Origin of the sequence: Mesorhizobium sp. M1348 (genome assembly GCF_040317925.1) — a bacterium.
Taxonomy (GTDB): Bacteria; Pseudomonadota; Alphaproteobacteria; order Rhizobiales; family Rhizobiaceae; genus Mesorhizobium.
This window is the reverse complement of record NZ_JAMYLH010000013.1, coordinates 56,894-113,092: the sequence shown is the minus strand read 5'-3', so window position 1 is coordinate 113,092 and position 56,199 is coordinate 56,894. Positions and strand designations below refer to the sequence as shown.

Annotated in this window: 54 protein-coding genes and 1 pseudogene (2 of these 55 only partly in view); 28 read left to right on the top strand and 27 right to left on the bottom strand. The window is 62.4% G+C overall.

The window, feature by feature from the left end:
- Positions 1-208: the 5' end (the start) of a pantetheine-phosphate adenylyltransferase gene (gene coaD, locus NKH13_RS21385; RefSeq protein WP_292653457.1), read on the bottom strand. Its footprint begins 293 nt before the window's first position; the window shows 208 of its 501 coding nt (coding positions 1-208); the start codon lies at positions 206-208; its stop codon lies off the left edge, out of view.
- A gap of 197 nt (positions 209-405) precedes the next feature.
- On the opposite strand from coaD, the gene NKH13_RS21380 reads away from it, so the two are divergent.
- On the top strand, positions 406-558 hold the full coding sequence (locus NKH13_RS21380; protein WP_254817366.1) for a hypothetical protein: 153 nt from the start codon (positions 406-408) through the stop codon (positions 556-558).
- A 55-nt stretch (positions 559-613) separates the two neighbouring features.
- On the opposite strand, the gene gyrA is transcribed toward NKH13_RS21380, so the two are convergent.
- The gene (gene gyrA / locus NKH13_RS21375; RefSeq protein WP_352914222.1) at positions 614-3,424 is read right to left on the bottom strand and encodes a DNA gyrase subunit A; all 2,811 of its coding nucleotides are present in this window, start codon (positions 3,422-3,424) and stop codon (positions 614-616) included.
- Positions 3,425-3,572: 148 nt separating this feature from the next.
- Positions 3,573-4,400, bottom strand: a complete 828-nt coding sequence (locus NKH13_RS21370) for a helix-turn-helix transcriptional regulator (RefSeq protein WP_352720150.1) — start codon at positions 4,398-4,400, stop codon at positions 3,573-3,575.
- An 86-nt stretch (positions 4,401-4,486) separates the two neighbouring features.
- Here NKH13_RS21370 and NKH13_RS21365 point away from each other — a divergent pair, with 86 nt between their 5' ends.
- Both NKH13_RS21365 and NKH13_RS21360 read left to right on the top strand, forming a co-directional pair.
- Positions 4,487-5,017 (top strand): hypothetical protein, encoded by a 531-nt coding sequence (locus NKH13_RS21365; RefSeq protein WP_352720148.1) that lies wholly within the window; start codon positions 4,487-4,489, stop codon positions 5,015-5,017.
- Between the two features lie 74 nt (positions 5,018-5,091).
- Entirely contained in the window at positions 5,092-5,721 is a 630-nt protein-coding gene (locus NKH13_RS21360) for a MarC family protein (RefSeq protein WP_352720147.1), read from the top strand.
- 8 nt (positions 5,722-5,729) lie between these two features.
- On the opposite strand, the gene NKH13_RS21355 is transcribed toward NKH13_RS21360, so the two are convergent.
- Positions 5,730-6,155, bottom strand: coding sequence for an OsmC family protein (locus NKH13_RS21355; RefSeq protein WP_352466427.1), 426 nt, complete (start codon positions 6,153-6,155; stop codon positions 5,730-5,732).
- Positions 6,156-6,278: 123 nt separating this feature from the next.
- On the bottom strand, positions 6,279-6,791 hold the full coding sequence (locus tag NKH13_RS21350) for a single-stranded DNA-binding protein (RefSeq protein WP_023674867.1): 513 nt from the start codon (positions 6,789-6,791) through the stop codon (positions 6,279-6,281).
- Between the two features lie 208 nt (positions 6,792-6,999).
- Here NKH13_RS21350 and NKH13_RS21345 point away from each other — a divergent pair, with 208 nt between their 5' ends.
- The 9 genes from NKH13_RS21345 to NKH13_RS21305 all read left to right on the top strand — a co-directional run bounded on the left by NKH13_RS21345 (position 7,000) and on the right by NKH13_RS21305 (position 14,659).
- Positions 7,000-7,389, top strand: coding sequence for a cupin domain-containing protein (locus NKH13_RS21345; protein WP_352720144.1), 390 nt, complete (start codon positions 7,000-7,002; stop codon positions 7,387-7,389).
- 83 nt (positions 7,390-7,472) lie between these two features.
- Positions 7,473-7,787, top strand: a complete 315-nt coding sequence (locus tag NKH13_RS21340; RefSeq protein ID WP_292653450.1) for an ArsR/SmtB family transcription factor — start codon at positions 7,473-7,475, stop codon at positions 7,785-7,787.
- Positions 7,784-8,308 (top strand): SRPBCC family protein, encoded by a 525-nt coding sequence (locus tag NKH13_RS21335; protein WP_352720143.1) that lies wholly within the window; start codon positions 7,784-7,786, stop codon positions 8,306-8,308. The genes NKH13_RS21340 and NKH13_RS21335 overlap by 4 nt, the downstream gene beginning before the upstream one ends.
- 26 nt (positions 8,309-8,334) lie before the next feature.
- Positions 8,335-8,940, top strand: a complete 606-nt coding sequence (locus NKH13_RS21330; protein ID WP_352720142.1) for an ATP-dependent Clp protease proteolytic subunit — start codon at positions 8,335-8,337, stop codon at positions 8,938-8,940.
- A gap of 93 nt (positions 8,941-9,033) precedes the next feature.
- A complete protein-coding gene (locus tag NKH13_RS21325) occupies positions 9,034-9,327 on the top strand; it encodes a hypothetical protein (protein WP_352466425.1) in 294 nt (97 codons plus the stop codon).
- Between the two features lie 698 nt (positions 9,328-10,025).
- Entirely contained in the window at positions 10,026-12,947 is a 2,922-nt protein-coding gene (gene uvrA, locus NKH13_RS21320; RefSeq protein ID WP_352720140.1) for an excinuclease ABC subunit UvrA, read from the top strand.
- Positions 12,947-13,357: a DUF302 domain-containing protein gene (locus NKH13_RS21315; RefSeq protein ID WP_352720139.1), complete on the top strand. Its 411-nt coding sequence runs from the start codon at positions 12,947-12,949 to the stop codon at positions 13,355-13,357. Before uvrA ends, NKH13_RS21315 begins: the two co-directional genes overlap by 1 nt.
- Positions 13,354-13,824, top strand: a complete 471-nt coding sequence (locus NKH13_RS21310) for a GNAT family N-acetyltransferase (RefSeq protein ID WP_352720137.1) — start codon at positions 13,354-13,356, stop codon at positions 13,822-13,824. Before NKH13_RS21315 ends, NKH13_RS21310 begins: the two co-directional genes overlap by 4 nt.
- A 28-nt stretch (positions 13,825-13,852) precedes the next feature.
- Entirely contained in the window at positions 13,853-14,659 is an 807-nt protein-coding gene (locus tag NKH13_RS21305) for a DUF72 domain-containing protein (protein WP_352720135.1), read from the top strand.
- Between the two features lie 46 nt (positions 14,660-14,705).
- On the opposite strand, the gene NKH13_RS21300 is transcribed toward NKH13_RS21305, so the two are convergent.
- The 6 genes from NKH13_RS21300 to urtA form a co-directional block, all read right to left on the bottom strand.
- Positions 14,706-14,906, bottom strand: coding sequence for a hypothetical protein (locus tag NKH13_RS21300; RefSeq protein WP_352466420.1), 201 nt, complete (start codon positions 14,904-14,906; stop codon positions 14,706-14,708).
- Between the two features lie 217 nt (positions 14,907-15,123).
- A complete protein-coding gene (urtE, locus tag NKH13_RS21295; RefSeq protein ID WP_352720133.1) occupies positions 15,124-15,819 on the bottom strand; it encodes an urea ABC transporter ATP-binding subunit UrtE in 696 nt (231 codons plus the stop codon).
- Between the two features lie 70 nt (positions 15,820-15,889).
- Positions 15,890-16,636, bottom strand: a complete 747-nt coding sequence (gene urtD / locus NKH13_RS21290; RefSeq protein WP_352466419.1) for an urea ABC transporter ATP-binding protein UrtD — start codon at positions 16,634-16,636, stop codon at positions 15,890-15,892.
- A gap of 7 nt (positions 16,637-16,643) precedes the next feature.
- Positions 16,644-17,876: an urea ABC transporter permease subunit UrtC gene (urtC, locus tag NKH13_RS21285; protein ID WP_352466418.1), complete on the bottom strand. Its 1,233-nt coding sequence runs from the start codon at positions 17,874-17,876 to the stop codon at positions 16,644-16,646.
- Positions 17,873-19,489 (bottom strand): urea ABC transporter permease subunit UrtB, encoded by a 1,617-nt coding sequence (gene urtB, locus NKH13_RS21280; protein WP_352720132.1) that lies wholly within the window; start codon positions 19,487-19,489, stop codon positions 17,873-17,875. The genes urtC and urtB overlap by 4 nt, the downstream gene beginning before the upstream one ends.
- 101 nt (positions 19,490-19,590) lie before the next feature.
- Complete coding sequence (gene urtA, locus NKH13_RS21275) at positions 19,591-20,901, bottom strand: urea ABC transporter substrate-binding protein (RefSeq protein WP_352720131.1); 1,311 nt, start codon at positions 20,899-20,901, stop codon at positions 19,591-19,593.
- A 300-nt stretch (positions 20,902-21,201) separates the two neighbouring features.
- Here urtA and NKH13_RS21270 point away from each other — a divergent pair, with 300 nt between their 5' ends.
- Positions 21,202-21,597 (top strand): hypothetical protein, encoded by a 396-nt coding sequence (locus tag NKH13_RS21270; protein WP_352466416.1) that lies wholly within the window; start codon positions 21,202-21,204, stop codon positions 21,595-21,597.
- 49 nt (positions 21,598-21,646) lie between these two features.
- On the opposite strand, the gene NKH13_RS21265 is transcribed toward NKH13_RS21270, so the two are convergent.
- Both NKH13_RS21265 and cckA read right to left on the bottom strand, forming a co-directional pair.
- On the bottom strand, positions 21,647-22,357 hold the full coding sequence (locus NKH13_RS21265) for a purine-nucleoside phosphorylase (protein WP_352720129.1): 711 nt from the start codon (positions 22,355-22,357) through the stop codon (positions 21,647-21,649).
- A gap of 83 nt (positions 22,358-22,440) precedes the next feature.
- Complete coding sequence (gene cckA / locus NKH13_RS21260) at positions 22,441-25,014, bottom strand: cell cycle histidine kinase CckA (protein WP_352720127.1); 2,574 nt, start codon at positions 25,012-25,014, stop codon at positions 22,441-22,443.
- A gap of 203 nt (positions 25,015-25,217) precedes the next feature.
- Between cckA and NKH13_RS21255 the strand changes: the two genes are divergently transcribed.
- Positions 25,218-25,970 carry a hypothetical protein gene (locus NKH13_RS21255; RefSeq protein ID WP_352914215.1) on the top strand — a complete coding sequence of 251 codons (753 nt, stop codon included), beginning with the start codon at positions 25,218-25,220 and terminating at the stop codon, positions 25,968-25,970.
- An 83-nt stretch (positions 25,971-26,053) separates the two neighbouring features.
- On the opposite strand, the gene dksA is transcribed toward NKH13_RS21255, so the two are convergent.
- Positions 26,054-26,470: an RNA polymerase-binding protein DksA gene (gene dksA / locus NKH13_RS21250; protein WP_023674847.1), complete on the bottom strand. Its 417-nt coding sequence runs from the start codon at positions 26,468-26,470 to the stop codon at positions 26,054-26,056.
- A 259-nt stretch (positions 26,471-26,729) separates the two neighbouring features.
- On the opposite strand from dksA, the gene NKH13_RS21245 reads away from it, so the two are divergent.
- The 4 genes from NKH13_RS21245 (at position 26,730) to NKH13_RS21230 (ending at position 30,400) form a co-directional block, all read left to right on the top strand.
- A complete protein-coding gene (locus tag NKH13_RS21245) occupies positions 26,730-27,233 on the top strand; it encodes a SixA phosphatase family protein (protein ID WP_352720124.1) in 504 nt (167 codons plus the stop codon).
- Between the two features lie 63 nt (positions 27,234-27,296).
- Positions 27,297-28,775: a YcjX family GTP-binding protein gene (locus NKH13_RS21240; protein WP_352720123.1), complete on the top strand. Its 1,479-nt coding sequence runs from the start codon at positions 27,297-27,299 to the stop codon at positions 28,773-28,775.
- Positions 28,772-29,758 (top strand): YcjF family protein, encoded by a 987-nt coding sequence (locus tag NKH13_RS21235; protein WP_352914211.1) that lies wholly within the window; start codon positions 28,772-28,774, stop codon positions 29,756-29,758. Before NKH13_RS21240 ends, NKH13_RS21235 begins: the two co-directional genes overlap by 4 nt.
- Positions 29,759-29,845: 87 nt before the next feature.
- Positions 29,846-30,400, top strand: coding sequence for a hypothetical protein (locus tag NKH13_RS21230; protein ID WP_352720119.1), 555 nt, complete (start codon positions 29,846-29,848; stop codon positions 30,398-30,400).
- 63 nt (positions 30,401-30,463) lie between these two features.
- Here NKH13_RS21230 and NKH13_RS21225 read toward each other — a convergent pair whose 3' ends face one another.
- Positions 30,464-30,730: a hypothetical protein gene (locus NKH13_RS21225; RefSeq protein ID WP_292660884.1), complete on the bottom strand. Its 267-nt coding sequence runs from the start codon at positions 30,728-30,730 to the stop codon at positions 30,464-30,466.
- A 230-nt stretch (positions 30,731-30,960) separates the two neighbouring features.
- Here NKH13_RS21225 and NKH13_RS21220 point away from each other — a divergent pair, with 230 nt between their 5' ends.
- Positions 30,961-32,796, top strand: a complete 1,836-nt coding sequence (locus NKH13_RS21220) for a monovalent cation:proton antiporter-2 (CPA2) family protein (RefSeq protein ID WP_352914209.1) — start codon at positions 30,961-30,963, stop codon at positions 32,794-32,796.
- 17 nt (positions 32,797-32,813) lie between these two features.
- Entirely contained in the window at positions 32,814-33,365 is a 552-nt protein-coding gene (locus NKH13_RS21215) for a DUF924 family protein (protein WP_502908354.1), read from the top strand.
- A gap of 23 nt (positions 33,366-33,388) precedes the next feature.
- Here NKH13_RS21215 and folK read toward each other — a convergent pair whose 3' ends face one another.
- From folK to folP, 3 genes are read right to left on the bottom strand one after another with little or no spacing between them, the layout of a single operon-like run.
- The gene (gene folK, locus NKH13_RS21210) at positions 33,389-33,901 is read right to left on the bottom strand and encodes a 2-amino-4-hydroxy-6-hydroxymethyldihydropteridine diphosphokinase (protein ID WP_352720115.1); all 513 of its coding nucleotides are present in this window, start codon (positions 33,899-33,901) and stop codon (positions 33,389-33,391) included.
- Positions 33,885-34,244, bottom strand: coding sequence for a dihydroneopterin aldolase (gene folB, locus NKH13_RS21205; RefSeq protein WP_023674838.1), 360 nt, complete (start codon positions 34,242-34,244; stop codon positions 33,885-33,887). The genes folK and folB overlap by 17 nt, the downstream gene beginning before the upstream one ends.
- A gap of 3 nt (positions 34,245-34,247) precedes the next feature.
- Positions 34,248-35,093: a dihydropteroate synthase gene (gene folP, locus NKH13_RS21200; RefSeq protein ID WP_352914205.1), complete on the bottom strand. Its 846-nt coding sequence runs from the start codon at positions 35,091-35,093 to the stop codon at positions 34,248-34,250.
- A 96-nt stretch (positions 35,094-35,189) separates the two neighbouring features.
- Between folP and NKH13_RS21195 the strand changes: the two genes are divergently transcribed.
- Together NKH13_RS21195 and NKH13_RS21190 are read left to right on the top strand one after the other, a co-directional pair.
- On the top strand, positions 35,190-35,807 hold the full coding sequence (locus NKH13_RS21195; RefSeq protein WP_352720111.1) for a DUF922 domain-containing Zn-dependent protease: 618 nt from the start codon (positions 35,190-35,192) through the stop codon (positions 35,805-35,807).
- 226 nt (positions 35,808-36,033) lie between these two features.
- Positions 36,034-37,515, top strand: a complete 1,482-nt coding sequence (locus NKH13_RS21190) for an MDR family MFS transporter (RefSeq protein ID WP_352914202.1) — start codon at positions 36,034-36,036, stop codon at positions 37,513-37,515.
- Between the two features lie 27 nt (positions 37,516-37,542).
- On the opposite strand, the gene NKH13_RS21185 is transcribed toward NKH13_RS21190, so the two are convergent.
- The 3 genes from NKH13_RS21185 to NKH13_RS21175 form a co-directional block, all read right to left on the bottom strand.
- A complete protein-coding gene (locus NKH13_RS21185) occupies positions 37,543-38,571 on the bottom strand; it encodes an NAD(P)/FAD-dependent oxidoreductase (RefSeq protein ID WP_352720107.1) in 1,029 nt (342 codons plus the stop codon).
- 82 nt (positions 38,572-38,653) lie between these two features.
- Positions 38,654-38,974: a 2Fe-2S iron-sulfur cluster-binding protein gene (locus NKH13_RS21180; protein WP_023674833.1), complete on the bottom strand. Its 321-nt coding sequence runs from the start codon at positions 38,972-38,974 to the stop codon at positions 38,654-38,656.
- A 97-nt stretch (positions 38,975-39,071) separates the two neighbouring features.
- Positions 39,072-39,440, bottom strand: coding sequence for an Hpt domain-containing protein (locus NKH13_RS21175; protein WP_292660938.1), 369 nt, complete (start codon positions 39,438-39,440; stop codon positions 39,072-39,074).
- 285 nt (positions 39,441-39,725) lie between these two features.
- On the opposite strand from NKH13_RS21175, the gene NKH13_RS21170 reads away from it, so the two are divergent.
- A complete protein-coding gene (locus NKH13_RS21170) occupies positions 39,726-46,307 on the top strand; it encodes an apolipoprotein A-IV repeat region-like domain-containing protein (RefSeq protein ID WP_352914199.1) in 6,582 nt (2,193 codons plus the stop codon).
- 136 nt (positions 46,308-46,443) lie between these two features.
- Positions 46,444-46,899, top strand: a complete 456-nt coding sequence (locus NKH13_RS21165) for a macro domain-containing protein (protein ID WP_352720995.1) — start codon at positions 46,444-46,446, stop codon at positions 46,897-46,899.
- 41 nt (positions 46,900-46,940) lie between these two features.
- Here the strand turns inward: NKH13_RS21165 and NKH13_RS21160 are convergent, their stop codons facing one another.
- The 4 genes from NKH13_RS21160 to NKH13_RS21145 are packed head-to-tail and all read right to left on the bottom strand — an operon-like array spanning position 46,941 to position 51,026.
- Entirely contained in the window at positions 46,941-47,597 is a 657-nt protein-coding gene (locus NKH13_RS21160) for an ABC-type transport auxiliary lipoprotein family protein (RefSeq protein ID WP_352720994.1), read from the bottom strand.
- A 37-nt stretch (positions 47,598-47,634) separates the two neighbouring features.
- The gene (locus NKH13_RS21155) at positions 47,635-49,008 is read right to left on the bottom strand and encodes an MlaD family protein (protein WP_352720992.1); all 1,374 of its coding nucleotides are present in this window, start codon (positions 49,006-49,008) and stop codon (positions 47,635-47,637) included.
- 13 nt (positions 49,009-49,021) lie between these two features.
- The gene (locus NKH13_RS21150; protein WP_352720990.1) at positions 49,022-49,840 is read right to left on the bottom strand and encodes an ABC transporter ATP-binding protein; all 819 of its coding nucleotides are present in this window, start codon (positions 49,838-49,840) and stop codon (positions 49,022-49,024) included.
- Position 49,841: 1 nt separating this feature from the next.
- Entirely contained in the window at positions 49,842-51,026 is a 1,185-nt protein-coding gene (locus NKH13_RS21145) for an ABC transporter permease (RefSeq protein ID WP_352720988.1), read from the bottom strand.
- A 78-nt stretch (positions 51,027-51,104) separates the two neighbouring features.
- Here NKH13_RS21145 and dgcA point away from each other — a divergent pair, with 78 nt between their 5' ends.
- Positions 51,105-52,088 carry an N-acetyl-D-Glu racemase DgcA gene (gene dgcA, locus NKH13_RS21140; protein ID WP_352720986.1) on the top strand — a complete coding sequence of 328 codons (984 nt, stop codon included), beginning with the start codon at positions 51,105-51,107 and terminating at the stop codon, positions 52,086-52,088.
- Here dgcA and NKH13_RS21135 read toward each other — a convergent pair.
- Together NKH13_RS21135 and NKH13_RS21130 are read right to left on the bottom strand one after the other, a co-directional pair.
- A pseudogene (locus NKH13_RS21135) lies at positions 52,059-53,277 on the bottom strand (MFS transporter). The gene dgcA and the pseudogene NKH13_RS21135 overlap by 30 nt on opposite strands.
- A 127-nt stretch (positions 53,278-53,404) precedes the next feature.
- Positions 53,405-54,226, bottom strand: a complete 822-nt coding sequence (locus NKH13_RS21130) for a UDP-2,3-diacylglucosamine diphosphatase (protein WP_352720983.1) — start codon at positions 54,224-54,226, stop codon at positions 53,405-53,407.
- A gap of 120 nt (positions 54,227-54,346) precedes the next feature.
- Here NKH13_RS21130 and NKH13_RS21125 point away from each other — a divergent pair, with 120 nt between their 5' ends.
- From NKH13_RS21125 to NKH13_RS21115, 3 genes are all read left to right on the top strand, one after another.
- Positions 54,347-55,126 (top strand): SDR family oxidoreductase, encoded by a 780-nt coding sequence (locus tag NKH13_RS21125; protein WP_352720981.1) that lies wholly within the window; start codon positions 54,347-54,349, stop codon positions 55,124-55,126.
- 160 nt (positions 55,127-55,286) lie between these two features.
- Positions 55,287-55,739, top strand: coding sequence for a hypothetical protein (locus NKH13_RS21120; RefSeq protein WP_352914193.1), 453 nt, complete (start codon positions 55,287-55,289; stop codon positions 55,737-55,739).
- A 210-nt stretch (positions 55,740-55,949) separates the two neighbouring features.
- Positions 55,950-56,199, top strand: partial view of an NADP-dependent malic enzyme gene (locus NKH13_RS21115; RefSeq protein ID WP_352720978.1) — the 5' portion only. The gene runs 2,075 nt beyond the window's last position; the window shows 250 of its 2,325 coding nt (coding positions 1-250); its start codon is at positions 55,950-55,952; its stop codon lies off the right edge, out of view.

Here is a 56,199-nt window from a genome sequence, read left to right as displayed (position 1 = left end):
GCGCACCGTCGCTGCCGAATTCCGCCTTCGCGGCCGTTTCGATAAGATCGACCCGTTCCTCGAAGGAAAACAGCGGCTTCTTGCCGGGATGGATGCCGATCGCCGCATAGATGGTATCCGCCACGGCCAGCGACGCCTTCAGCACGTCGAGATGGCCGTTGGTCAGCGGGTCGAAAGAGCCGGCATAAAGGGCGATGCGTTCGGTCATGGCAGGTGCTTCTAGCGAGCCTCTCCCCTAAAGGCAAATCCGATCGGCAGGCCCGCCCCATGAACCTTTTGGCCTACGTGAACGACAGATGAATGTGCCGCTCACAACGGCTTCACGCAGTGTTCACTAAGTTTGCAGCTGCAGAAGATGAAACCAAACACCCATCTAATCGTTGTTAGGCGCAGGAGAACACGCACATGCTGATCTACATGCTCGCCACCGCAATGACCGTCGCCATGCTGATCGCTACCGTATTCGGGTTGCATCAGGAAGCACAGCGCGTCCGCGCCAAGGCCAATACCAAGCGGTTCGAAGGCTTCGGCAACCGCAAGCCTTATCGCCACTTCTAGATTGCCGGGGTTTCTTCACAACGCCGGCCCATAGGGCTGCGCCGCCGTGGCAAACTCACTCGACGGTAGTGTCAGGCTCCCCACCTTCGGCATCGGTAACAGCGCCACCTTCAACCTCGACACTCTCTTCGATCTCCTCGTCCGCTTGCGGCTCTGAAATCCGCTCCACCGAAACGACCTTCTCGTCCTCTGCGGTATTGAAGATGGTAACGCCCTTGGTGGCGCGGCTGGCGAAACGAATACCGTTGACCGGGACGCGGATAACGGTGCCGCCATCCGAAACCAGCATGATCTGATCGTCATTGCCGACCGGGAAGGTCGCCACCAGGCGGCCGATTTCGGCCGTTTTCGACACGTCGGTGGCACGAATACCCTTGCCGCCACGGCCGGTCAGACGGAAATCGTAGGACGACGAACGCTTGCCGTAGCCATATTCCGTCACCGTCAGCACGAACTGCTCATGTGCCTTGAGGAATTCGTAGCGCTCGTCGGAAAGCTCCGCCTCTTCGCCGACCTCCTCATTGGTGAGCTGGATTTCCTCCTCCTCGCCGGCCGCGATGTCGGCGGCAAGCCGGCGTTCGGCCACCACCCGCTTGAGGTAGGCGGCACGCTCCGCCGGCGGTGCATCGACATGCTCGATCACCGCCATCGAGATCACCCTGTCGCCATCGGCCATTGCAATGCCACGCACGCCGACCGAATTGCGGCTCTGGAAGACGCGTACGTCGCTGACCGGAAAGCGGATGCACTGGCCGGAACTTGCCGTCAAAAGCACGTCCTCATTGTCGGTGCAGGTCTCGACGCCGAGGATCTCGTCGCCTTCCTCGTCCAGCTTCATGGCAATCTTGCCGTTGCGGTTGACCTGGACGAAGTCCGAAAGCTTGTTGCGGCGCACGGTGCCGCGCGTGGTGGCAAACATCACGTCGAGCTCGCCCCAGCTGGTCTCATCCTCCGGCAGCGGCATGATGGTGGTGATGCGCTCGCCCTGTTCGAGCGGCAGCATATTGATCAGCGCCTTGCCGCGCGATTGCGGGTTGCCGATCGGCAGGCGCCAGACCTTTTCCTTGTAGACGATGCCGCGCGAGGAGAAGAACAGCACCGGCGTGTGCGTGTTCGCGACGAACAGCCGGGTGACGAAATCCTCTTCCTTGGTCGACATGCCGGAGCGGCCCTTGCCGCCGCGGCGCTGCGCCCGGTAGAGTGACAGCGGCACGCGCTTGATATAGCCGGAATGGCTCACCGTGACGACCATGTCCTCGCGCTGGATCAGATCCTCGTCTTCCATGTCCGCCCCGCCCTCGGCGAGCTCGGTGCGGCGCGGCGTGCCGAATTCGTCACGCACGGCGATGAGCTCGTCCTTGACGATCTGCTGGATGCGGGCGCGGGACGACAGGATATCGAGATAATCCTTGATCTCGTCGCCGATCGTGTTCAGTTCGTCGGCGATCTCGTCGCGGCCGAGCGCGGTCAGGCGCTGCAGGCGCAGTTCGAGGATGGCGCGCGCCTGTTCCTCGGAGAGATTGTAGGTGCCGTCCTCGTTGATGCGATGGCGCGGGTCGTCGATCAAAAGAATCAGCGATTCCACGTCGCCCGAAGGCCAGCGCCGCTCCATCAACTGCTCGCGTGCCGTCTGCGGGTCCGGAGCGCTGCGGATCAGCTTGATGACTTCATCGATGTTGGCAACGGCGATGGCAAGGCCGACCAGCACATGGGCGCGGTCGCGCGCCTTCCGCAGCAGGAATTTCGTGCGCCGGCTGATCACCTCTTCACGGAAGGCGACGAACGCCTTCAGCATGTCGGTCAGCGTCAGCAATTCCGGCTTGCCGCCGTTCAGCGCCACCATGTTGGCGCCGAAGGACGTCTGCAGCGGGGTGAAGCGGTAGAGCTGGTTGAGGATGACATCGGCGACCGCGTCGCGCTTCAGTTCGATGACGACGCGGTAGCCCTGGCGGTCGCTCTCGTCGCGAATGTCGGAAATGCCTTCGATGCGCTTGTCGCGCACCAGCTCGGCCATCTTCTCGATCATAGACGCCTTGTTCACCTGATAGGGAACTTCGGTGATGACGATCGATTCACGGTCGTTGCCGCGCGCCTCGACGTTGACGCGGCCGCGCATGACGATGGAGCCGCGGCCGGTCGAATAGGCGCTGTAGATGCCGGAGCGGCCGAGCACGATGCCGCCGGTCGGGAAATCCGGCCCCGGAATAATCTCCATCAGTGCCGGCAGATCGATCGCCGGATTGTCGATGAGGGCAATGGCGCCGTTGCAAACCTCGCCCAGATTGTGCGGCGGGATGTTGGTGGCCATGCCGACGGCGATACCGCCGGAGCCGTTGACCAACAGGTTCGGAAAGCGCGCCGGCAGGACTTTCGGTTCGCTGCCCGACGCATCGTAAGTGTCCTGGAAATCGACGGTGTCCTTGTCGATGTCTTCCAGCAACTCATGCGCGACCTTGGTCAGCCGCGATTCCGTGTAGCGCATCGCCGCCGGCGGATCGCCGTCGATCGAGCCGAAATTGCCCTGCCCGTCGATCAGCGGCACGCGCAGCGACCAGTCCTGCGCCATGCGCACCAAAGCGTCGTAGATCGAGGCGTCGCCATGCGGATGGTATTTACCCATCACGTCGGCGACCGGGCGTGCCGATTTCACATATTTGCGGTTCCAGTGATAGCCGCTCTCATAGGCGGCGTAGAGGATGCGGCGATGCACCGGCTTGAGGCCATCGCGCACGTCCGGCAGCGCGCGGCTGACGATCACGCTCATGGCGTAATCGAGATAGGAGCGCTGCATCTCCTCGATGATGGATATCGGCTCGATGCCGGTGGGGCCGCCGTCGGCGCCGCGCGGTGTCTTTTGGTCGGTCAAATCGGATCACAATCTAATCAGGAATCACTTGGTGCTTATATAGGAAGCCGGCCCGAAACTCCAACAATCGCGGCAGTTTTCCAGTGTGGTTTTTAGCGGCAAATTCAAAAGGATACACCAATTGCGACGATATGGCAGTGGCTCGCTTTCACGAGCGTCGCCGGCGGGCGCGATAAGTACCCGGTGCCTCGCCCATCAGCCGCCGGAAACGGCGATTGAAGGTCGACAGATCGTTGAATCCTGCTGCAAAGGCGATCGCCGAAATCGTCTGATCCGACGTCCGCAGCCGCACGGAAGCCCTGTGCAGCCGCGCTCTCAGCAGAAACTGGTAGGGCGTCATGCCGGCGACGTGCCGGAAGGTGCGCAGGAAATGATAGGGGCTGGTGGCGGTCTCGTCGGCGAGTTCGGCAAGCGAGATCGGCCGGTCGGCATCGACTTCGATGCGCCGCACCGCTTCGGCGACGCGCTTCTGGTCACGGCGGCTCGGCGCGCTCTGTCCTTCCGTAGCGCTGCAAGCCGCTGTCACCGCCGCACCGGCAATGCGCAGGGCGAGTTCCTCGAACGCGCCGGTGTCGGCCATCTCGCGCGCCGCCTCCGCTTCGGCGAGCAGCGGCACCAGCGCCGGCAAGGGCGGCAGGCGCGGCGTGCGGAAATCGAGCTGCTTCGCGCCCGGCACGTCGGCGACGATCCGCTCCATATAGGCCGGTCCGAAATGGAAGGAGAGGCAACGGTCGCCGGCGCCATGCTCATGGCCGCATTCGTAGCATGTGCCGGGATTGCCGAGCAGGAGCGCTCCCGGCGCCAGCATCGCCGTGCCCTGGCGCGCACGATAGCGGAAGGTGCCGCTGGTTACGGCGGCGACGCAGAAATCCCGATGCTCCTCCTCGAATGGCCTGTCGGCGGCGCTGGCGGTGCAGATGACATCCGACACCTGCCAGCCTCGGCCCGACGCCAGCCTATGCGCGCTCGTCGCCATCGCCGAAATATAGCAATTTTTCCCAAGCGCAGAACCCCTGTCGACCTCTACGCTTGCCGGTCTACTGACAAGATGAGAGCGAAGCCATGTCCAATTTCTTTGCCAAGGCCCTGCACAGCGATGGACCCGTACCGGCCCTTGCCGAGAAACTAAACCTTTACGGCCGCTTCGTCGGCGCCTGGACGTTCGACGCCACGCGCCATCTCGAGGACGGCCAGGTGCTGACCGGGCGCGGCGAGGTGCATTTCGGCTGGGTGCTCGAAGGCCGGGCCATCCAGGACGTATGGATCCTGCCCGCCCGTGACGCCGGCGCCTCGCCGTCGCTCGGCAAATGGACCTTTTATGGCACGACGTTGCGCGTCTACGACCCCGGCGTCGACGCCTGGCACATCTTCTGGAGCGATCCGCGCAGCCAGTACTACAGCCGCCAGCTCGGCCGTGCCGAGGGCGACACCATCATCCAGCAAGGCGCAGACGGCACCGGATCTGCTGTGCGCTGGAGCTTTTCGCGCATCACCGAAAATTCGTTCCGCTGGCTGGGCGAACGCTCACAGGACGACGGCGCCACCTGGCGTCTCGAAGTCGAGTTTCTGGCGCGGCGCGCCGCGAGCCCCTGATCCGCACGGTTTCCACTGGCTCCGCTTTGCTCTACCAATCCCGTTATCCGGCATTGCCGGCGGGGAGGGTCAGCATGCCGAGCTTCGACAGCCTGTTCAACGCCTTCGTCACCATACTGGTGACGATCGATCCGCCCGGCCTGGCGCCGCTCTTCCTTGCCGTGACCCGCGGCATGAACCGCAAGGAGCGCAACCAGGTCTCCGTGCGCGCTTCGATCATCGCTTTCCTGGTGATGGCGTTGTTCGCAATCGCTGGCGCGTCGATCCTGTCAGTCTTCGGCATCACCCTGCCGGCCTTTCGCGTCGCCGGCGGCTTTCTGCTGTTCTTCATCGCCTTCGAAATGGTGTTCGAGCGCCGGCAGGACCGCAAGGAGAAGATCGGCGACGTCGCCATCACCAGGGATATGATCCACAACATCGCCGCCTTTCCGCTGGCGATCCCGCTTATTGCCGGTCCCGGCGCAATTTCGGCGACCGTCCTGCTCTCAAGCTCGTTTCAGGGTTTTGGCGCGCAGACAGCACTTGTCGGCATCATCGCCATCTGCCTTGTCATCACTTACCTGGTGTTCGTGCTGTCAGAGCGCATCGACCGTATCCTCGGCCAAACCGGCCGTTCGATCCTGACACGGCTGCTCGGCGTCATCCTGGCGGCGCTCGCCGTACAGTTCGTGGCCGACGGCATCAAGGCGCTGATGGCGACGTAGGAACTGCCCTACTTCGCTGTCGTTTCAATGACTTCGAAGTCGTGGGTGATCTCGGCGGTCTTGGCCATCATTGCCGAGGCCGAGCAGTATTTCTCGATCGAAAGCCCGATCGCCCGCTTCACCTTGTCGTGTGACAGCGCCCGGCCCTTGACGACAAAATGCATGTGGATGCGGGTGAACACCTTGGGATCGGCTTCTGCACGGTCGGCATCGAGTTCGACCACACAATCGTCAACCGCCTCGCGCCCCTTTTCGAGGATATGGACCACGTCATAGGCCGAGCAGCCGCCGGTACCGATCAGCACCAGTTCCATTGGGCTCGGCCCCGGCGTCTTGCCCTCCGGCCCGAACGCAGTGCCTAGCACCAGCTTGTGCCCACTGGCGGACTCGCCAACGAAGGTGCGCTCCTCGACCCATTTGACCCTTGCTTTCACTTGATACGTCCTTTCACCGCTCAAACGCACAACGTCCCGAAAATCCAAGACAGATTTTCGGGACGCCATTTCGTGGCCAAGGTGCTGGCGCTTTTCGCCGCAAGGGCAGTCCGCCCCGAGAAATCAGAACGGGATTTCGTCGTCCAGCTCGCGCGACGAACCACCGCCGCCGCCCTTGTTGGCGCCACCGCGATTGAAACTTTCGCCCGGGCCGGACTGGCCGAAATCGGAACCGCGGCTCGCACCACCACCGGCATAGTTGCCGACCTGGCCGCCGCCCTCGCCCCGCGCATCGAGCATCTGCAGCTCGCCGCGGAATTTCTGCAACACGACTTCGGTCGTATAGCGGTCATTGCCGGTCTGGTCCTGCCATTTGCGCGTCTGCAGCTGGCCCTCGACATAGACCTTCATGCCCTTCTTCAGATACTGCTCGGCCACCTTGGCGATCTGGTCGTTGAAGATCACGACATTGTGCCACTCGGTCTTTTCCTTGCGCTCTCCGGATGTCTTGTCGCGCCAGCTTTCCGACGTCGCGATGCGAATGTTGACAACCGGGTCACCCGAATTCAGGCGGCGGATTTCAGGGTCCGCCCCGAGGTTGCCCACCAGAATGACCTTGTTGACGCTACCCGCCATGATACTTCTCCGCGCTCATCCGAAACCAGATTTCTGTCGCTGCACCTTACAGGCTACGGATAATCCCTGCCTGCCGTCGCTGCCTTTTCCCACAACGTTTTTGTTCTCTTTTCGTTCTATAGTACAGGCCCTGCACTGTCAATAGTTGTCAGTAAGAATTAGTGTCTTGACGTCGAATTTCCACAGGCCATGGGATCGAGGCGAACGCATGAAGATGGTTGCGCATGACGATCAGCCGCAAGAAGAATGGCGGGCGGGAGTAAAGACCCGAATGCATGTCTCGGCCCGCAACGGCGCAACTCAACTTTGCATATTCGAACAATGGGTCGAACCAGCGGCTGGCGCCCCGACACATTGGCACCCGGTCGAGGAAGTGCTTACCGTCATCGCCGGCAGAGCCGAGATGTGGATCGACGAAGAGCATGTCGTCTTGACTGCCGGACAGTCGCTTGTTGTTGCCGCGCGCAGGCAACATGGCTTCCGAAACGTCGGCTCCGAAATGCTTCATATCCATGCCGTGCTCGCGTCACCAGTTTTCGAGGCGACGTTCAACGGATCCCCCGACATGGTGAGACGCTGGCTTTCAGCGAGTTTGTAAAACCTCGCCTGTCTTAAAAAACACCTCCTGTCTTAAAAAAACACGGCTTGCCAAACCGATAAGTATTGACTTATGCTTTCGGCATGATCGAAGCAGAGATTTTTCGGGCACTGGCCGATCCAACGCGTCGCGCCGTCTATGAGCGGCTCGCCGACGGCGAGATGACGGTGTCTGAACTGCGCACTGGCATGCCGGTATCGCAGCCGGCGGTATCGCAACATCTCGCAGTGCTGCGCGGCGCCGGCCTCGTGGTCGAGCGCCGGGCCGGTCGCAACGCCTATTACCGCGCCGATCCGAAGGGGCTTGCGCCACTGCTCGGCTGGATCGAACGCTACCGCGCGTTCTGGCCAGAGCGCATCGAAAGGCTCAAGACGGTTTTGAAGGACATGGACCAATGACCAGCCGAGGCAAAGAACGCGCGGAAATGGCGGCAGACAAGATCGAGTTCGAGTGCGAGCTGCCCGAGCCGCCGGAAAAGGTGTGGCGGGCGCTTACGGTGCCGGACCTGCTCGCGGCCTGGATGATGCCAAACGACATCAAGCCCGAAATCGGCAACCGCTTTGCCTTTAGAGCGCCGAATGCGCCGATCGAGTGCGAAATCCTCGACGCCGATCCCGGACGGCTGCTGCGCTATTCCTGGCGGGAGCGGCCGGCGCCCGGCGGTACGCAGGTGCCGCCCGGCAGCCCCGTGGACCGCCCAATGAACGACAGCCCAGTGGACAGCATCGTCACCTTTACGCTTGACCGCACCGTTTCCGGCGGCACGCATCTGCGCATCGTCCATGATGGTTTTGCTGGGGCAGCGATGCCGGAGATCGCGATGGCAGGCGCCGGTTGCCGGCTTTCCTTTGAAGCGCACACTCCCAGGCACAAGCAGATCGCCGCAAACACCCCGCGCCTCTTCCTGCGCGCGGCCTGAACGACAACAGTCAACGGAGACAAACGATGAGCGGCCTTGCCAATCTGGTGCCGATGGTGATCGATCAGTCGAGCCGCGGTGAACGCGCCTTCGACATATTTTCGCGGCTGCTGCGCGAGCGCATCGTCTTCATCAACGGGCCGATCGATGACGGCACGTCGGCGCTGGTCTGCGCCCAGCTTCTGTCGCTGGAATCCGACAATCCCGACAAGGAGGTCTCGCTCTACATCAACTCGCCGGGCGGCGTGGTGACCAGCGGTTTCGCCATCTATGATACGATGCAGTATATCAGTTGCCCGGTCTCCACCGTTTGTATGGGTTTCGCCGCCTCGATGGCCTCGTTCCTTTTGATGGCCGGCACGCCAGGGCGGCGTATCGCGCTACCCAACACCAGCATCGTGCTGCATCAGCCTCTCGGCGGTTTCCAGGGCCAAGCCTCCGACATCCAGCGCCATGCCGAGGGCATCCTTCGCACCAAGCGGCGCATGACCGATCTTTACGCCCACCATTGCGGCCGCACCTACGAAGAAGTGGAACGCACGCTCGACCGCGACTTTTTCATGACCGCACAGGAGGCCAAGGATTGGGGCCTCGTCGACCATGTTTTCGACACTCGCAAGCAGGCCGCGTGAAGCACCTTCGAACGGAACTGAGCGATATGAGGGCTGGCAACTCTCAGCGCCGCCGGTCTGGCTTCGGCGCTATCGCCGCACTATAGTCAGGTGATGACCGCCATTCGTTCATCCAGCCTATGCCTTGCCATTGCCGCCATTGTGGGCACGAACATGCTGGTGGGCATGGCACTTGCCCAAGATAATTCGACGTCTTCGCAAAAGGGCGCCCTGCCCGGTGTGACGAGTGACTATCGCATCGCCGAGCCAACTCCGCAGCCCGAGCCCGACGACGCGGTTCCAAGCAGCGGCAACGGCACGTTCAAGATCGGCGATACCGATGTTCGGATTTCCGGCAGCATCACCATCGATGTCGCTACCGGCGGGATCAGGCCCTCCAGCCGCTAAGTTCGCCTGGTGTGAACCACAAATATTGCGCTTCAAACGAACAGCCCCGCCATTGCTTTTGCAACTGACGGGGCTTCTTGGATCTAAAATCCAAATTGCCGGGAGTGTACTGCCGGCTTTTTATTTCGGATGCTTCGCGGCGTTCAGCCGACGATCCGACTAGCAGTCTCTGATTGTTGTGGGGATCGGCAGATCAACGTTGGCAGGTAGCGCTAAACGCCTGACCTGGCTACTTATACCTGCCGCGGCTCCAGCGACACGTGGAGCCTCAAGGAACTATCCGGTGGAGTCATGCCTCTGCTCTCCTTCTGTTCGTTGCGACTGTCGTCGTCGAAGCGCTCATCGCATAACCCGCGGCGTCTCGCAGGCTAGCCCCAGGCCGCGAGGCCATCGAAAGACGGCCAGCTTCGTTGACGTTTGGAGTCTGCCCCCGTGACGCATGGACGTCAACCTTGAATAGCCGATTACCGAAAAATGTGATCGCGAGACGCTTTGTGAAGCCGGCTGTACGGGCAGCTTTTGTCAGGAGCGTGTTCGGCCTTTGTTCTTTCCGCTTGCCCGTTCGCGCGAAAGGCGGTTAAACGCTTTGGTCGAGAGTTGTGGCGTCTCTCGAAAAGGCGGCGAAATTACCTACATAGGGGATGGTCGGGAAAACCCGCCCATCCCACGAATTCCAGATTCTGAGGCGGCGACCGGCGATGGCCGACCATAAATATCTCTCCATTCGCGGGGCACGCGAACACAATCTGAAGAATGTCGATCTCGACCTGCCGCGTGACAGCCTGATCGTCATGACCGGCCTGTCGGGGTCGGGCAAGTCGTCGCTTGCCTTCGACACCATCTACGCCGAGGGCCAGCGCCGCTATGTCGAGAGCCTTTCGGCCTATGCGCGGCAATTCCTCGAAATGATGCAGAAGCCGGACGTCGACCAGATCGACGGCCTGTCGCCAGCCATCTCCATCGAGCAGAAGACCACCTCGAAGAACCCACGCTCGACGGTCGGCACCGTCACCGAGATCTACGATTATATGCGGCTTTTGTTCGCCCGCGTCGGTGTACCCTATTCACCGGCCACTGGCCTGCCGATCGAGAGCCAGACGGTTTCGCAGATGGTCGACCGGGTGCTTGCAGTCGAGGAAGGCACCCGGCTGTTCATCCTGGCGCCGATGGTGCGCGGCCGCAAAGGCGAGTACCGCAAGGAACTGCTGGAGCTGCAGAAGAAAGGTTTTCAGCGCGTCAAGGTCGATGGCGTCTTCTACGAGATCGCCGACGTGCCGGCGCTGGACAAGAAGTACAAGCATGACATCGACGTTGTCGTCGACCGCATCGTCGTGCGCGGCGATCTGGCGACGCGGCTCGCCGATTCCATCGAGACCGCGCTGAAGCTGGCCGACGGACTGGCGGTAGCGGAATTTGCCGACAAGCCGCTCGACGCCAGCCAGACCGGCGAGGATTCGGTCAACAAGTCGAAGAACGAGACGCATGAACGCATGCTGTTCTCGGAAAAGTTCGCCTGCCCGGTGTCCGGTTTCACCATTCCCGAGATCGAGCCTAGGCTGTTCTCCTTCAACAATCCGTTCGGCGCCTGCCCAACCTGCGACGGGCTCGGCAGCCAGCGCGCCATCGATGCCAGCCTGGTCGTGCCCGACGAGAATGTTTCGCTGCGCGCTGGCGCCGTCAGCCCGTGGGCGAAGTCGACCTCGCCCTATTATGCGCAAACGCTGGAAGCGCTGGGCGTTGCCTATGGCTTCAAGCTCGGCGACAAGTTCAAGGATTTGAGCGAGGAGGCAAGGCAAGCCGTCCTGCACGGCACCGGCGAGCGCGAAATCACCTTCCACTACGATGACGGCCTGCGCTCCTACAAGACGACGAAAACCTTCGAGGGCGTCATCCCCAATCTCGAGCGCCGCTGGAAGGAAACCGAATCCGCTTGGATGCGCGAGGAGATCGAGCGCTTCATGTCGGCCACGCCCTGCCCGGCCTGCCGCGGCTATCGGCTGAAGCCCGAGGCGCTCGCGGTCAAGATCGCCGGCAAGCACATTGGCGAGGTCACCGAGCTGTCGATTCGCAAGGCCGACCAGTGGTTCACCGACCTGCCTGCTTCGCTCAATGACAAGCAGAACGAGATCGCGGTGCGCGTGCTCAAGGAAATCCGCGAGCGGCTGCGCTTCCTCAACGATGTCGGGCTCGACTACCTGACGCTGTCGCGCAACTCCGGCACGCTGTCGGGCGGCGAGAGCCAGCGCATCAGGCTCGCCTCGCAGATCGGCTCCGGCCTGACCGGCGTGCTTTACGTGCTGGACGAGCCGTCGATCGGTCTGCACCAGCGCGACAACGCCCGCCTGCTCGACACGCTGAAGCATCTGCGCGACATCGGCAACACGGTCATCGTCGTCGAGCACGACGAGGACGCCATCCTGCATGCCGATTACGTTGTCGATATCGGCCCGGCCGCCGGCATTCATGGCGGCCACATCATCGCCCAGGGCACGCCGCAGCAGATCATGGCGACGCCCGCTTCGATCACCGGTAAATATCTGTCGGGCGAGCTCGAAGTGGCGACGCCAGCCGTTCGGCGCGATGCCAAGAAGAACCGCCGGCTGAAGGTCGTCGGCGCGCGCGGCAACAATCTAAAGAACGTCACCGCCGAAATCCCGCTCGGCACGTTTACCGCCGTCACCGGCGTGTCCGGCGGCGGCAAGTCGACCTTCCTGATTGAGACCCTGTTCAAGGCGGCGTCGCGCCGCATCATGGGCTCGCGTGAACATCCGGCCGATCACGACCGGATCGAGGGGTTGGAATTCCTCGACAAGGTCATCGACATCGACCAGTCGCCGATCGGGCGCACCCCGCGCTCCAACCCCGCCACCTATACCGGCGCCTTCACGCCGATCCGGGACTGGTTCGCTGGCTTGCCGGAGGCCAAGGCGCGCGGCTACCAGCCGGGCCGCTTCTCGTTCAACGTCAAGGGCGGCCGCTGCGAGGCCTGCCAGGGCGACGGCGTCATCAAGATCGAGATGCATTTCCTGCCCGACGTCTATGTCACCTGCGATGTCTGCCACGGCAAGCGCTATAACCGCGAGACGCTGGACGTGCTGTTCAAGGGCAAGTCCATCGCCGACGTGCTCGACATGACGGTCGAAGAAGGCGTCGATTTCTTCGCCGCCGTGCCCGGCGTGCGCGACAAGCTGGAGACGCTGAAACGGGTCGGCCTCGGCTACATCCATGTTGGCCAGCAGGCGACGACTTTGTCGGGCGGCGAGGCGCAGCGCATCAAGCTTGCCAAGGAACTGTCGCGCAAGGCGACCGGCAAGACGCTCTACATTCTCGATGAGCCGACCACCGGCCTGCATTTCCACGACGTCGCCAAGCTGCTTGAAGTGCTGCACGAGCTGGTCGACCAGGGCAACACGGTCGTCGTCATCGAGCACAATCTAGAGGTGATCAAGACCGCTGACTGGGTGCTCGATCTTGGCCCCGAAGGTGGTGACGGCGGCGGCGAGTTAGTGGCGTCTGGCACGCCTGAGGACATCGTTCGCGAAAAACGCAGCTATACCGGGCAGTTCCTGAGGGAATTGCTCGAGCGGCGCCCCGGAGGCAAGCGCGAAGCGGCGGAGTGATGGCAAAGAACGGTCTCATCACGGTCCAAAGCCGCTTCGGCGTGACCGAAACGATCGATCGCCTGGTCGAGACTGTGGAACGTGCAGGATTGCTGGTCTTCGCCCGCATCGATCACGCCGCCGGTGCGCGCAGTGTCGAAGCATCACTGCGTCCAACCGAACTCCTGATTTTCGGCAATCCGAAAGGTGGTACGCCACTGATGCAGGACCGGCAGCTTGCCGGCATCGATCTGCCGGTCAAGGCACTGGCCTGGGAGGACGAACAAGGCAAGGTCTGGCTCTCCTACAATGACGCGCACTGGATGGCTGATCGCCACGACTTGGGCGACGCCAGTCGCAATGCCGTCGCTGCGATCGCGGCCGGCATGGACAAGGTGATTGCGGCCGCTGCCGGCGCGGGCCAGTTTTGATCATGAGAGCCGCTCGTCCCGGTGATCTCCCCACGGTGATCTCGCTCACCACCGACGCATACGCGCCCTACACTGCCCTGTTCGGAGCGCCGCCGATCCCCGTCACCGAGGACTATGCGCCGCGCATCCACCGCGGCGAAGTCTGGCTTTCGGAGCAAGATGGACAGACGGCTGGCCTGATCGTTCTCGAACGACATGCGGACCATACAATGATCTTCAGCGTCGCCGTTGCGCCCGCCTTTCAGGGCAAGGGTTTCGGCATCGGGCTGCTCGACTGGGCCGAGCAACAGACGCGCCTGTGGAGCTTGCCTGAAATCCGACTCTACACCAATTCCAGAATGGAACGGAACGTTTCGTTGTATAAGGCCTACGGCTTTCGCGAAACGGGTCGCCGGCCCAATCCATATCGGCCAGGATGGACGGTCGTCGACATGGCGAAAGCCGTCGAGACGACCGCCATCGCGTGATCCTTTTCTGCAAACCGGGAGGACTACCATGACTCAATCAGGAACAATCCGCGCCGGCATGGGCGGCTGGACCTTCGAGCCGTGGGACACGTCCTTCTACCCGGACAAGTTGTCGAAGGCCAAGCAGCTGAATCATGCCAGCCGGCAGGTGCCGACTATCGAGGTCAACGGCACCTATTATTCGAGCTTCAAGGAACCGACCTTCGTCAAATGGGCGAACGAGGCGCCGGATGGTTTCGTCTATTCGCTGAAGGGCAACCGCTTCGTCACCAACCGCCGCGTGCTCGGCGAGGCCGGCGAATCGATCATGCGCTTCCTCGGGTCGGGCGTCGCGGCACTTGGCGACAAGCTTGGGCCGATCCTGTGGCAGTTCGCGCCGACCAAGAAATTCGACCCGGACGACTTCGAGGCCTTCCTCAAGCTGTTGCCGGAAAAGCAGGACGGCGTTGCGCTGCGCCACGCGGTCGAGGTGCGCAACGACAGCTTCGTCGCGCCGGAGTTCGCCGCCTTGGCGCGAAAGCACAAGGCCGCCATCGTCTATGCCGACCACGCCAAATATCCGGGGATTGCCGACGTCACCGGCGATTTCATCTATGCGCGGCTGCAGACCGGCAGCGACCACAATCCCGATTGCTACACGCCAAAGGCGCTCGACGAATGGGCGGCGCGCGCAAAAACCTGGGCGGAAGGCAAGGTGCCGGCCGACCTGCCGCGGGCCGATCCTTCAACCGAGGCGCCGGTCAAGCCACGTGACGTGTTCGTCTACTTCATCACCGAGGGCAAGGTCCGCGCTCCATTCGGCGCCATCGCGCTGATGAAGCGGGTCGCAGGCTGACGCCCCCGCTGTCGGTGGTCTGCCTGGCCGGGTCCTCAACTACCGGCTATGCGGCGCGCTCGTCCGAACGCCGATCAACCCTGACGATCTCGTTGAAAGCATCGAGATCGACATAGAAGACCTTTGTGATCTCCGCGATGAGTTCGTCGTGGTCATACCCCTGCGATTTCAGAATGTTGATGGCTGTTAGGATGTCGACGCGCTCCGTGAGTCGTCGTTTCTGGTAGTCCTCGACATAGCGCTCCATCGACTGGCTCTAGCTCCCAAGCACCCGAAATGTTGGACGACAACAGATCGCTGGAAGGGAGCGGCTTGCGCGCAAGCATGCCGACGCGGCCCGCGCCTTCCCCTGATCTGCCAATTTGAAACTGGTACGGAAAGCGGCCGACTCACCAAGGCCAAGCAAAATCTAACACGCAATCTTCGGCGCGCCAGAGTTGCAAAGTAATAGAATCAATAAGAATTCAGACGGTCAGGAACTTCCGCACGTCCGCCCGGTCGAGATCCTCGGCGGGGCCGGTATGGACGATCTGGCCGCGGTCCATGATATTGACCTCGTCGGCCAATTCCCGGCAGAAATCGAGATATTGTTCGACCAAAAGCACGGCAATGCCTGCCTGGTCGCGCAGATAGCGGATGGCGCGGCCGATATCCTTGATGATCGACGGCTGGATGCCTTCCGTCGGTTCGTCGAGCACCAGCAGTTTCGGCCGCATCACCAGCGCCCTGCCGATGGCAAGCTGCTGTTGCTGGCCGCCGGACAGATCGCCGCCGCGGCGCGCGAGCATCTGCTTCAGCACCGGAAACAACTCGAAGACGTGACCGGGAATGTTGCGATCGGAGCGCTTCAGCGGCGCAAAACCCGATTCGAGGTTTTCCCGCACCGTAAGCAGCGGAAATATCTCCCTGCCCTGCGGCACGAATGCGATGCCCGACCGGGCGCGATCATACGCCGCGCTCCGGTCGAGCGCCTTCCCCTCGAAGGCAACACTTCCGCTCGTCAGCCGATGATGGCCGACGATCGATCTCATCAAACTGGTCTTGCCGACGCCGTTGCGGCCGAGCACGCAGGTGATCTTGCCGGCGCCGGCTGTCAGCGAGACACCGCGCAGCGCCTGGGCAGCGCCGTAATGCAACGTGGCATTGGAGACTTCGAGCATGGTCAGTGCTTTCTCCAACGCCTGAAGAACGAAAGGTCGAAATGATGGAACGGAACGCGCCAGACCATGTTCATCTCCCCAGGTAGACTTCGACGACGCGCTCGTCGGCCGAAACGAAATCGAGCGAACCTTCGGAAAGGACCGAGCCTTCGTGCAGGCAGGTGACCTTGACGCCGAGCTCGCGCACGAAATGCATGTCGTGCTCGACGACGATGACCGAATGGTCGCGCGCGATATCCCTAAGCAGCCGCGCGGTCTCTTCGGTCTCGGCGTCGGTCATGCCGGCGACCGGTTCGTCGACCAGCAGAAGCTTCGGATCCTGCGCCAGAAGCATGCCGATCTCGAGCCATTGCTTTTGGCCATGGCTCAAATTGGCGGCGAGCTCGTCACGCTTGTCGCCGAGCCGGATGATGCCGAGAATGTCGTCGATCTGCCGCACGTCCGCGGCCGAGCGACGATGGAACAGTGCCGGGAAGATCGAGCGCGGGCCTTTCAGCGCCAGCATCAGATTGTCCTCGATCGTGTGGCTTTCGAAGACGGTCGGCTTCTGGAATTTACGGCCGATGCCCATCATGGCGATTTCGGCCTCGTCGTGTTTGGTCAGGTCGACCTCGCCGTCAAAGAAGACCTCGCCCGCGTCGGGCCGCGTCTTGCCGGTGACGATGTCCATCATCGTCGTCTTGCCGGCGCCGTTGGGGCCGATGATCGCCCGCATCTCACCCTTATCGAGCACCAGCGACAGGTTGTTGATGGCGCGAAAACCATCGAAGGAAACCGACACGCCGTCGAGATAGAGGATGGTGTTGCTCTTCGACATCAGGCCATCACTCCGCTGGCTGCGGTTCGGCGCCGGAGGCCGACCAGTCGCCCGGCCTTCTCGCCGCCGAGCGATCGATTTTCGGCGGCACCGGCGCGTCGGGATCGATGCCGGCTTCCTCGGCGGCCGAGGCTGCCCGCATCGCCTTTGCGTTGCCGCGCCAGGAATCCCACATGCCGATGATGCCCTTGGGCAGGAACAGCGTGACGGCGACAAACAGTCCGCCCAGCGCAAACAGCCAGAATTCCGGCAGCACGCCGGTGAACCAAGATTTACCGGCATTGACCAGAAGCGCGCCGATGATCGGCCCGACGATGGTGCCGCGCCCGCCGACGGCCGCCCACACCACCACCTCGATCGAATTGGACGGCTCGAATTCGCCGGGGTTGATGATACCGACCTGCGGCACGTAAAGCGCACCGGCGATGCCGGCCATCACCGCCGACACGGTGAAGGCGAACAGTTTGACGTTCTCCGCCCGCCAGCCGAGGAAGCGTGTGCGGCTCTCGGCATCGCGCACTGCCATCAAAAGCTTGCCGTATTTGGAACCGACGATTGCCCAGGTGACGAAGACGGCAAACGCCAGCATGACGGCGCTGGCCGCGAACAGCGCCGAGCGTGTCATGTCGGCCTGCACGTTGAAGCCTAAAATGTCCTTGAAATCAGTCAGGCCGTTATTGCCGCCGAAACCCATGTCGTTGCGGAAAAACGCAAGCAGCAGCGCATAGGTCATCGCCTGGGTGATGATCGACAGATAGACACCGGTGACGCGGCTGCGGAAGGCGAACCAGCCGAAGACGAAGGCGAGCAGGCCGGGTACCGCAAGCACCATGACCGCCGCGAACCAGAAATGGTCGAAACCATACCAGAACCACGGCAATGCCTTGTAGTTAAGGAATACCATGAAATCCGGCAGCAGCGGATTGCCGTAGACGCCGCGCGAGCCGATCTGGCGCATCAGATACATGCCCATCGCATAGCCGCCGAGCGCGAAGAAAGCGCCATGGCCGAGCGAGAGGATGCCGCAATAGCCCCAGACGAGATCGAGCGCCAAGGCGAGCAGTGCGTAGCACAGGTATTTGCCGGTGAGCGCGACGATATAGGACGGCACGTAAAACGCACTTGTCGGCGAGACCGCAAGATTGAGCAGCGGCACGACGATGGCAACCGCCAGCAGGATGAAGATGGTGATGGCGACGCGGCGGTCGGCGCCGGCAGCAAAGAAGCGTCCCGTGATCATGCTTCCACCGACCTGCCCTTGAGCGCGAACAGCCCGCGCGGGCGTTTCTGGATGAACAGGATGATCAGCACCAGGACGACGATCTTGCCGAGCACCGCTCCAGCGTAAGGTTCGAGGAACTTGTTGACTATGCCGAGCGAGAAAGCGCCGACCAGCGTGCCCCAGAGATTGCCGACACCGCCGAAGACGACGACCATGAAGCTGTCGATGATGTAGCCACGACCGAGATTGGGCGAGACGTTGTCGATCTGGCTGAGCGCGACACCGGCTATGCCGGCAATGCCGGAGCCGAGTGCAAACGTCAGGGCGTCGACCCATGGCGTCCTGATGCCCATCGAGGCGGCCATGCGGCGATTGGCGGTGACGGCACGCATCTGCAGCCCCCAAGGCGTACGTTTCATCACGTAGAGCAGCACCGCGAACACCCCGAGCGCGAATACCAGGATCCAGAGCCGGTTCCAGGTCACGGCAAGCTGGCCGATATTGAACGAGCCGGACATCCATGACGGGTTGCCGACCTCCTGGTTGGTCGGCCCGAAGATGGTGCGTACGGCCTGCTGCAGGATCAGCGAGACCCCCCATGTCGCCAGCAGCGTCTCCAGCGGCCGGCCGTAGAGGAAGCGGATCAGCCCGCGCTCGATGACAAGGCCGACGAGCGCCGCCACCAGGAAGGCCAGCGGCAAGGCGATAACCAGCGACCAATCGAACAGGCCGGGAAAGGAATTGCGGATCACCTCCTGCACGACGAAGGTCGTGTAGGCGCCGAGCATGACCATCTCGCCATGCGCCATGTTGATGACGCCCATGACGCCGAAGGTGATGGCCAGGCCAATCGCCGCCAGCAGCAGCACCGATCCGAGCGATATGCCGTACCAGATATTCTGGCCGGCATCCCAAAGCGCCAGCGTCGAATTGATGTTGGATATCGCCGCCGTCGCCGCGTCCTTCACCGCACCTTCGGAATTGGCCTCCACCGACGTGAGCAGCGACACCGCATCGCGGTCGCCGCGCGCACCGATCAGCGCGATCGCCGCCAATTTGTCGGCCTCCGGCCTGTCTGAAACGAGAACCGACGCGGCGCGTGCCTGTTCGAGCAGCGCCTTGACGCTTGCCACGCCCTCATTGGCGATCGCAGTGTCGAGCGGCTCGATGTTCGCCGCGTCCGGCGTCTTGAACATGGTGTCGGCGGCGGCAATGCGCACGGCCGGGTCCTTGGAGCCAAGTGTCAGCGTGCCCAATGCATCGCGAATGACGCGGCGCAGCGTATTGTTGACCTTGATCTTGGTGATGTCGGCCTTGGCAACTTCGCCCGATCTTTCGCCGGTGAGCGCATCGAGCAGCTCGATGCCGCCGCCGCTCTCCTTGCCGACAAAGACCAGTGAATCGGCCTTGCGGACGTAAAGGCTGCCCTCCGCAAGCGCGGCAAGCGGCCGTTCGACGGCTGGATCGCCGGATGCCGCAAGCTCGCGCACGACGGCTTCTATCGCCGGAAAATTGGCGGCGGTGGCGAATTTGGCGATGACGGCGCGCAGATCTGCTTCGCTGGCGTTCGACGGCAGCAGCGTCCCCAGGAGGAGCAGCAGCATCAGGCCAATCGCGCGGATCAGGATCATTGGTTTCTGGTGGCTGTTGAAGGTTGAATGTCGCCTCCGGGCAGGCTGGAGGAGGAGCCTGCCCGGAGGGCTTGCGGGTCTGGGAGGACAGACCGGGAGGATCAGTTGGTTCCCTTGCCGCCGCATTTGCCGGTGGCAACGTTGAAGTTGCCGCAGGACAGAGGCGCGCGCCAATCGGAGATCAGGTCCTTGGAGTCAGGCAGGTAGTCGGACCACTCGTCGCCCATCACCAGGCCCGGCGTCTGCGACACGGTCTCGAACTGGCCGTCGGCCTGGATCTCGCCGATCAGCACCGGCTTGGTGATATGATGGTTCGGCATCATGGTCGAATAACCGCCGGTCAGGTTCGGCACCGAGACGCCAACCATGGCGTCGATGACCTTGTCCGGATCGGTGGTGCCGGCCTTCTCGACCGCCTTCACCCACATGTTGAAGCCGATATAGTGGGCTTCCATCGGATCGTTGGTGGTGCGCTTGTCGTTCTTGATGAACTTGTGCCAGTCGGCGATGAACTTCTCGTTCTCGGGCGTATCGACGCTTTCGAAATAGTTCCAGGCGGCGAGATGGCCGACCAGCGGCGCGGTGTCGAGACCGGCAAGCTCTTCCTCACCGACAGAGAAGGCCATGACCGGGATGTCCTCGGCCTTGATGCCCTGGTTACCGAGCTCCTTGTAGAACGGCACGTTGGCGTCGCCGTTGACGGTCGAGACGACGGCGGTCTTCTTGCCGGCCGAGCCGAACTTCTTGATCGCCGAGACTTCGGTCTGCCAGTCGGAGAAACCGAACGGCGTGTAGTTGACCATGATGTCTTCGGCAGCAACGCCCTTCGCCTTCAGATAGGCCTCGAGGATCTTGTTGGTGGTGCGCGGGTAGACGTAGTCGGTGCCTTCAAGCACCCAGCGCTTCACCGAACCGCCGTCCTCGCTCATCAGATAATCGACTGCCGGAATGGCCTGCTGGTTCGGCGCCGCGCCGGTGTAGAACACGTTGCGCTCGCTTTCCTCGCCCTCATACTGGACCGGGTAGAACAGGATGTTGTCGAGTTCGCTGAACACCGGCAGTACCGACTTGCGCGACACCGAGGTCCAGCAGCCGAACACCGCCGCGACCTTGTCCTTCGAGATCAGCTCGCGCGCCTTTTCGGCGAACAGCGGCCAGTTCGAAGCCGGATCGACGACCACCGCCTCGAGCTTCTTGCCGAGCAGGCCACCCTTGGCATTCTGCTCTTCGATGAGCATCAGCATGGCGTCCTTCAACGTCGTCTCAGAGATCGCCATGGTTCCCGACAGCGAATGGAGGATGCCGACCTTGATGGTGTCGTCGGCCGCCTTGGCGGGAACGCTCGTCAGCAGGCCGGCGGTGACCACGCCGGCCGAAAACATTTTTGCTAATGTCGAGAAACTACCCCTCATACTTTTTAACTCCCAAGCTGGTTAACTGCATCGGAACAGACCATGCAACGGCTGTGCCAATCACGGGAGCAAGGTCGGAGGATTTGAGATTTCCCAGCTCTGTCAGTCGGTTAATGTATTAGCCGCAGGAGATGAACCTCGCCTGCCATGTTCGAAACGAGAAAGGATCACCCATATCAGCCTAAGTTTTACTCACATATAGGCCAATGCCCTAATTTTGAGCAGCATCATATGAGCGCTGGCGAGGATTGCAGCGCCGGAGCGAAATGAGGCAAGTTCGAACCCTTAACGGGGGACTCTATGGCCTTCAGAGCTTCTTGCATTTTCACCGCCATGCTTCTGCTGGCGACGACGACCGTAGCGCGCGCCGGCTTCAGCGACGGCAAGCTGCCGGACGGCTCCTATCATTGCGAAGTCTACCTGCTCGGCATGTTCCTCAGCCTCGGCGACATCACCATCAAGGGAAACGTCTATAGCGGTCCGGTGAGCTTCGGCATCGCGCCGCAGAGCTACAATTACCAGATGGATGCAGACGGCGTGATCACCTGGCTGGGTCCGCTGGGCGGCTACACCAGTGGCGGCAACTCGATCTCGCTTACGCAGGCGACGCTGGAAAGCGGAACCACCCCGTCCTTCGACATCATCATGAAGCAGCCAGACGGCGCCTTTACCGCCTCGACCTGCACAAAGCGTTGAAAAAAGCGCGGAACCTGGCGAGGTTCCGTACTCCGAAGTAGAAAGCCGCCTAGCTCTCCGCCGCCAGGTCGAGCGCCAGCCGGGTCATATCGGTGAAAAGGCCCTGGCGTTCGGAATAGTCGGTCTGCTCGCCGGTTACCACATTGTCGACGACGGTCAGGATCGACAGCGACCGGGCGCCGAAATCGGCCGCAATGCGGTAAAGTGCGCTGGTTTCCATATCCACGGCGAGCGCGCCCTGTGCCTGTGCTTCGGCAAAGCGTTCGCGCCCCAGCGGATGATAGAAAATATCGCTGCAGATGGTCAGCCCGGCCCGATGGTCGATGCCGAGTTCCGCAGCCCGGGCCAACGCCTGGGCCAACAATGCCGGATCGGGGCCGGCATCGGCACGATAGAGCCCAAAAACCTGGCCGCTCTCCGCATTTTCGCCGCGCACCGATTGCGCGATCACCAGGCCGCGCAGCGCGATCTCGGTGGTCAGGCCACCGCAGGTACCAGTGCGGATCAACGTTTTCGCACCATAGAAGTCCAGCAGCTCATGCACATAGACCAGGAACGAAGCGACGCCGATGCCGGTGGATTGGATGCTGACAGGCTTGCCGCGAAACAACCCGGTAAAGCCGAGCGCGCCGCGGCGGCGGTTGACGCAGCGCGGCGCTTCCAGAAAAGTCTGCGCCATCCATTCAGCGCGCTGCGGATCGCCCGGCAGCAGCACCGCGCTTGCGTAGTCGCCCTTGCTTGCCTCGTTGTGCGGCGTCACGGCATGCTTTCCAAAACCCGTCGCCCGTTTCGCCTGCAATCATGGCAGTCTCACGACATTGCGCAAGCGGAGCATTGGAAGGGTCAGGATTCCAGCATGTCCTTTACGATCGTGGCCAATTGCTTGAGCGAAAACGGCTTCGGCAGGAAGCCGAAATGCGCGTCGGCCGGCAAGTTCTTGGCGAACGCGTCTTCGGCATAGCCGGACACGAAGATGAACTTGATGTCGGGCTGCCGTTTGCGCAATTCGCCAAGCAGCGTCGGACCGTCCATTTCCGGCATCACCACGTCCGACACCACGATGTCGACCTTGCCGCCGAGCGCTTCGTAGACTTCAAGCGCCTCGACGCCCGAGGACGCCTCGTGGACGGTGTAGCCGCGCGACTTCAGCGCCCGCATGCCGCCCATGCGCACGGCGTCCTCGTCCTCGACCAGCAGCACCGTGGCCGAGCCCGACAGATCCTTGGCTGAGTCGGCGATCTTGGCAGGGGCGGCCGGCACTTCTCCAGCCTCGCCCGCCTTCCTTGCCTCCGCAATGTGCCGCGGCAGGAAGATGCGGAACACGGATCCCTTGCCGACTTCGGAATCGCAGAAGATGAAGCCGCCTGTCTGCTTGATGATGCCATAGACCATGGACAGGCCGAGGCCAGTTCCCTTGCCAACCTCCTTTGTCGTGAAGAAGGGCTCGAAGATCTTTTTCAGCACATCAGGCGCGATGCCGCTGCCGCTGTCCTCGACCTCGACCAGCACATAGTCGGCCGGAGTAAGTTCGCGGTAGGAAAAGGTCTTGCACTCTCCGGCGCTGACGTTGCGGGTGCGTACGGTGAGGTCGCCGCCGGCCGGCATCGCATCGCGCGCATTGACCGCCAGATTGACCACCACTTGCTCGAACTGCCCGATATCGACCCTGACCGGCCACAGGTCGCGGCCATGGTCGATCTTGAGCTTGATGTCGTTGCCGACCAGCCGGGCAAGCAGCATCCTGAGATCGGCGAGCACGTCGGTCAGGTTGAGCACCTCCGGCCGCAGGGTCTGCTTGCGCGAGAAGGCCAGCAACTGCCGCACCAACGAGGCCGCCCGGTTGGCATTCTGCTTGATGTTCATGATGTCCGGGAACGACGGATCGGACGGCCGGTGGTTGGTCAACAGCAGGTCCGAGGCCATGATGATGGCGGTCAGCACATTGTTGAAATCATGCGCGATGCCGCCGGCGAGCTGGCCGACCGCCTGCATCTTCTGGCTCTGCGCCATCTGGCCCTCGAGGGCTTTTTGCTCGGTGGTCTCGACGGCATAGACGATGGCCGATTCCTCGGCGCCTTCGCCGCCGGTACCGTCTGCGACCGCGTTGACGTAGAAGCGTATGTGGCGCTCCTCATTGCCGGGCAGCACCGTATCGATCGGCTCGATGTCAGCCTGTTGCTGGCGTGCCTTTTCGAACGCCGCGGCGAAAGCCGGCCGGTCGCGCTCGTGGATCACCGTATCCAGCCGCACACGCCGATCGACCGCGTCGCGGTCGACGACCGAGGAAAACAGCGACAGAAACGGCGCATTGGTGCGCAGGATGCGGCCGGCGTGGTCGACGCCGGCTATCGCCATCGGCGTCGAGTTGAAGAACCGCGTGAAGCGTATTTCCGAGGCGCGGAGGTCAGCCGAAGCGTCCTCGCCTTGCGTCCGGTTGAGCACGATGGTGCGAGTCGGGCCGTTGAGGCCCTCTCGACTGGCCGAGACACGATGCATGAAGCGCACCGGCAGCGCCTCGCCGGTCATCGTCGTCAGATCGAGATCGATAACAGCATTGCGCGTGGTACCCGCATCGGCCTTGACCGAACGGACCAGCGCCATGCCGTCGCCGGCGACGATCTCCGGCAGCGTGATGGCGCCGGGGGTGAAGCTGGCCAGGTCGATGCCCAGCCACTCCGCGAGGGTCGCGTTGATATAGGTGACGCGGCCTTCCTGGTCGGCGGAAAAGAAACCGGCCGGCGCATGGTCGAGGTGATCGATGGCCTTTTGCAGGTCGAGAAAGAACCGCTCCTGCTCGGCCCGTTCCCGCGAGATATCGGCAAGCTGCCAGGCAAGCATCGGCAGCCGCTGGCCGGGAACGCTGAAGGCGCGGGCCCGGACGCGGTACCAGCGCGCGCCCGGTTCGGCGCCTAGCCGAATGGACTGCGCGAGCCGAAACTCGCCGTCGCCGGGCTGGCCGTCGCGCAGGCCTGACGCCAGCCGGTATATGGTCACCGAGGCCTCGGGAACGTCTGAAAGCAAACCTTCGACCGTCTTGAGGTCGGCGGCCGACTCGGCACCCGTCATATCAGCATAAGTCCGGTTGGCGTAGATGATACGGCCTTTGGTGTCGGTGACCAGGAGACCTTGCGACATCGAATCGACGAAAGCTTTCGACAGTTCGTCGCTTGTCGAGCGCGGCGTGATATGGACGAAGCCGATCGCAGTGGCGAATAGAAAGCCGACACCGATCATCGCCAGCACGCCAAGCATGCCGAGCAGGAATGGATCGCCAAGTCGCTCACGGAAAAGGCCGAAGACGATCGCTGCCCCAGTCAGGACGACGATGAAGACGATCAGCCGGGTGACCGCACCCGGTCGCGTGTTCTGGTCGACGATAGGTACCGGATAGAAATCGCCGCGCGCTTCCTTGGCCATGTGCCCCCTGCTCGTGAATTCCGGTGTCGGTTGAATCATATTCTCAGGGTCGGGAAAAGGCCCGGCTGCAGATGTCCGCTAAAAATGACGCCGTTCGGCTCCCGGCGTTTCAAGCTGTTCACGAAGCGTGAAAGGCAACTTGCGGTGGCCTGCCGCAACAGTCTAGTGTCGCCACTCTTCGAAAGCTGATTTTGGGGGAACCAATGCTGCAATGGCTGGATGGCGAGGCGGGTCCTGGTTATGCCGCAGCAATCCTATGGACGTTTGCAGTACTTGTCCTTCTGCTCATCATTCTTCTTATCATCAGGCTTGTCCGCAGCCTGACATTCGGAACATTCGTCGCCGGCGGCAGGAACCGCAAGACGCGGCTGGCTGTCATGGATGCCACAGCGGTCGACAGTCACCGGCGGCTAGTGCTGGTGCGTCGCGACGACATCGAGCACCTGCTCTTGATCGGTGGTCCGACCGATGTCGTCGTCGAGCGCGACATCAGGCTCTCGGCGCTGCGGCGCCCGGCATTGACCGGAGACAACAGCCACCAGCCGGCAGCAAGGTCGGCTTCGACCACAGCCGCGCCGGCGAGGCAAGCGCCGCCGCAGCCGGCAAGCGTGGCCGCAACCCCTGTCCTAGCCCGCCAGACAGCGACAATGCCAGCAACAATGCCGGCACCGGCGCCGAAACCGGCATCGAACGTCACACCGTTGCCAAGTTATGGATCCGTCAACGCCAATGCCTCGCGACATGCGCCGCCGCCGGCAAAACAGGACTCCCCGGCAAGATACGAGCCGCCGGCACAGCATGAGTCGATCGACGATGCGCTGATGAAGGAGCTGGAGGTTTCCCTCGACGAGCCACGCTTCAGCCAAACGCCGAGCAAGCCGGTGGCGAAGGCATCGCCCTCTCTCGACGACGAGATGACGAAGCTCCTCGGCGAGTTGTCCAATCAGAAAAGATAGGCCGATAGCGAACGGCCAATGAAAATGGCCGGAAAACCGGCCATTTTGAACGCTTTACCGATGCCGCTGCTTTTCCCGCCGACTCAGTCGTCGCGGTAGACCTTCTCGCGCCGCTCATGGCGCTCCTGCGCCTCGATCGACAACGTGGCGATCGGGCGCGCGTCGAGCCGCTTCAGCGCGATCGGCTCGCCCGTCTCCTCGCAATAACCGTAAGTGCCTTCGTCAAGGCGCTGGAGGGCGGAATCGATCTTCGAGATGAGTTTTCGCTGGCGATCGCGGGCGCGAAGTTCGATGGCGCGGTCGGTTTCCGAGGAGGCGCGATCGGCGAGGTCGGGGTGGTTAGCGTTTTCCTGCTGCAGGATTTCGAGAGTTTCGCGCGCTTCGCGCAAGATGTCGTTCTTCCAGGTGACGAGCTTCATGCGAAAGTAGGATTTCTGCCGCTCGTTCATGAACGGCTCGTCTTCGGAGGGTACGTAATCGGCGGTAACGATGTCGTTCATTCGACTCACCCAACAAGCCCCAAATTTGGCGCCTATATATTCGCGGACCGAAAACTGCACAAGATCAATCGACGACAGTGTCACGCAATTGTTAGTCCCGGACAAACCAGCATCTGCGATGCCCTTTTGCGAAGAATACGACCGAATCCGTACATGATTCGCTATGCTTGAGGGGCGCTTGCCATTGCGCACGGAGCTCTTCTGATGGCAAATCCTGCGGCGTGTTGACGGGTTCGGTGCCCGGCACAACGGGGATCCGGTGACCAGACTTTACCTGCTGAGGCATGCGAAGGCCGGCTGGGCGCTGCCTGGCGTGGCTGACTTCGACCGCCCGCTCGACGCATCCGGCTTCGCCGACGCCGAAGCGATGGGCGTGCTGATGCGTTCCCGCAAATACGTACCGGGCCTCACCCTTTGCTCAAGCGCCAGGCGCGCCCGCCAGACGCTGGAAAGCTTGGCTGGCCACACCGACACGGGCCGGGTGCTGTTCCTTGACACGCTCTACAGCGACGATGCCGCCGCGTACCTCGCCGCCATCCGGCAGAATGGCGGGCTGGATGCCCTGCTCGTCATCGGCCACAATCCGATGATTGAGGATCTCGCCATGGCGCTCTCAGGCGACGGCGAGGAGACCGCGCGGGCCATGCTGAACCACGGCTTCCCGGCCTCCGCACTTGCGGTGGTCCGGTTCAACGGCAGTCTTGCCGAGTCTGCGCCGGGCGCCGGCTATCTCGAAGCCTTCCTGACGCCTGCCGATATCTGAGGCCATTTCAAAGCCGCGCATCAAAGCCTATATCGGTTCCTGAGCGGCCCGCGAGAACAGATTTTGGCATCATCGCTGACGACTTTCACCGACGAGGCGAAGATTGCCTTGGACACGTTGTCAGGCCGCGCTGCCGGGCTTTTCGCTCCGTCGCTGCGTCTTGGCGTGACTGGGCTGTCCCGCGCCGGCAAGACGGTGTTCATCTCGGCCCTTGTGCACAATCTGGTCCATGGCGGGCGCTTGCCGCTGTTTGAGGCACAAAAATCGGGGCGCGTCGCCCGGGCCTTTCTCGAAGAGCAGCCGGACGACGCCGTACCACGCTTCCAGTACGAGGATCACATTGCGGCTCTTGTCGACGACCGCGTCTGGCCGGATTCGACGCGTGCGATTTCCGAACTGAGGCTCACCATCGAATACGAATCGGCCTCTGGCTGGACCCGCATGTTTTCCGCCGGCAAATTGTCGGTCGACATCGTCGACTATCCCGGCGAATGGCTGCTCGACCTGCCGCTGCTCGGCAAGTCCTACGCCGATTTTTCGCGTGAGGCCTTCGAGATGGCCGTGTTGCCGGTGCGTGTCGATCTTTCGCGGGAATGGCGGGCGCTCTCCAATCCGGTCGACCCGAACGCCGAGGCCGACGAGATGACGGCGCGCCGTCTCGCCGAGAGCTTCGCCGCCTATCTCAAGGCCTGCAAGCTCGACGAGCGGGCGCTTTCGACCTTGCCGCCCGGCCGCTTCCTGATGCCCGGCGATCTTGAAGGCTCGCCCGCTCTCACCTTCGCGCCGCTGCCGAATCTGGACGGCCGGCGCGCCCGCTCGGGATCGCTGCAGGCGATGATGGAGCGGCGCTACGAGGCTTACAAGACGCATGTCGTCAAACCGTTCTTTCGCGAACACATCACGCGTCTCGACCGCCAGATCGTGCTCATCGACGCATTGCAGGCATTGAATGCCGGCCCCGGCGCGATGGCCGATCTGGAACGTGCGGTCACCGAAATCCTGTCCTGTTTCCGCCCCGGCCGGGGCAACTTCCTGACCGACCTGTTTTCAAGACGCATCGACCGCATATTGGTGGCCGCGACCAAGGCCGACCATCTGCACCACGAAAGCCACGACCGGCTGCAGGCGATCGTGCGGCGGCTAGCCGACCGCGCCGTGGCGCGAGCGAATTTCACCGGCGCCGACGTCGACGTCGTGGCCTTGGCGGCCATGCGCGCGACCCGTGAAGGCACGGTCAAGCAGGGCCGCGAGACTTTGCCGGTCATTATCGGCACGCCATTGCGTGGCGAAAAAATCAATGGCGAAACCTTTGACGGAAAGACCGAAACAGCCATATTTCCCGGAGATTTGCCGGAGAAAGTTGATGCGGTGTTCGACGTTTCCGAATCGGCCCGCCGGCAGAAAAATGACGACCCCGCGATCCGCTTCGTGCGCTTTCGCCCGCCGAAACTCGAGCGCACGGCCGAGGGCGTGACACTGTCGCTGCCGCATATCAGGCTCGACCGCGCGCTGCAGTTCCTGATCGGAGATCATCTCGCATGAGTGTGCCCCGCAGACCGGCGGCCTTTCGCATCGAGCCGGAGCCCCAGCAAAAGGAAGATTCGACGGCTCGCCATGCTGCGTCCGAGGCCGCGCCGGCGCGAAAGCCGCGTACTCTGAAGGCGGATCTAGCCGTGGTCACACCGGCGGAGATCGACGTCTTCGACGAGCCTGACATCGTCGCTGCCGAACCGCCGCCGGCGATTGCGCCGCGAAAACGTTCGCTGCTTGGCAGCCTGTTCTTTGGCGCGCTGGGCGTTCTGGTTTCGCTCGCCGTCGGCCTCTGGACCGACCAGCTGATTCGCGACCTGTTCGAGCGCGCCGAGTGGCTGGGCTGGCTGGCTGCCGGTATGGCCGCGATCGCCATCCTGGCGCTTCTGATCATCCTCGTGCGCGAGTTCATGGCGATTGCCCGCCTTGCCGAGGTCGAAAAGTTGCAAAAGCGGGCGCTCGATGCGATTGCCCGTGACGATCCGAAGGCCGCCCGCGCCGTGGTCGACGAGTTGTCGGCATTTGTCGCGGCCAAGCCCGAAACCGCGGCCGGCAGGCGCTCGCTGGCCGAATTGCGCGGCGAGATCATTGACGGCGGCAATCTGGTGCGGCTGGCCGAGAGCGAGATCCTCGGCCCGCTCGATGCCCGCGCCAGGGTGATGATTCTCGAAGCGGCGAAGCGCGTCTCCCTGGTGACCGCGGTCAGCCCCCGCGCGCTGGTCGACGTCGCTTACGTCGTGTTCGAAGCCGGCCGGCTGATTCGCCGCCTGTCGGAGCTCTATGGCGGTCGCCCCGGCACGCTTGGCTTTTTTCGCCTGGCGCGCAGCGTTCTCGCCCATCTCGCGGTCACCGGGTCGATCGCCGTCGGCGACAGTTTCGTCCAGCAGATTGTTGGCCACGGCGCTGTCAGGCGGCCCGGATTGGGCGATTTCCTCTCCGCGCTGACCTCCTTTGCAGCAAAGAAAGAAAAAGAAACATCCGCTTCCGGAACGTGACTATCGCCTTGGGGTGACAAAGCATTAACCAATCTTGTCCATGGTCGGAAGCGTCCAAACCAGTCTCTTTGTTGCCGGGTGTCGTCGATGAAAAGCGTTATTCTGTCCAGCGGGCTGCCCGTGGCGCTCGCGCTTGTCGCAACCGTCGGCATTGCCGGAAAGACCTCGGCGGCGGAACCGGACAAGCAGTTCTTTCGATCGGTCGAAGGCAAATGGGTCGGCCCAGGGGAAATCGTTGCCGGCAAATACAAGGGCACGAAATTCACCTGCAGCTTCATCGGCTCGACGCCTGACGGCAAGGTTGGCATGTCGCTCGACGGCGGCTGCCGGGTAGGCATGTTCACCCAGCAGATGTCGGCAACGATCGAACACAAGGGCCGGCAGGGCTACAAGGGCAGCTTTATGGGCGGGGCCGCCGGGTCCGGCCTCGACATTATCGGTGGCAATGTCGTCGATGCGCACAAGGTGGTTTTCACCATAAATCGCAATCAGTTGCGCGGCGTTATGCAGGCGCTTGTCCCCGACGACAATTCGATGACGGTGACCGTTGCCGTGCGCGTCGACCAGCAGCTGGTACCGGTCATCGGCATGAAGTTGAAGCGGATCGATGCAGTCGAGGTCGGCTCCGTAACTCCGAACTGACTTTTAGCGTGAGAAAGGCGGCGGCCAGACGGCGCCGCCCTCTTTTGATTTGCAATTAAGTGCTCAGCCCTTGATCGCGGCAATCACCTCGTCATAGGCCTTGCAGGCCTCGGCCGCTGTCGTACCGCCCTGATATTTGGTTGTGACCGCCTGGACCTTGGCCCCGAGGTCGGCTGCCTTGGCTGGATCCTTGGTAATCGCAGCCTGAAGTGCCGCAGTCATGTCCTGAGCCTTCTTGGTCAGTATCTCGGTCGTGCACTCGGGTGCCTTCGAACAGGCCGAGCCGGCAAGCGCCGCGATGCCAACGGCAACCAGCAAAAACGTCTTCATGTCAGTCATCTCCTCAAAAAGGGCTGCGACTTGATCGTCGCTCACCCTCCACTGGCCGAAGCCGGGCGTCCTTAGCGCCGGATCGCTGGAACAAGCAACGCCAGGCACCCCATTATCCTGTGCAGTGCGCCTGCAATATCGCCTTCACAATGCGCCGCATTCGCACTGTTCGATCCGCCCCGAAGCCCCTATCTTGGCCGCTTGACTCCCAAGAGAGCGGAACGGCAGGCATGGCGGCAGAGGCATCCAACGGCGATCTGATTCAGGTGGTGGCGCTGCTTGCCGCCGGCGTCGTTGCGGTACCGATCTTCAGGCGCATGGGACTCGGCTCCATCCTCGGCTATTTGGCGGCCGGTGTCGTGATCGGCCCGTTCGGACTGCGCATTTTTTCCGAATCGGAAGCCATTCTTCATGTCGCCGAACTCGGCGTCGTCATGTTCCTGTTCATCATCGGGCTGGAAATGCAGCCGTCACGGCTATGGGGCCTGCGCCGCGAGATTTTCGGGCTTGGCGCGCTGCAGGTCGGCGTCTGCGCGGTCCTACTGACCGGCGTCGGGCTGGCGGGAGGTTTTCCGATCGCGCAATCCTTCGTCGCCGGCGCCGGTTTCGTGCTCACCTCGACGGCCATCGTCATCCAATTGCTGGAAGAACGCGGCGAACTGGCCACGCCCAAGGGCCAGCGCATCGTTTCGGTCCTGCTTTTGGAAGACCTGGCCATCGTGCCGCTGCTGGCGCTGATCGCCTTCCTCGCGCCGGGCGGCGCCGATATGAGCCTGTCGGATCGGTTGACGGAGGTCGGCATCGGCCTTGCCGCGATCGTCGGGCTGGTGCTTGCCGGGCGCTATCTGCTCAATCCGTTCTTTCGTATCCTGGCGGATGCGCGCGCCCGTGAGGTGATGACCGCTGCCGCCCTCCTGGTCGTTCTCGGGTCAGCGCTTGCCATGCAGCTTTCCGGCCTGTCGATGGCAATGGGCGCCTTCCTGGCCGGCGTGCTTTTGTCGGAATCGACCTTCCGCCACCAGCTGGAGGCCGACATCGAACCGTTCCGCGGCATTTTGCTCGGGCTGTTCTTCCTCGCCGTCGGCATGTCGCTCGACCTGCATGTGGTCGTCGTCAACTGGCAGCTCATTGCCATTTATGTCGTCGCCTACATGCTGATGAAGGCGATCGGCATCTATATCGTTGCCCGCGTCCTCAAAACCGGCCACCGGGAAGCGCTCGAACGCGCGGTCTTCATGGCGCAAGGCGGCGAATTCGCCTTCGTCCTCTATTCCGCAGCGGCGGCGGTGGGCATCATCGATAGCCAGGCCAATGCGATGCTGACCGCCATCGTCATCATTTCCATGGTGCTGACGCCGTTGGCAATCATAGCCCTGCGGTATCTGACGCCGCGCGACGAGCAGTCGCTCGAGGGCGTCGATGTCGCCAACGGCCTGACCGGCAGCGTGCTGATCATCGGCTTTGGCCGGTTCGGCCAGATCGCCAGCCAGCCGCTTTTGTTGCGCGGGATCGACGTATCGATCATCGACAATGAGGTCGAAATGATCCAGGCGGCAGCCGATTTCGGCTTCAAGGTCTATTATGGCGATGGCACGCGGCTGGACATCCTGCGGGCCGCGGGAGCCGGGCGGGCACGCGCCGTGTTGATCTGTGTCGACAAGCCCGATGCCGCCGTGCGCATCGCGGAACTGATCAAGGCGGAGTTTCCCTTGCTGACAGTGCTGGCACGGGCCTTCGACCGCGGCACGGCGTTGCAGCTCATTCGTGCCGGCGTCGACTATCAGCTCCGCGAGACGTTCGAATCGGCGCTTGTCTTCGGCGGCTCGACCCTGGAAGCCCTCGGCGTCGACCCGGAAGAGGTCGCCGAGGTAGTCGAGGACGTCCGCCGCCGCGATGCTGCCCGTTTCGAACTTCAACAGGCCGAAGGCATTCGCGCCGGGCGGCGTTTCCTCAAAGGCAATATCGGCACGCCCATCCCGACGCCGCTCAGCACGCCACGGCGCGCGGGCCAGGCGCTCAACGAAGAGACCGCCGGCGTGCTGCAGAAATCCGAACCGGCCGATTAAACCTTGGAACGACGCGAATGATGAACGAACTGGACGAGCGCGCTCTCTCCGTCGCCGGATTCTGGCGCGACGCGGGGGAGGACGCGTGGTTCGAGAAGAACGACGCCTTTGATACCGACTTCCGCACCCGGTTTTTCGATCTGCACTTCGCCGCCGCGCGCTGCGAATGCGACGGCTGGTCTGAACACGCCGAAGGGTCGCTGGCACTGATGATCCTGCTCGACCAGTTTCCGCGAAACTGCTTTCGCGGCACCGGCCACATGTACGCCACGGACCCGCTGGCGCGGCATTTCGCCCGGAAAGCGATCGCCGCCGGCCATGACCTGGCGCTCGACGAAAACCTCCGCGTCTTTCTTTATTTGCCCTATGAGCATTCGGAGGACCTCGCCGATCAGCTCAGATCGATGGAGCTTACCGCCGCCAAAGCCCCCTCCTACCTGAAATATGCGATCGAGCATCGCGACATCATCCAGCGCTTCGGCCGCTTTCCGCATCGAAACAGGATGCTTGGCCGCGAGACGACACCAGACGAACAAATGTTCCTCGACGGAGGTGGGTTTTCCGGCTGATTCAGGCACCGATGGCGGCAGCGTCAGGTCTTCCACCAATCCTGGCCCGACGGTAACCGTTCAATGCCCGACGTGTCGACGGCGGCCAGCCGCTCCGACACGCTCTTGCCGTCGACCACAAGCTCTGGCGCAATTTCTGCCAGCGGCGCCAGCACGAAGGCGCGCTCCAGCATGCGCGGATGCGGCACCTCCAGTCCGGTCTCGTGGATGATGCGGTCGCCGAACACCAGAATGTCGATATCGATCAGGCGTGGACCCCAGCGCTCCTCGCGCACCCGCTTCAGTTTTCGCTCGGCGTCGAGGCAAAGGTCGAGCAAAGCCCGCGGCGCGAGCGCGGTCGAGATTTCGGCCGCCGCGTTGAGGAAATCCGGCTGATCGAGCTTGCCCCAGGGCGGCGTGCGGTAGAGCGACGAAACGGCAATGACGCGCGTGCTCTCGTCGGCATCCAGAATGCCCAGTGCCGCAGCCATCGACTTTGCCGGATCACCGAGATTGCCGCCAAGGCTGAGATAGACGGTATTATTCTGGCCAGACAACGGTCACCTCGACATGATCGAGCACACCCGGCACCGGGGCGTTCGGCTTGCGCACCGTGATCTCGGCCTTTTTGATCTGCGGGAACCGCGCCGTCAGCGCCCTCGCCACTTCGAGCGCCAGCGCTTCGATCAGAAAGCGCCGCTCGCCGGTAATGATCTTTTCGATGACTGCAAAGGCGATGCCGTAATTGACGGTGTCCTCGATGGAATCCTCGACCAGTGCCCGCCCGGGATCCACCGTGAGTGCCGCATCGACATAAAAGCGCTGGCCGAGCGTCTCTTCTTCGTCCAGCACACCATGCCGGGCAAAGAAGGCGCAGTTCTTCATGCGGATGACATACATGGCTCAGCTTTCCCCGATCTCACGTGCCAGCATAGCATCGGCGATGGCCAACGCGTCCACGTTGATTGCGACATCGTGTACGCGAAAAAGATGCGCGCCTTTGAGCCTCAGGATTACGCTGGTGGCCGCGGTTCCGGCGGCCCTTGCGGCCGCGTCGCGGCCGGTGACGGTGCCGATAAAGCGCTTTCGCGATGTGCCGGCCATCAGTGGAAAACCCAGCGCACGAAGCTCGGAAAACCGTGCCATCAGGTCAAGATTTTCCGCGGCCGTCTCCTTGGCGAAGCCGAAGCCCGGATCGAGCACGATATGATCGTCGGCAACACCGCTCCTCCGCGCGATTTCCAGCGACTTTCTGAGGAAGAAGAGCTGATCGGCAATCACGTCGGGCAGTTTCTGCCGGTCCCGTCCCGTGTGCATGGCGACAAGCCCAGCGCCTGTTTCGGCCGCGACGCGGGCAATGCCCGGTTCGCGCTGCAGGCCCCAGACGTCATTGACGATATGTGCGCCGGCTTGGACGGCAAGCCGGGCCGTATCCTCGCGATAGGTATCGACCGAGATCAGCATTCCGCCAGACGTCGCGAGCGCCTCGATGACCGGCAATATGCGGGCCTGCTCTTCCTTTGCGGAGACCGCAGACGCCCCGGGACGTGTCGATTCTCCGCCGATGTCGATGACGGAGGCCCCCTCCTCCACCATGCGGCGCGCCTGGGCCGCCGCTTTTTCCGGCACATCGAACAGGCCGCCGTCGGAAAAACTGTCCGGCGTGACGTTGAGGATGCCGACGACCACGGCCTTACTGCCAAGGTCGAGATGGCGCCCATGCGCCAGCTGCCATCGCCCTGTCATCATTGCCCATCAACCATGTTCGATCCCGCGGCGTGGCCGGGGATCAATTCCGTTGCGCCGAGGACGGCGGTAAAGCAAGGTGGGGAAAGAGGCAACACGATGAAACGATCCCTCCTCTGCGCGCTGATGTTCGCGCTGACCGCATTCCCGGCCGGCGCTGCAACTCTCGTCAAGACATATAGTTATTTCCCGATCGGCGGCAGGACGCTCGACGACATCGAGAGCCAGCTGTCGAGACTCGGGCCTCAGGTGAAAAGCACCGGGTCGCGGCATCCAGGCGCTACCCAGATGGCGTTCACCACCCGCGTCAGCTATGCGCAAAACCCGGGCTCGTGCTGGATTGCCGACGCTGTCGTCACCGTCAAGGTCAAGGTGATCCTTCCGCAGTGGCGCCGTCCGCGCAAAGCCGATGCCGGCGTCAGGCTGTTCTGGGATACGTTATCCGCCGACATCAAGCGCCATGAGGAGCGCCACGTCGAGATTGCCAAGAACCATGGCCGCGAACTCGAAGACGCCCTGAAGGCAAGCTACCCGGAAAAGACCTGCGAACTGGCCAAGGCCAAGGCCGCGAAAATTACAGCGGTCATGCTTGCCAAGCACGACCAGGAGCAGATGCGCTTCGATCGTGTCGAAAGCGTCAATTTCCAAAGCCGTATCCTGCGGCTCTTGCACTATCGCATCGAGCGCATTGAGAACGGCCGGCTCGCTCCCGGCTGAACTCCGCGTCGTTGGACAAAGCCAATTTGGAACAAAGCCAATTTTGCCGAAGCATGGTGCCAGCTTCGAAAAACTTTCGAGCCGCTGTCGAAATCGGCCTATAGCGAACGACATATGTCAAGTTCGCAAGGCTCAGTCCCAAAGGCACGAGTACACGGGCCAATCTGCACACTCGACGCACTCCAGCCGTCCCGGACGTGCATGCAAGTGTAATGGATGAATGGATATGGACCAGGCTATTGACAAGCAAGCGATGGTGGAAACCAGCACGCCGCTGACCGAAACCGAGAAAAACGCCATTATCGGCGGCGTGCTTTTGTCGATGCTGCTGGCGGCGCTCGACCAGACCATCGTTGCGCCGGCGATGCCGACGATGGCACGTCTGCTCGGGCATGCCGAATATCTGCCGTGGATCGTGACCGGCTATCTGCTGACCGCGACCGCCGTGGCGCCGCTCTACGGCAAGATCTCCGACATCTATGGCCGCCGGCCGACCGTCTATGCGGCAATCCTGATCTTTCTCGCCGGGTCGCTGGTTAGCGCCACGGCGCCCAACATGCTGGTCCTGGTTGTCGGCCGGGCGATCCAGGGCGCCGGTGGCGGCGGTCTTTTCGCCCTGACGCAGACCGTGATCGGCGACCTCGTCCCGCCGCGCGAGCGGGCTCGCTACGCCGCCTGGATCTCGGGCACCTGGGCTGTCGCCAGCATCGCCGGGCCGCTGCTCGGCGGCACCTTCGCCGAACATCTGCATTGGTCGCTGATCTTCTGGATCAACATTCCGCTCGGGCTGCTGGCGATGGCGATCATCAACAACCCGCTCAAGAAGCTGCCGATCGCCGCAAAGCATCACCGCATCGACGGCCTCGGCGCGCTGCTTCTGGTCGCGGCCACCTCGCTGCTGCTGCTTGCCTTGAACTGGGGCGGCAGCGAGTATCCGTGGCTGTCACCTGAAATCCTTGGGCTGCTCGCCTGCTCGGCGGTGTTCTGGAGCGCGTTCGCGCTGCGGCTGATGCGCGCGGCCGAACCGCTGATCTCGCTCGAAGTGCTCGGCAATCCGATCGTTCTCGCCGGCACGTTGTCGATGTTCCTGCTGCAGGCCGCCAATGTCGGCTTGTCGGTCTATCTGCCGGTCTACCTGCAATCGGTCGTCGGCCTGTCAGTCAGCGAATCGGGCACCGCGTTGCTTGGGCTGATGCTCGGCACGGTGGCCGGTGCGACGTTCAGCGCGCGAATGATCCCGCGCTTTTTCCACTATAAGCGCATTGCCATGATCGGCACCGTTTTCTCGATCCTGTGCCTCGGCGTGCTCAGCCTGATCGCCGGGAATGCCTCGCTATTGCTTGTCGAGGTGTTGACGACCTGCATAGGGCTGGGCACAGGCACGACCTTTCCCGTTGCCACCGTCTCGGTCCAGAACGCCGTCGATCGCATGCACCTTGGCGTAGCGACCGGCGTGCTCGCCTTCCTGCGCTCGCTGGGCAGCGCGCTTGGCGTCGCCATGCTTGGTGCCGTCGCCCTTGGTTACGGGCTGCCGCTGGCCAGCGAAGGCACGCAGCCGGCCGGCCATATCGCCTCCGCCATACCGTTCGTGATGATCTTTCTTGCCGCGGCCGCGACCTTGCTGCTGTCGTTCATCACGCTCTGGCTGATGCCGGAAAAAACGCTTCGCGGCCATGCCGAGGCTGTGGCCCCAGCCTTGGCGGAGTAGACCGGCCCGACGAGCGTATAGTGAGGTTCAGTCGACCACGCCGAGCTTCTTGTGCAGACTGGTCGACGAGGTCGTATACTGGAATACAATGCGCTCGCCGGGGCTGACGATGCGCTTGGCTGCTTGCGCCATTAGAGCGACCTCATGGAAGCCCGACAGGATCAGCTTCAACTTGCCGGGATACCAGTTGATGTCGCCGACGGCGAAGATGCCGGGCACCGACGTCTGGAATTTTTCGGTGTCGACCGGGATCAGGTTCTCGTGGAGATTGAGGCCCCATTCGGCGATTGGGCCGAGCTTCATCGTCAGGCCGAAGAACGGCAGCATCCGCGTACACGGCACTTCGATATCGCCCTCCGGCCCCTTGATGATGGCGGAGGCGAGTTGGCCGTCGTTGCCGGTCAGGCCAGTCACCTGTCCAACCTGGAATTCCAGCTCCTTCATCTCCTGCATGGCATACATCTTGTTGACGCTGTCGGGCGCTGCCCGGAATTCGGGCCGCCGGTGCACCAGCGTCACGCTCTTGGCCACCGGCTGCAGATTCAGCGTCCAGTCGAGCGCCGAATCGCCGCCGCCGACGATGACGAGGTCATGACCGCGAAAGTCCTCCATCCGGCGCACCGAGTAGAACACGCTCTTGCCTTCATAGGGTTCGATGCCCGGAATCGGCGGCCGCTTCGGCTGGAAAGAGCCGCCGCCGGCGGCGATCACTACTATTTTGGCTTCGAACACCTCGTTTTCGTCGGAAGTGACGCGGAAACTGCCGTCCTCCAGTCTTTCCAGGCTCGAAACCATGCGGCTATAGGTGAATTCGGGCTTGAACGGCGCGATCTGCTCAAGCAGCTTGTCGACCAGACCTTGCGCCGAGATCGAGGGCCAACCCGGAATGTCGTAGATCGGCTTTTCCGGATAGAGTTCGGCGCACTGCCCGCCGGGCCGGTCGAGTATGTCGATCAGATGGCACTTCATGTCGAAGAGGCCGAGCTCGAATACGGCAAACAGGCCGACAGGCCCTGCCCCGACAATGAGTACGTCCGTCTTGGTGAGAGCTGTCATGAAGCATGCGCCTTTATGGGAAAACGGCGCGACACTGCATGACCATTGGCCCGCTGCCAAGCGGCAGCGGCAAAAATCGGCGTCAGCCCTGGCGAGCCGGCACGCGCACGACCAGCCCGTCGAGGGCGTCGCGCACCTTGATCTGACATGACAGCCGTGAGTTCGGCTGGACCTCGTAGGCGAAATCCAGCATGTCCTCTTCCATGGCTTCCGGCTCGCCGACCTCCGCCGTCCAGGCTTCGTCGACATAAACATGGCAGGTCGCGCAGGCGCAGGCGCCGCCGCATTCCGCTTCTATTCCCGGCACCGCATTGCGGATCGCATTTTCCATGACGGTCGAGCCGTTTTCGGCATCCACGTCAAAATGCGTGCCGTCATGGGCGATGAAGGTCAGCTTGGTCATTTGTCACCTGAAGGGAGTCTGAGCCGACATAATCACTCTGCCGGACAAGTCAACTGCGGCGCGAAAGCGCCGCTGCGTGGCGTTTTGGGAATAAGTTCTATCGGCTGATGGCGGCGACGAAGTCGCGTACTTCTTCGATCAGCGAGCCAAGCCGCTTCAGCGTGCTGGCGTCTTCGGGCCGGCATTCGATCGCACTGGCGCAATCGGCAATGGCGAAGGCGCCGACCCCGCGCGCCGAGCCTTTGAGCCCGTGTGCCAATAGCAGCCGCTGCCTGACATCCGCATCGACGATCTTGTCGCGCACCGACAGCGCCTGCTGCACGAACAGAGCCAACACCTCCTGCTCGAGGCTCCGATCGCCCATCGTCTGGCGCGCAAGATGCGCCAGGTCGATCGGCCGCGCCCCGGCTGTCCCCGACACGTCGCCGCCGGGCATCGAGAAGGCAATGCCGTTTTCGCCACGTATCACTTTGAGACTCCGTTCTTCGACCGCCGCAAAAACTAGGCGTATCCGGTGGACAACGGGTTAATGATTGGCCCGGAAAAATGTCGCGATAACGGCGCCGGAATCACGGCTGTGTTAACCCTATATTTAAAGTTTTACGTATCGGGCGGAATGCATGTTTTCTTTACCCGGCTGTGTCATTACGATACGACAGGTCCATTTTCAGCCTCCTGCGCGGGACACGCTAGGCAGAATCAATAAGCAGAACCATAAGTCCCGCGGCAGCTTGTACAGGGTAGCGAAGGCATGGCGAAGAAACCAACGACGACAAGAACGCTCGACAGCGACGTAGCCAGGGAACTCGAAAAGGCACTTGATATCGATCTGAGCGGCGATGCCGGCGGCGACTTCGACATCGCGGCATCCATGGAAGATCTGGAAGCGCAAATATCGCAAGCCGCCGACGAACTGGCGCGCGAAGGTCGCAGCCAGAACGAAGCACCTGCCCCCGACCAAGCCCAGAACGCGGCACCTGCCGCCAATCAAAGCCAGAACGCAAATCCCGCGCCAAAAGCCAAGCCGGCCGAGTTGCGTCCTGTCGCAACGCGCAATGGCTCGCAGCCGGCCGCTTTCTCGCCGGCCAACGACGATCGTCAAAAAGACTATAAGACGCTCCTGCACACCCTCAATCGGCGCGCCTCGAACACGATCTATTGGGTCGTGGCTTTCGTTTCGCTGGCCTGGATCGCCGGCGCTGGTGGCCTTGCGAACCTGTTGTTCGGACCTGGCATCTGGAACATCCGCACCTTCGATCAGTTTTTCGCCCGTCCCGAGCTGATCGGCCTGGCGGTCGCGGCAATCGTGCCCGTCATCCTGTTCTGGGCATTCGCCGTGATGATTCGCCGCGCTCAGGAGATGCGCCTTGCCGCGCAGTCGATGACCGAGGTGGCCTTCCGTCTGGCCGAGCCGGAAAATCTTGCCCAGGATCGCGTCATGATGATCGGCCAAGCGGTTCGCCGCGAGGTGGCGGCCATGGGCGAAGGCATCGAACGCACGCTTGCGCGTGCCGTCGAGCTCGAAACGCTGGTTCACGGCGAGGTGAACCAGATCGAGCGCTCCTACTCCGAGAACGAGTCCCGCATCCGCTCGCTGGTCGACGGGCTGGGCAGCGAGCGCGAAGCGGTCGTCACCCATGCCGAGCGCGTGCGCGCCTCGATCACCGGCGCCCACGAGACGCTGAAGGACGAGATCAACGCCGCCAGCGATATCATTCGCGACAGCATTCTCAACGCCTCGACCAAGCTGTCGATGACGATCAACGAATCCGGCGACACGCTGATCGACAGGATCAACGGGAGCTCGATGTCGATCTTCGATTCGGTGGAAGGCCGGCTCGAATCGATCACCGACCGGCTGTCGACGTCGGGCGAGGCCTTCGCCAGCCTGCTCGACACCCGCATCGCCAAACTGACGGACACCACCGATGGCCTGACGCGGTCGCTGACCGACCTGCTCGACGACCGCACGACCGGCATGGTGTCGCTGCTCGGCGGTGCCGCGCGTACGCTCAATTCCGAATTCGAAGCCAGCCTTAACGGCATCGAGCGGACGCTTGCTGAACGTGGCCAGGCGCTTATCAGCGAGTTCCAGACCCGCGCCGAGGCGCTCGACACCGGTACGCAGAAGCTCAACGCCGCGCTGGAGGCTCGCGCACGCCAGATCAACGAGACGCTGGTCGAGCGCGCGCGCGAAATCGCCCACACCTTCCAGGATAGCAAGGAGACGCTGTCGGCGATGATCGATCAGGGCAAGACCCAGATCGGCGCCGACATGGCCGACATCATTTCGTCGACCTCGACCATGCTTGAAGCCCGCGCCGGCGATTTCGCCGGGCGCATGGAGGCGGCGCGCCATGTCGTATCGCGTTCCTTCGATACAGACATCCAGCGGCTTGCCGAGGCTCGCGCCGGCATCGAGGAAGCCGTCGAAAACCACAGCCACAAGCTTTCCGAAAGCCGCGACCGGATGGCGGCGGCAATGCAGGCCGATCTGGCGAAGTTCGCCGAGGGTCGCGCCGAAATCGACGCAGCGGTGGCCAACCAGGTGCAGAAGCTTGCCGAAGGCCGCAGCCTGATCTCGCGCGCCCTTGAGGAGGATCTGCGCAAGGTAAACGAATCACGCGCAGCGATCGACGCTTCGCTGGGCAGCCATCTCGAAAGCCTTGAAGAGGGTCGCAACAGGCTTGCCCAGGCCTTGAACGAAGACTCTGGAAAACTCGTGCAAGCTCGTACGATAATTGATGAAATGGTTGCCGGGCACGTCGGCAAGCTCGCCGAAGGCCGCAGCATCCTTTCGCGCGCGCTGGAGGCCGACCTCGGCAAGCTGGCAGAGAGTCGCGCCAGCATCGACGGCCTCGTCGCCGGTCAAGTCGAAAAGATCGCCGAGGGCCGCGCCATACTCGCCAGTGCGCTGGAAGCCGATATCGCCGGCATCAATGGCCTCATCGAGGCGCATTCGGCCAAATTGGCGCAAGACCGCAGCGGCCTTTCCCAGTCGCTCGATAACGACCTGTCCGACATCAGGAGCCTGATCGCCGATCATTCTGGCAGGCTCGCCGATGACCGCAGCCTGCTCTCGAAGACGCTTGAAGACGATCTTGCCAAGTTGGCGGAAAGCCGGTCGAGCATCGATGGGCTGGTTGCCGGCCAGGTCGAGAAGCTGGCCGAAGGCCGCGACATCCTCAAGCGCGCGCTTGAATCGGACCTTAACGCGATCAAGGGCGTCATCGCCAGCCAGTCCGAAAAGCTGGCGGAAGACCGTGGCCAGCTGTCACGGGCACTGGAGAGCGACCTGGAGACTGTGCGGGGCGTTGTCTCCGATCACATGAACAAGCTCACAGAGGACCGTTCGACCCTTTCGAAGGCGCTCGAAGACGATCTCGCCAAGTTGGCCGAAAGCCGCTCGAGCATCGATGTGATGGTTGCCGGACAGGTCGAAAAGCTGGCCGAGGGCCGCGACATCCTCAAGCGCGCGCTCGAAGCCGATCTGAGCACCGTCAAGGGCGTCATCGCCAGTCAATCCGAGAAGCTGGCGGAGGATCGCGGTCAGCTGTCGCGGGCACTGGAGACCGATCTCGAGGCCGTGCGGGGCGTCGTCTCCGATCATATGAACAAGCTCGCCGAGGACCGTTCGGCCCTTTCGAAGGCGCTCGAGGACGATCTCGCCAGGCTGGCAGAGAGCCGGTCGAGCATCGACGGGCTGGTCTCCGGCCAGGTCGAGAAGCTGGCCGAGGGTCGCGACATCCTCAAGCGCGCGCTGGAAGACGATCTTGCCAAGCTGGCCGAAAGCCGCTCGAGCATCGACGGGCTGGTTTCCGGCCAGGTCGAGAAACTGGCCGAAGGCCGCGATATCCTCAAGCGCGCCTTGGAGGCCGATCTCAACACCATCAAGGATGTTATTGCGGGCCAGTCCGAGAAACTGGCGGAAGATCGCTCAACCTTGACCAAGGCGCTCGAAGACGACCTTGCCAAGCTGGCCGAAAGCCGCTCGAGCATCGACGGACTGGTTTCCGGCCAGGTCGAGAAACTGGCCGAAGGCCGCGATATCCTCAAGCGCGCCTTGGAGGCCGATCTCAACACGATCAGGGGCGCCATCGCCGACCAGTCGCAACTATTGACCGATAATCGCGCCCAGTTTTCGCGTGCGTTGGAAGCCGATCTCGGCAACGTCAACAGCCTGGTCGCAACCCACGCGGAGAAGCTCGTCCAGGACCGCTCGACCCTGTCCAAGGCGCTCGAGGACGATCTCGCCAAGCTGGCCGAAAGCCGCTCGAGCATCGATGGGCTGGTTGCCGGCCAGGTCGAGAAGCTGGCGGAAGGCCGCGACATCCTCAGGCGCGCGCTGGAAGCCGACCTGGAGAGGCTTGCAATGAGCCGCAGCGAGGTCGACGAGATCGTCGCCGGTCATGTCGGCAAGCTGAGCGAGGGCCGCGACATGCTGACCCGCGCATTGCAGGACGATCTCTCCAGGCTCGCCGAAACGCGCAAGGATGTCGACCGTTCGCTGTCCGGCCATATCGACCAGATCGCCGCCAGGAGCACCGACATCTCCGATGCAATCGCTGCCGACGTAGAAAAGATCGAGCAGGTGTTCAGCCGGCAGACAGGCGTCATCGAGGAGCGCGCCAGCACCATGGAGCGGGCGCTGTCGACGGGTGTCGACAACGTTCGCAGTGTGCTCGAAAGAAGCGCGGTCTTCGTCGCCGGGGCGCTGCGCGAGAAGGTCATGGAAGTCACCAGTGCGCTGCATGAGCAGGCGGGCGCGGCATTCAGCGATGCCGACCGCAAGATCGCCGAGCGCGCCGAGCAGACCTCGGCGGCCCTGCTCGCCAGGGCGGAGGACATCGCCCGCACCTTTGAAGAGGCGGATCGTCGCCTTGCCGCGCGCGCCGAGGATACGTCGAGCGCACTGATTGCCCGCGTCGACAACACGTCGAACACCTTGCTTGCGCGTGCCCAGGAGACGGCCGATCAGCTGGCAGCCAGAGCAAGTGAGATTGCCGGCACCTTCGACGCGGCGGACCACAGGCTGGTCTCTCGCGCCATCGAAACGGCCCACTCGCTGGCTGCACGTGCCGGCGACATCCTGCGCAATTTCGAAACAGCCGACGAGCGGCTGGGCGTGCGCATCGGCGAATCCGCCGAAGCTCTCGCGGCACGCGCGTCGGACCTCGGTCGCATTTTCGATGCCGCCGACCAGCAACTTATCTCGCGTATTGCCGAAGGGTCCGAAGCACTTTCGGCCCGCGCGTCCGAGATCGGCCGCATCTTCGAGGAGGCGGATCATCGCCTGGTGTCCCGTATCGCCGACAGCAGCACCGCCATCGGCGAACATGCCGACACCATTGTCGGCGCCTTCACCAGCACCGAGCAGCGGGTTGCCGAACGCGCCAGGCAGACTGGCCAGGAACTCGCCGTCCATGCCCGTGAAATCGAGCAGGTGCTTGCCGGTGCCGACGAACGCCTGGCATCGAGTGCTGCTGTTACAGCCGCCCGCGTCGAGGAGCAGGTCGCCAGCGTCGAGAACCGCCTCGCCTACTCCGCCGAGACAATGGGCCAAAGGCTCAACGAACAGGTTTCGAATGCCGAGGCGCAGCTGGTCTCGCGTGCCAACACGATCGCCGAAACCTTCACCGCGGTCGGCCAGCATATCGGCCAGAGCACCAACGACGCTGCAAAGACCATCGGTGCCAATACTCGCGAGCTCAGTACGATGCTTGCGGCACGTTCGGCCGAAATATCGAAAATCCTGGACGAGACGGCACGGCCTCTGGTCGAGCGCTTCGCCCAGGGCGGCTCCGAGCTGCAAAAGAGCATGGAAGAGGTCACCGAACGTGCGACCGAGAAGCTGCGCACTCAAAACGCTGCCCTCGTCGACGCCCTCGCCAGCCGTACGGCCGAAACCCTGTCGGCCGTCGAAGGTGCGCGCTCGACGCTTGCCGACAGCGTTGCCGACCTCATCGGCCGCATGACCACCTCCAGCTCGCAGCTCGGTCAGTTGATCGAGCAGGCGGCGACCAATCTCGGCCAGGTCGACGAACGCCTGACCGGCAGCACGCAAAGCTTCGCCGCGACCACGGAAAAGACCGCGCAGACCTTCGCCAGTTCGGCGCGCCTGGTCGATTCGAACACGACGCGGCTCACCGAGCTGTCGTCGTCGACCTTGCGCGAGGTTGCTTCAATCGCCACCAAGTTCGACGAGCACAGCCGGTTGCTTTCCAGTGCCTCGGACCTGTTGAGCTCGGCCCAGAGCAATCTAGAGCACACGCTCGAAAGGCAATCGTCGCTGGAGGACCTCGCCGTCGGCCTTGTCAAGAAGTCGGAAGATCTCGAAAGGGTCATGCGCTCGTTCGAGAATCTGGTCGGCCAGACACTGCAGAACGCCGAAGGCAAGACGCTGGAATCCGCCGACAAGATCCGTACCGCGATTTCCGAAGTGGTCGATTCGGCCACCAAGCGCTTTGCCGATGCGACCGAGGAGATGCGGCGTACCGCTGGCTCGATCAAGAGCGAGCTCGACCTCACCCGGGCTGAGCTCAAGAAAGGCGTCATCGAGATGCCGGAAGAGGCAAAGGAATCAACCACGGCTATCCGCCGTGCCGTTTCCGAGCAGATCAACGCGCTGAAGGAACTTTCTGAAATCGTTGCCAAATCTGGGCGCGGCACCGACAGTTCGGAACAGCGCAACCTGCGTCCGGCGCCGCAAGCGCCTGCCGCACGCGCCGCCGAACCGCCACGTCGTCCGGCTCCGGCTCTCGAACAGCGCCGTGCACCGCAGGCGCCTTCGGGCGAGACGGCGCTGCGCGGCACGCTCGACCTCGAACGTCCCGCAGACCAAGCGCCGCGCCAGCGCGATCCCAACGGCCGCACGCCGCAGGGCGGTTGGGTGCGTGACCTCCTGACCGGTGCATCGCGCGAAGACGACGCCAAGCCGGCAGCGCCTGCCGAAGCGCCGCGCCCGGCTCCCGCTGCGCGTTCGCCCCTTCATGTGGTGGAATCGCTGAACTCGCTCTCCGTCGATATCGCACGCGCCATCGATCACGATGCTTCGATCGAACTGTGGAACCGCTACCGGCGCGGCGAGCGCGACGTCTTCACGCGCCGTCTTTACACGCTGAAGGGCCAGCAGACGTTCGATGAGATCCGTCGCAAATATCAGTCGGAGGCGGAGTTCCGCGCCGCCGTCGATCGTTACTGCGACGATTTCGAAAAGCTGCTCAAGGACGTGTCGCGCAACGACCGCGACAACATCATGGCACAGACCTACCTGACCTCGGATACCGGCAAGGTCTACACCATGCTGGCCCACGCCAGCGGCCGCCTGCACTAAGCGGGCGACAGGAAAACTGAAAGGGCGTTCTGCCCTTTCAGTTTAGACCCGATACTGAAAAGATAGTTCCACTGCGCAAATCTCTTGATTTGGCCGGATGTTTGCGCCTAGGAGCAGAGGCTGGGATCTCGTGGCAATGCAGACAATTCGCGGTGATCTGCTTCAGCTTGCGCTCGACGGAACGTTCGATGTCATTGTGCATGGATGCAACTGCCAGTGCCAAATGGGCAAAGGAATTGCTCTTTCCATAAAGCAGCGTTTTCCCGAAGCATATGCTGCGGATTGCGCGACATTGAAGGGCGACCCAGCCAAGCTGGGAAGCATATCCGTTGCCGAAATCAAGCGAGGCAGCCGCACTTTCCAGGTCGTCAACGGCTACACCCAGTTCCATTGGCAGGGCAAAGGCGTGAAGGCTGACTACCAGGCAATCCGAAAAGTCATGCAGGCGGTCAAAGGCAGATTCGCAGGCAAAAGAATCGGCTACCCGAAAATTGGTGCGGCGCTGGCTGGAGGTGATTGGGAAATCATAGGCTCAATCATCGACGACGAGCTTGCGGGTGAAGATCACACGCTCGTCGAATATGCTCCGTGAGTTGCTTCGGTCTTTGGCCGCTTCATAGCAGCTAGCCCGGTTTAGATCACAGTGTCGGTCCAGCGCACTATTTGCCCAGCCGCATCGCCGAACGCGGCATCGAGCGCGCCGACATAGGCCTGGTTGCCATTGCCCGAAACGGGCGCGATGGCGCTAAACGTCTTCGAAGCGCGCACTTCACCGTTGCGGTCGTTCAACAGGCGCACGAACAGCTCGACCTCGGCATGTTCGCCGCCATCGACACGCACCTCGAACGAGCGGATCTCGACGATCACCTGATAGTCGATCGCCAGCCCCTCGCCTGGCTTGCCGACGCCGGTGAAGCTGCCCGAGCGCTGGAACGTCTCTGCCAGCCGCGCCTGTACGATCATCGGCAGCCGGTCGGCCCATTGCGCGCCCTTGAGATACTGGATCGAGCGCGGCGATGGCTTGATGACGATGTTCTGGCTATCCAGCGCCTTGAGCGCCGATGGCTGGGCGATGAGGATCTGGCGACGGCTGTGGGCACGCGCTTCCAGCGACGGCGCCGAAAGCTCGAACGTATCCAGCGGCGCCGGTCTGCCGCCAGGCAAGGCCGCGCAGCTTGCTAGCGAAAGCGCCAGCAACACCGCCCAAACCTTAGACCCACCCGATGTGATGCTGCCTGAACTGATCGACTTCAAACGCGATCCCCCCCGGATCGTGGAAACAACGCGCATCTGCAAGCTATGTTCTTGCGGTGGTCGGGGATCGAAGTCAACGGCGCACCCTGCCGTCGAACTGCCGGACCTCGCCCTCGCCGCCGGACAAGATCCTTTGTGGGTTGCGGCTCAGATCGGTTACCGCCTCTTCAATGCGGGTGATCGAACGACGGCTGTCCTGGACCAGCGCTTCGACGTTTTGCAGCCCCTGTCCCGAGAATCGCGCCAGATTGTCGGTGATGGTACCGAGGCGGGCGTTCAGCGTATCGGCGACCTGCTTGAACGATTTCAGCGTCGCTCTGGCGTCGGCCATGACGCCGTCGGCCTGGCCGGAGCCGAGCAGTTTGTCGACCTTGGCAAGGATGCCGTCGACTCGCACCGAGGCATCGTTGAGGCGTCCTGCGAGCTGGTGCGCGTCTTTGATGGTTTCATCGATGTCGTCGGCTCGGTTGGCGAACTTGTTGGTCACCTTGGCAATGTCGGCGGCAGCCTCGTTGGCGTTTTCGCTGGCCTTCTGGATATTGGCCAGCGCGGTGCGAACCTCAGCCGGATCGATGCCGTCGAGAACGCCGTCGACCTTGGCCAGCGTGCCTTGCGTCTTCTGGGCGAAGTCGTTGATCGAGCCGACCGCAGTGTCGACGTTCTTGATGACCGTGTCGAACTGCTTGCTGGTTTCCTTGAGGTTGGAAGTGACCGTGTCGACATTGGCGACGATGCTCTTGATCTGGTCCTTGTCGACGGCGTTGAGTAGCCCTTCCGCCGCCTTCAGGGTACCGTCGAGCTTGCCCGAAACACCCTTCAATTCGTCCGCCAGCGAGCTGACGCTGGCCAGGAACTTGTCGACGCCGTCCGAATTCCTGGCCAGTGCATCGGAGAAGGTCTGGACATTGGCGACGGTCTGCGTCAGCGGCCCGCGAACATCCTTGGTGAAGCCTTCGAGCTCCGAAAGGACCTTGTCGGCGCGGGTGAAGATGTTCTGCGCTGTCTGCAGCAGATTGGTGACCGCCGACGGGTTGGCAACGATCTCGGCGACACGGCCTTCCTTTTCCGCCTCATCGAGAAGTTTTGGCTCTTTGGGGTCGGCGCCCTTGAGCTCGATGTTGGCCTGGCCGGTGAGGCCGGCAAGCCCGATATCGGCCTGCGTCGACTTGGTGATAGGCGTATTCCGGTCTATTTCGGTGTCGGCGATAGCAGCGGTCGGATTGTCGACGTCGATATAGACACGGCGCACGTCGCCGACTTTGACGCCATTGAACAGCACGAAGCTGCCACGGCCGAGCCCCGAAGCGGAGCCTGGAATGCGCACGCGCAGTACCGTCGTCTCACCCTTGTCGCCGATTGCCGCCGTCCAATAGACGAAAGCGAAAGCCGCGAGGATCGCGGCCAGCGTGAAAATGCCGACAATGACGTAGTTGGCCCTGGTTTCCATTGCTCACTTATGGCTATGCGCGCGTCGCAAGATCAAGTTGTCGGGCGCGTTTTCCGCGGAAATAGGATTTTACCCAGGGTTCCTCGCTCCTGAGCATGTCGTCGATCGTGCCCTCGACCAGCACTTTCTTGTTGCCAAGCACCGCCACGCGGTCGCACGCGGTAAACAGCGTGTCGAGATCGTGCGTGACCATATACACGGTCAAATCCATCGTATCGCGCAGCTTGACGACCAATTCGTCGAACTCAGCCGCGCTGATCGGATCGAGCCCGGAAGTCGGTTCGTCGAGGAAGACGATATCCGGATCGAGCGCCAGGGCGCGCGCCAAGGCGGCACGCTTGATCATGCCGCCGGATAGCTCGGAAGGGAATTTCTCCGCCGCATCCGGAGGCAGTCCGACCAGCTCGACCTTGAGCATGGCAAGTTCGTCCATCAGCCTCTTCGGCAAATCGAGATATTCGCGCATAGGCACCTGGACATTTTCGAGGACCGTCAGCGCCGAAAAAAGGGCGCCATGCTGGAACAGCACGCCAAGCCGCATGTCGATGCGAAGGCGCTCCCTTTCGGTTGCCTTCTCGACGTCGACGCCGAACAGTTTGATTGTTCCCGATTGCTTGCGCGTCAAGCCAAGAATGGTGCGCAACAGAACAGATTTGCCCGCACCGGAGGCACCGACGAAGCCGAGAATCTCCCCGCGCCAGATATCGAGCGACAATTTGTCGAGAACGACTTGGTCGGCGAACGATACCGTGATGTCGTGCGCCGACAGCACGATCTCGTCTTCTTTGGCCTTCGCCGCCACCTTGGTCGTGTTTGTGCCCGGCAGCGCCATGTCAGAACTCGATCGCTGCATAGAACATGGCAAAAAGCCCGTCGAGGATAATGACCACGAAGATCGACTTCACCACTGAGGCGGTCACATGTTGGCCAAGCGATTCGGCGCTGCCGCCAACCTTCATGCCCTCGACCGAGGCGATTATGCCGATGATCATGGCCATGAACGGCGCCTTGATCAGGCCGGCAAAGATGGTGCTGAGGTCGATTGCGACACGCAGCCGGTCGATGAACGCTGCCGGTGCAATATCGGAGTAGAGCCATGCAGCCAAAATCCCGCCGCCCAGCGCGGCAAAGTTGGCGATGATCGTCAGACAAGGCAGCGCGACGACCAGCGCGACCAGCCGCGGAAACACCAGCACGCCGATTGGATTAAGGCCGATCACCTTCAGCGCATCGACCTCCTCGCGCATTTTCATCGAGCCGATCTCGGCGGTGATCGCGCTACCGGAGCGGCCGGCGATCATGATCGCCGTCATCAGCACGCCGAGCTCGCGCAGGATCAGCACGCCGACCAGGTCGACGACGAAGATGTCGGCGCCAAAATAGCTGAGCTGATAGGCGCCTTGCTGGGCAACGATTGCGCCAACGATAGCCGACATCAGCACCACCACTGGTATGGCGCCGACGCCCATGCGATCGATCTGGTTGAAGATCGCCGCCATATTGACGCCATGGCCGCGGCCAAGCTTCATCTGCGAGCCGCGTATCGTGGCGCCGAGGATGTTCATTGCGGCCAGGAAATCGTCGCGCATCTCATAAACACGCCGGCCAACCGCCTCGAGCCCCCGAATGATGAAGTTGGGCGGCTTTGCCGGACCTGATTCGGGCTCGCGTCGAACCGCATCACCGACGGCGCCAAGCAGGATCGACGCAATCTCGCTCTGCCCCTGCGTCGTGATCTCGACGCCCTTCTTTTCGAAGCTGCTGACCAGGCGATCGATCAGCCACGCCCCGGCAGTGTCCATCTTCTCGATTTGTGAAAGGTCGAGCGCCAGCGTCTTGAAACCGCCGCGCTTCTCGATCTTGCGCATCTCGGCGTCGACCAGCGCCACGGTGCGTGTCGTCCAGGTTCCCGAGAAAGCGCAGCCGAGAACGCCGCCCTCCTCGCCGATCGCGATGCGCGGCTGGTGGTCGGGCTCCTTGGCAGGGCCGCTTGCGTCGCGTTTGCGGATGGTCAACATGGCGTCCTGTTTAGCCTGACGGGGCCGACCTGTCGATTTGCCAACATCCTCCTTGTTGCACAGCCGGAGCAGAAAAATATGGCGCGTGTCATTTCGGTCGAGGCCGAGCGCTTTCCCATCGCCGGGACATTCACCATTTCGCGCGGCTCGAAGACCGAAGCTGAGGTGATTTCCTGCGCCATTGCCGAAAACGGCCGTACAGGGCGCGGCGAATGCGTCCCTTACAAGCGCTATGGCGAGACCATGGAGGGTGTGCGCGGCGCGATCGAGGCGATGCGCAGTGAGATCGCGCACGGCATCAGCCGCATCGCCCTGCTCGGTGCCATGCCTGCCGGCGCGGCACGCAACGCCATCGACTGCGCGCTCTGGGACCTGGAAGCGAAGATCAGCGGAACACCGGTGGCGCATATGATACGAACCGTTCCGTTACGGGCGCTTGAGACGGCTTACACACTGTCGCTCGCCGAGCCGGAGGCGATGGCGACGCAGGCCCGCGCCAACGCCCAGCGCCCGCTGCTCAAGGTCAAGATCGGCGGCGACAACGACATCGCCCGCATCCGTGCAGTGACGGCGGCGGCACCCGACAGCCGAATCATTCTCGACGCCAATGAGGGCTGGAATGACGACAATATCGTCGCAAACCTCGCCTTTGCCGCCGAGCATGGGATCGCCTTGATCGAACAGCCGCTGCCGGCGGGACATGACGGTATTCTTCGCCACATCGCGCATCTGGTGCCGATCTGTGCCGACGAAAGCGTGCACGAGGCGAAGGACCTCGACGCGCTTGTCGGCCTCTACGACGCCATCAACATCAAGCTCGACAAATCGGGTGGCCTGACCGCAGCACTCGTGCTTCGCGACCGCGCCCGCGAACTGGATTTTGGCGTCATGGTCGGCTGCATGGTCGGCACTTCGCTTGCGATGGCGCCGGCGGTGCTATTGGCGCAGGATGCCGATTTCGTCGATCTCGACGGTCCGTTGCTGCTAGCCCGCGACCGCGTTCCCGGTCTCGTCTACCAGGGTTCGCTGGTGTCACCGCCCGAGCCGGCGCTGTGGGGCTGAACGCGCGGCAAGCCCGATCAGCGCCAGGCCCGTCAGGGCGATGGGGATCATGGCAAAGAAGCCGTTCGCGCCGAAGCGATCGTAAAGAGGACCTGAAATCAGCGTTGCCACCGCCATGAAGAAACCATTGGAGAAATAGGCGATGCCTTGCGCCGCCCCGGTGCGTTCTTCCGCGATTGTCTCACCGATCATCTTTTGCAGGCCGATCAGCACCAGTGCCACCGAAACCGCGTGCAGCGTCTGGATCGCGAAAAACCCGCCGACGCCAAGCCCAAGCGGCCAGATCAGCGGGGAAGGCGATCCAGCGCACGATCGCGCCTATCCCGGCAATCAGCATGATCGAGACGACCGAGAAAGAGGCAAAAGCCCGGGTGAAGACGACGAACATGCATATCTCGGCGACAACGCCCCACCCCCACAGCAGCCCGACAACCGAATCGCTGATGCCGATCGACTTCCAGTAGATCGACACGAAACCGTAGAGAAATGCGTGGCTGGCTGTGATGACGCCGACGCCTGTCGAAAAATAGAGGAAGTACCGGTTGAGGAGTTTCGGTGCCGATTGGTGGATATCGGCGGCGGAAAGCGGCGAGGCGCGGCGCGGACGGCCGAGGCGCGGCGCGATCAGTCCGGCGGCTAGCGCGGCACACAGCGCCGCGAAGATGATCACCGGGACAGCCTGCGCACCGCTGGCCGAGAGGATGAAACCGCCGGCGAGATTGGCGCAGAGATAAGAGATCGAGCCCCATTTGCGCATGCCGGCGTAGTTCGAGCCGAAGCGGCGAACACCTGAAAGGGCGAGCGAATCGGCAATCGGCGAATGCGGCGTCCAGACGACCGTCAGCGTCAACGATACGGCAAGTACCATTGCGTAGGTCGGCTGCAGGAAGTAACCGGCGGACAGGATCAGCGATGCGGCGACCAGCGCGACATAGACATTGGCGCGGTCGCTCGCTTTGTCTGCCAGCGCGGTAAGAAAAGGCGTCGTCGCTACGCGCAGGAACATCGGCGCGGCGAGGATCACGGCTATCTGCTCGGCGTGGAACCCCTTCGCCTGCAGCCACAGCGGGAAATAGGGCACATGCGTTCCGAGCGGAACGAAGAGCGTGAAGAAGATCAAGCTCATGCGCAGTTCGAAATGGCGTGGCTTGACGAGCTGTTCGGGCGAGAGCGGCGGCAGGGAGGACATTAACAGGCGATCCGTCGGCACGGCATTCAGCCGGGTCGGCCCGCCACACCTGCCGCTGCTTAACACGGCGAAAAAGTCGATGAAACCGCTGGACTAACCGATTAAAGCGAGATGAGGCCGGATTTGGTCAAGCCGCCTGGACTGCCCTGCCCTTGATGTCGATCGGCACGAGCACCTCGCTGCCGACCGGAGTCTCCGGCAGGACATGCGCCCAGTGCAGGATCTCCATCCGGCCGTCAAAATGCTCGACCACCGCCGTGCAGCTCTCTACCCAATCGCCGGTGTTGATGTATTGCACGTCCTCATAGCTTTCGATCGCGGCATGGTGGATGTGCCCGCAGATCACGCCGTCGACATGCGAGCGGCGCGCCTCCTCGGTCAGCACGGTCTGGAACGAGCCGATGAAGTTCACCGCCTTCTTGACCTTGACCTTGGCCCAGGACGAGAACGACCAGTAAGGCAGGCCAAGCACTTGGCGCAGGCGCGTGATGACGCGGTTGAGCAGCATGGCCGCGTCATAGGCGTAGTCGCCGAGATAGGCCAGCCAGCGCGCATTATGGACGACGGTGTCGAACTGGTCGCCATGGATGACAAGAAGGCGTTTGCCGTCGGCGGTCTCGTGGATGGCGCGATCGGCAACGACAATGCCGCCGAAATGCACGCCCTGGAACTGGCGCGCGAACTCGTCATGGTTGCCGGCGATGTAGGTGATGCTGGCGCCCTTGCGCGCCTTGCGCAGCAATTTCTGGACCACGTCGTTGTGGCTCTGCGGCCAATGCCAGCTCCGTCTCAAGCGCCAGCCGTCGACGATGTCGCCGACGAGATAGATGATATCGGCATCGTGATGGCGCAGAAAATCGATCAGGAACTCGGCCTTCGCCGCCTTCGATCCGAGATGGACGTCGGAGATGAACATGCTGCGGAAAGTGCGAGGCTCTGCGCCGGACATCATTTGTCACCGTTGCTTTCGCCTGAGGCTATGCCCCGATTCATGCAACAACCGTATGACGGTTGCGATTGGTCCAGCCATACGGGTAGGTTGCCGCGGCAATCAGAGGAGAAAATCACCATGGACCTCGGCATTCGCGGCAAGACGGCCATAGTCTGCGCCTCGAGCAAGGGGCTGGGACGCGGCTGCGCCATGGCACTGGCGGAGGCAGGCTGCGATCTGGTCGTCAACGGCCGCAACGCCGACGTGCTGGCCAAAACCGCCGCTGAACTGCGCGAGAAATTCGGCGTCAAGGTGACCGAGATCGTCGGCGACATATCCAAGCCCGATGTCCAGAAGGCGCTGCTTGCCGCCTGCCCCGATCCCGACATCCTCGTCAACAACAATGGCGGTCCGCCGTTTCGCGATTTCCGTGCGCTCGATCGGGCAAAGATCCTCGAAGGCGTCACCCAGAACATGGTGACCCCTGTCGAGCTGGTTCAGGCCGTGATCGACGGCATGGCGGCGCGCGGCTTCGGCCGCATCGTCAACATCACCTCGCTGTCGGTCTACGTGCCGATCCCCGGCCTCGACCTGTCGTCCGGCGCCCGCGCCGGCCTCACTTCGTTCCTCGCCGGCGTCGCGCGCACGGTGATCGACCGCAATGTGACGATCAACAACATGCTGCCGGGCAAGCTCGACACCGACCGGCTGCGCGGCCCGCACGAGGCCGGCACGCCCGAAGATCCGGCCGCCGCTGCCGCACGCAAGGCGCAAGCAGCAGCCAATGTTCCGGCCAAGCGGCTCGGCACGCCGGAGGAATTCGGCCAGATCTGCGCCTTCCTGTGCTCGGTTCACGCCGGCTACCTGACCGGACAGAACATACCGGTCGACGGCGGCCTCTACGTCAGCGCGTTCTAGCGGCAAAATCTACCGCTTAGTATCCGCTGGGAATGGCGGAAAACGGGCGCCCTCAGGCCAGCCGAGGTAAGGCAACATTATGCTCAAAACGCCAGTTCACAAGGACTAGGGTTAGTCCGCATGTTATGTCCTGCCTCGCACATGGAAATGAGACCGGCGAATGGCGTCTATTTATCGCTTTGTTACGCAAAAACTGCTGTCGCACAGGGTTCGAGACACGGCCGACGGCAACCTTGCAATTACCGACAGGAGATTGTTCCTTGACTTCGTTCGTCTAGAACGAGCGGTTAGGCTAGAGGATTTCGCCACAGTCCAGTCTGCGGTGGTGGCGATTGAAAATCGTTGCTTATCAATGGGTAAACGCCATATCGCGGTGTTTGCGTACATGTATCTCAGGTTTTCGGATGCGGCCCCAAAGTTTACGCACCTGGACATCGAGCTTGAGGAAGAAGGAGGCATCCGCCGAACAGTCGACTACCGGCGTAGGGTGTCGTCGACAGAGCGACTTGTCGGCGAGTGGGCTGCCGCTTGGTACGACCGCTATTCCAAGAGTTTCTTTCGTGCACTTTATAGGAGCAACAGCCCCACAGCGAACTACCGAAAGAATACCTAATCGTCCGCAAACCACCTGAAGCAGACATTCGGCTCGCAGCTCGCTCCAGCAACGCGCCTATCGTCCCAACATTTCAATGGCAGACCGTACAGGCCGGCGGGTGGTGCAAGCCGTAAGCTCGCGCTTGCGACATATCACCTCTCGAAAAGCCTCGGCTGCATGCTAAGAGACTCAAAACACCAAACGGACTGAACTGAGGAGGCGGCCGTCATGACAGGCGAAAGCAAGAAGGCGGCCCGATCCGACCTCGACGAAGCAGCGCTCTATTTCCATAAGCACCCCCGTCCCGGAAAGCTTGAAATCCAGGCGACGAAGCCGCTCGGCAATCAGCGCGACCTGGCGCTTGCCTATTCGCCGGGGGTCGCCGCCCCCTGCCTTGAAATCCGCGACGACCCGGCAACCGCCGCCGATTATACAGCCCGCGCCAATCTTGTCGGCGTCGTCACCAACGGTTCGGCGG

What these genes read in the sequence shown, in the direction of transcription:
- NKH13_RS21380 (WP_254817366.1), top strand. Translation starts at nt 406, where the DNA reads ATGCTGATCTACATGCTCGCCACCGCAATGACCGTCGCCATGCTGATC.
- NKH13_RS21370 (WP_352720150.1), bottom strand. Translation starts at nt 4,400, where the DNA reads ATGGCGACGAGCGCGCATAGGCTGGCGTCGGGCCGAGGCTGGCAGGTG.
- NKH13_RS21365 (WP_352720148.1), top strand. Translation starts at nt 4,487, where the DNA reads ATGTCCAATTTCTTTGCCAAGGCCCTGCACAGCGATGGACCCGTACCG.
- NKH13_RS21360 (WP_352720147.1), top strand. Translation starts at nt 5,092, where the DNA reads ATGCCGAGCTTCGACAGCCTGTTCAACGCCTTCGTCACCATACTGGTG.
- NKH13_RS21350 (WP_023674867.1), bottom strand. Translation starts at nt 6,791, where the DNA reads ATGGCGGGTAGCGTCAACAAGGTCATTCTGGTGGGCAACCTCGGGGCG.
- NKH13_RS21345 (WP_352720144.1), top strand. Translation starts at nt 7,000, where the DNA reads ATGAAGATGGTTGCGCATGACGATCAGCCGCAAGAAGAATGGCGGGCG.
- NKH13_RS21340 (WP_292653450.1), top strand. Translation starts at nt 7,473, where the DNA reads ATGATCGAAGCAGAGATTTTTCGGGCACTGGCCGATCCAACGCGTCGC.
- NKH13_RS21335 (WP_352720143.1), top strand. Translation starts at nt 7,784, where the DNA reads ATGACCAGCCGAGGCAAAGAACGCGCGGAAATGGCGGCAGACAAGATC.
- NKH13_RS21330 (WP_352720142.1), top strand. Translation starts at nt 8,335, where the DNA reads ATGAGCGGCCTTGCCAATCTGGTGCCGATGGTGATCGATCAGTCGAGC.
- NKH13_RS21325 (WP_352466425.1), top strand. Translation starts at nt 9,034, where the DNA reads ATGACCGCCATTCGTTCATCCAGCCTATGCCTTGCCATTGCCGCCATT.
- uvrA (WP_352720140.1), top strand. Translation starts at nt 10,026, where the DNA reads ATGGCCGACCATAAATATCTCTCCATTCGCGGGGCACGCGAACACAAT.
- NKH13_RS21315 (WP_352720139.1), top strand. Translation starts at nt 12,947, where the DNA reads ATGGCAAAGAACGGTCTCATCACGGTCCAAAGCCGCTTCGGCGTGACC.
- NKH13_RS21305 (WP_352720135.1), top strand. Translation starts at nt 13,853, where the DNA reads ATGACTCAATCAGGAACAATCCGCGCCGGCATGGGCGGCTGGACCTTC.
- NKH13_RS21300 (WP_352466420.1), bottom strand. Translation starts at nt 14,906, where the DNA reads ATGGAGCGCTATGTCGAGGACTACCAGAAACGACGACTCACGGAGCGC.
- urtE (WP_352720133.1), bottom strand. Translation starts at nt 15,819, where the DNA reads ATGCTCGAAGTCTCCAATGCCACGTTGCATTACGGCGCTGCCCAGGCG.
- urtD (WP_352466419.1), bottom strand. Translation starts at nt 16,636, where the DNA reads ATGTCGAAGAGCAACACCATCCTCTATCTCGACGGCGTGTCGGTTTCC.
- urtC (WP_352466418.1), bottom strand. Translation starts at nt 17,876, where the DNA reads ATGATCACGGGACGCTTCTTTGCTGCCGGCGCCGACCGCCGCGTCGCC.
- urtB (WP_352720132.1), bottom strand. Translation starts at nt 19,489, where the DNA reads ATGATCCTGATCCGCGCGATTGGCCTGATGCTGCTGCTCCTCCTGGGG.
- urtA (WP_352720131.1), bottom strand. Translation starts at nt 20,901, where the DNA reads ATGAGGGGTAGTTTCTCGACATTAGCAAAAATGTTTTCGGCCGGCGTG.
- NKH13_RS21270 (WP_352466416.1), top strand. Translation starts at nt 21,202, where the DNA reads ATGGCCTTCAGAGCTTCTTGCATTTTCACCGCCATGCTTCTGCTGGCG.
- cckA (WP_352720127.1), bottom strand. Translation starts at nt 25,014, where the DNA reads ATGGCCAAGGAAGCGCGCGGCGATTTCTATCCGGTACCTATCGTCGAC.
- NKH13_RS21255 (WP_352914215.1), top strand. Translation starts at nt 25,218, where the DNA reads ATGCTGCAATGGCTGGATGGCGAGGCGGGTCCTGGTTATGCCGCAGCA.
- dksA (WP_023674847.1), bottom strand. Translation starts at nt 26,470, where the DNA reads ATGAACGACATCGTTACCGCCGATTACGTACCCTCCGAAGACGAGCCG.
- NKH13_RS21235 (WP_352914211.1), top strand. Translation starts at nt 28,772, where the DNA reads ATGAGTGTGCCCCGCAGACCGGCGGCCTTTCGCATCGAGCCGGAGCCC.
- NKH13_RS21230 (WP_352720119.1), top strand. Translation starts at nt 29,846, where the DNA reads ATGAAAAGCGTTATTCTGTCCAGCGGGCTGCCCGTGGCGCTCGCGCTT.
- NKH13_RS21225 (WP_292660884.1), bottom strand. Translation starts at nt 30,730, where the DNA reads ATGAAGACGTTTTTGCTGGTTGCCGTTGGCATCGCGGCGCTTGCCGGC.
- NKH13_RS21220 (WP_352914209.1), top strand. Translation starts at nt 30,961, where the DNA reads ATGGCGGCAGAGGCATCCAACGGCGATCTGATTCAGGTGGTGGCGCTG.
- NKH13_RS21215 (WP_502908354.1), top strand. Translation starts at nt 32,814, where the DNA reads ATGATGAACGAACTGGACGAGCGCGCTCTCTCCGTCGCCGGATTCTGG.
- folB (WP_023674838.1), bottom strand. Translation starts at nt 34,244, where the DNA reads ATGTATGTCATCCGCATGAAGAACTGCGCCTTCTTTGCCCGGCATGGT.
- folP (WP_352914205.1), bottom strand. Translation starts at nt 35,093, where the DNA reads ATGATGACAGGGCGATGGCAGCTGGCGCATGGGCGCCATCTCGACCTT.
- NKH13_RS21195 (WP_352720111.1), top strand. Translation starts at nt 35,190, where the DNA reads ATGAAACGATCCCTCCTCTGCGCGCTGATGTTCGCGCTGACCGCATTC.
- NKH13_RS21190 (WP_352914202.1), top strand. Translation starts at nt 36,034, where the DNA reads ATGGACCAGGCTATTGACAAGCAAGCGATGGTGGAAACCAGCACGCCG.
- NKH13_RS21185 (WP_352720107.1), bottom strand. Translation starts at nt 38,571, where the DNA reads ATGACAGCTCTCACCAAGACGGACGTACTCATTGTCGGGGCAGGGCCT.
- NKH13_RS21180 (WP_023674833.1), bottom strand. Translation starts at nt 38,974, where the DNA reads ATGACCAAGCTGACCTTCATCGCCCATGACGGCACGCATTTTGACGTG.
- NKH13_RS21170 (WP_352914199.1), top strand. Translation starts at nt 39,726, where the DNA reads ATGGCGAAGAAACCAACGACGACAAGAACGCTCGACAGCGACGTAGCC.
- NKH13_RS21165 (WP_352720995.1), top strand. Translation starts at nt 46,444, where the DNA reads ATGCAGACAATTCGCGGTGATCTGCTTCAGCTTGCGCTCGACGGAACG.
- NKH13_RS21160 (WP_352720994.1), bottom strand. Translation starts at nt 47,597, where the DNA reads ATGCGCGTTGTTTCCACGATCCGGGGGGGATCGCGTTTGAAGTCGATC.
- NKH13_RS21155 (WP_352720992.1), bottom strand. Translation starts at nt 49,008, where the DNA reads ATGGAAACCAGGGCCAACTACGTCATTGTCGGCATTTTCACGCTGGCC.
- NKH13_RS21150 (WP_352720990.1), bottom strand. Translation starts at nt 49,840, where the DNA reads ATGGCGCTGCCGGGCACAAACACGACCAAGGTGGCGGCGAAGGCCAAA.
- NKH13_RS21145 (WP_352720988.1), bottom strand. Translation starts at nt 51,026, where the DNA reads ATGTTGACCATCCGCAAACGCGACGCAAGCGGCCCTGCCAAGGAGCCC.
- dgcA (WP_352720986.1), top strand. Translation starts at nt 51,105, where the DNA reads ATGGCGCGTGTCATTTCGGTCGAGGCCGAGCGCTTTCCCATCGCCGGG.
- NKH13_RS21130 (WP_352720983.1), bottom strand. Translation starts at nt 54,226, where the DNA reads ATGTCCGGCGCAGAGCCTCGCACTTTCCGCAGCATGTTCATCTCCGAC.
- NKH13_RS21125 (WP_352720981.1), top strand. Translation starts at nt 54,347, where the DNA reads ATGGACCTCGGCATTCGCGGCAAGACGGCCATAGTCTGCGCCTCGAGC.
- NKH13_RS21120 (WP_352914193.1), top strand. Translation starts at nt 55,287, where the DNA reads ATGGCGTCTATTTATCGCTTTGTTACGCAAAAACTGCTGTCGCACAGG.